Source organism: Psychrobacter sp. CoH-33_TS_01 (assembly GCF_058189395.1).
Genome location: NZ_JBVGQI010000003.1, coordinates 401,542 through 458,759, shown reverse-complemented (window position 1 = coordinate 458,759; position 57,218 = coordinate 401,542). Strand labels below are relative to the sequence as shown.

Annotated in this window: 47 protein-coding genes and 1 pseudogene (1 of these 48 running past the window's edge); 22 read left to right on the top strand and 26 right to left on the bottom strand. The window is 46.2% G+C overall.

Annotation, left to right across the window (positions count from 1 at the left end):
* From ACZ2XM_RS07935 to yfaE, 7 genes are all read left to right on the top strand, one after another.
* Positions 1 to 208 (top strand): hypothetical protein (locus tag ACZ2XM_RS07935; protein ID WP_490611137.1); only part of this gene is annotated, 208 nt, incomplete at its 5' end.
* A gap of 393 nt (positions 209 to 601) precedes the next feature.
* The gene (locus tag ACZ2XM_RS07930) at positions 602 to 835 is read left to right on the top strand and encodes a hypothetical protein (RefSeq protein ID WP_490587852.1); all 234 of its coding nucleotides are present in this window, start codon (positions 602 to 604) and stop codon (positions 833 to 835) included.
* Positions 832 to 1,305, top strand: a complete 474-nt coding sequence (locus tag ACZ2XM_RS07925; protein WP_490587851.1) for a DUF8453 domain-containing protein — start codon at positions 832 to 834, stop codon at positions 1,303 to 1,305. Before ACZ2XM_RS07930 ends, ACZ2XM_RS07925 begins: the two co-directional genes overlap by 4 nt.
* 337 nt (positions 1,306 to 1,642) lie before the next feature.
* Positions 1,643 to 2,026: a type II toxin-antitoxin system VapB family antitoxin gene (vapB, locus tag ACZ2XM_RS07920; RefSeq protein WP_490587850.1), complete on the top strand. Its 384-nt coding sequence runs from the start codon at positions 1,643 to 1,645 to the stop codon at positions 2,024 to 2,026.
* The gene (vapC, locus tag ACZ2XM_RS07915) at positions 2,023 to 2,424 is read left to right on the top strand and encodes a type II toxin-antitoxin system tRNA(fMet)-specific endonuclease VapC (protein ID WP_490587849.1); all 402 of its coding nucleotides are present in this window, start codon (positions 2,023 to 2,025) and stop codon (positions 2,422 to 2,424) included. The genes vapB and vapC overlap by 4 nt, the downstream gene beginning before the upstream one ends.
* 134 nt (positions 2,425 to 2,558) lie before the next feature.
* Positions 2,559 to 3,692, top strand: coding sequence for a class Ia ribonucleoside-diphosphate reductase subunit beta (gene nrdB / locus ACZ2XM_RS07910; RefSeq protein ID WP_490587848.1), 1,134 nt, complete (start codon positions 2,559 to 2,561; stop codon positions 3,690 to 3,692).
* Between the two features lie 193 nt (positions 3,693 to 3,885).
* Entirely contained in the window at positions 3,886 to 4,152 is a 267-nt protein-coding gene (gene yfaE / locus ACZ2XM_RS07905; protein ID WP_490587847.1) for a class I ribonucleotide reductase maintenance protein YfaE, read from the top strand.
* 107 nt (positions 4,153 to 4,259) lie between these two features.
* On the opposite strand, the gene ACZ2XM_RS07900 is transcribed toward yfaE, so the two are convergent.
* On the bottom strand, positions 4,260 to 5,600 hold the full coding sequence (locus ACZ2XM_RS07900; RefSeq protein ID WP_490587846.1) for a S1C family serine protease: 1,341 nt from the start codon (positions 5,598 to 5,600) through the stop codon (positions 4,260 to 4,262).
* 492 nt (positions 5,601 to 6,092) lie between these two features.
* Between ACZ2XM_RS07900 and ACZ2XM_RS07895 the strand changes: the two genes are divergently transcribed.
* Both ACZ2XM_RS07895 and ACZ2XM_RS07890 read left to right on the top strand, forming a co-directional pair.
* Positions 6,093 to 6,926 (top strand): Nif3-like dinuclear metal center hexameric protein, encoded by an 834-nt coding sequence (locus ACZ2XM_RS07895; protein WP_490587845.1) that lies wholly within the window; start codon positions 6,093 to 6,095, stop codon positions 6,924 to 6,926.
* Positions 6,927 to 8,130: 1,204 nt separating this feature from the next.
* The gene (locus ACZ2XM_RS07890) at positions 8,131 to 9,351 is read left to right on the top strand and encodes a transglycosylase SLT domain-containing protein (RefSeq protein ID WP_490587844.1); all 1,221 of its coding nucleotides are present in this window, start codon (positions 8,131 to 8,133) and stop codon (positions 9,349 to 9,351) included.
* A gap of 209 nt (positions 9,352 to 9,560) precedes the next feature.
* On the opposite strand, the gene ACZ2XM_RS07885 is transcribed toward ACZ2XM_RS07890, so the two are convergent.
* The 3 genes from ACZ2XM_RS07885 to ACZ2XM_RS07875 all read right to left on the bottom strand — a co-directional run bounded on the left by ACZ2XM_RS07885 (position 9,561) and on the right by ACZ2XM_RS07875 (position 15,199).
* Positions 9,561 to 12,827, bottom strand: a complete 3,267-nt coding sequence (locus tag ACZ2XM_RS07885) for a LysM peptidoglycan-binding domain-containing protein (protein WP_490587843.1) — start codon at positions 12,825 to 12,827, stop codon at positions 9,561 to 9,563.
* 520 nt (positions 12,828 to 13,347) lie between these two features.
* Positions 13,348 to 13,890: a hypothetical protein gene (locus tag ACZ2XM_RS07880; RefSeq protein ID WP_490587842.1), complete on the bottom strand. Its 543-nt coding sequence runs from the start codon at positions 13,888 to 13,890 to the stop codon at positions 13,348 to 13,350.
* 169 nt (positions 13,891 to 14,059) lie between these two features.
* Positions 14,060 to 15,199 (bottom strand): CNNM domain-containing protein, encoded by a 1,140-nt coding sequence (locus ACZ2XM_RS07875; RefSeq protein WP_490587870.1) that lies wholly within the window; start codon positions 15,197 to 15,199, stop codon positions 14,060 to 14,062.
* Positions 15,200 to 15,777: 578 nt separating this feature from the next.
* Here ACZ2XM_RS07875 and yajC point away from each other — a divergent pair.
* The 6 genes from yajC (at position 15,778) to ACZ2XM_RS07845 (ending at position 22,412) form a co-directional block, all read left to right on the top strand.
* On the top strand, positions 15,778 to 16,110 hold the full coding sequence (gene yajC, locus ACZ2XM_RS07870; RefSeq protein WP_490587841.1) for a preprotein translocase subunit YajC: 333 nt from the start codon (positions 15,778 to 15,780) through the stop codon (positions 16,108 to 16,110).
* A 212-nt stretch (positions 16,111 to 16,322) separates the two neighbouring features.
* A complete protein-coding gene (secD, locus tag ACZ2XM_RS07865; RefSeq protein WP_490587840.1) occupies positions 16,323 to 18,200 on the top strand; it encodes a protein translocase subunit SecD in 1,878 nt (625 codons plus the stop codon).
* A gap of 9 nt (positions 18,201 to 18,209) precedes the next feature.
* The gene (gene secF / locus ACZ2XM_RS07860) at positions 18,210 to 19,448 is read left to right on the top strand and encodes a protein translocase subunit SecF (protein WP_490587839.1); all 1,239 of its coding nucleotides are present in this window, start codon (positions 18,210 to 18,212) and stop codon (positions 19,446 to 19,448) included.
* Positions 19,449 to 19,771: 323 nt separating this feature from the next.
* Positions 19,772 to 21,226 (top strand): MATE family efflux transporter, encoded by a 1,455-nt coding sequence (locus ACZ2XM_RS07855; RefSeq protein ID WP_490587838.1) that lies wholly within the window; start codon positions 19,772 to 19,774, stop codon positions 21,224 to 21,226.
* 122 nt (positions 21,227 to 21,348) lie between these two features.
* Positions 21,349 to 22,044, top strand: coding sequence for an AzlC family ABC transporter permease (locus ACZ2XM_RS07850; RefSeq protein WP_490587837.1), 696 nt, complete (start codon positions 21,349 to 21,351; stop codon positions 22,042 to 22,044).
* Positions 22,044 to 22,412, top strand: a complete 369-nt coding sequence (locus ACZ2XM_RS07845; RefSeq protein WP_490587836.1) for an AzlD domain-containing protein — start codon at positions 22,044 to 22,046, stop codon at positions 22,410 to 22,412. The genes ACZ2XM_RS07850 and ACZ2XM_RS07845 overlap by 1 nt, the downstream gene beginning before the upstream one ends.
* A gap of 148 nt (positions 22,413 to 22,560) precedes the next feature.
* Here ACZ2XM_RS07845 and purF read toward each other — a convergent pair whose 3' ends face one another.
* From purF to zapE, 10 genes are all read right to left on the bottom strand, one after another.
* On the bottom strand, positions 22,561 to 24,099 hold the full coding sequence (purF, locus tag ACZ2XM_RS07840; RefSeq protein WP_490587835.1) for an amidophosphoribosyltransferase: 1,539 nt from the start codon (positions 24,097 to 24,099) through the stop codon (positions 22,561 to 22,563).
* A 195-nt stretch (positions 24,100 to 24,294) separates the two neighbouring features.
* The gene (locus tag ACZ2XM_RS07835) at positions 24,295 to 24,792 is read right to left on the bottom strand and encodes a CvpA family protein (protein WP_490587834.1); all 498 of its coding nucleotides are present in this window, start codon (positions 24,790 to 24,792) and stop codon (positions 24,295 to 24,297) included.
* A gap of 320 nt (positions 24,793 to 25,112) precedes the next feature.
* Entirely contained in the window at positions 25,113 to 26,147 is a 1,035-nt protein-coding gene (locus ACZ2XM_RS07830; RefSeq protein ID WP_490587833.1) for a quinone-dependent dihydroorotate dehydrogenase, read from the bottom strand.
* 305 nt (positions 26,148 to 26,452) lie between these two features.
* Positions 26,453 to 26,935, bottom strand: a complete 483-nt coding sequence (locus tag ACZ2XM_RS07825) for a DUF4870 family protein (RefSeq protein WP_490587832.1) — start codon at positions 26,933 to 26,935, stop codon at positions 26,453 to 26,455.
* 88 nt (positions 26,936 to 27,023) lie between these two features.
* Positions 27,024 to 27,620 (bottom strand): type II secretion system protein M, encoded by a 597-nt coding sequence (locus ACZ2XM_RS07820; RefSeq protein WP_490587831.1) that lies wholly within the window; start codon positions 27,618 to 27,620, stop codon positions 27,024 to 27,026.
* 85 nt (positions 27,621 to 27,705) lie between these two features.
* Positions 27,706 to 28,956, bottom strand: a complete 1,251-nt coding sequence (gene gspL / locus ACZ2XM_RS07815) for a type II secretion system protein GspL (RefSeq protein ID WP_490587830.1) — start codon at positions 28,954 to 28,956, stop codon at positions 27,706 to 27,708.
* Between the two features lie 89 nt (positions 28,957 to 29,045).
* Positions 29,046 to 29,501, bottom strand: a complete 456-nt coding sequence (sixA, locus tag ACZ2XM_RS07810; protein WP_490587829.1) for a phosphohistidine phosphatase SixA — start codon at positions 29,499 to 29,501, stop codon at positions 29,046 to 29,048.
* Positions 29,502 to 29,571: 70 nt separating this feature from the next.
* The gene (locus ACZ2XM_RS07805; RefSeq protein WP_490587828.1) at positions 29,572 to 30,918 is read right to left on the bottom strand and encodes an NAD(P)H-dependent glycerol-3-phosphate dehydrogenase; all 1,347 of its coding nucleotides are present in this window, start codon (positions 30,916 to 30,918) and stop codon (positions 29,572 to 29,574) included.
* Positions 30,919 to 31,138: 220 nt separating this feature from the next.
* Entirely contained in the window at positions 31,139 to 31,846 is a 708-nt protein-coding gene (locus ACZ2XM_RS07800) for a nitroreductase family protein (protein ID WP_490587827.1), read from the bottom strand.
* Between the two features lie 94 nt (positions 31,847 to 31,940).
* Entirely contained in the window at positions 31,941 to 33,065 is a 1,125-nt protein-coding gene (gene zapE, locus ACZ2XM_RS07795; RefSeq protein WP_490587826.1) for a cell division protein ZapE, read from the bottom strand.
* A gap of 29 nt (positions 33,066 to 33,094) precedes the next feature.
* Here zapE and ACZ2XM_RS07790 point away from each other — a divergent pair, with 29 nt between their 5' ends.
* The gene (locus tag ACZ2XM_RS07790) at positions 33,095 to 33,250 is read left to right on the top strand and encodes a hypothetical protein (protein WP_490587825.1); all 156 of its coding nucleotides are present in this window, start codon (positions 33,095 to 33,097) and stop codon (positions 33,248 to 33,250) included.
* Positions 33,251 to 33,266: 16 nt separating this feature from the next.
* Here the strand turns inward: ACZ2XM_RS07790 and ACZ2XM_RS07785 are convergent, their stop codons facing one another.
* Positions 33,267 to 33,926, bottom strand: a complete 660-nt coding sequence (locus tag ACZ2XM_RS07785) for an alpha/beta hydrolase (protein WP_490587824.1) — start codon at positions 33,924 to 33,926, stop codon at positions 33,267 to 33,269.
* Between the two features lie 589 nt (positions 33,927 to 34,515).
* Here ACZ2XM_RS07785 and ACZ2XM_RS07780 point away from each other — a divergent pair.
* The 3 genes and pseudogenes from ACZ2XM_RS07780 to xseB form a co-directional block, all read left to right on the top strand.
* Positions 34,516 to 34,896 (top strand): hypothetical protein, encoded by a 381-nt coding sequence (locus ACZ2XM_RS07780; protein WP_490587869.1) that lies wholly within the window; start codon positions 34,516 to 34,518, stop codon positions 34,894 to 34,896.
* Positions 34,897 to 35,170: 274 nt separating this feature from the next.
* Positions 35,171 to 36,748 (top strand): exodeoxyribonuclease VII large subunit, encoded by a 1,578-nt coding sequence (gene xseA, locus ACZ2XM_RS07775; RefSeq protein WP_490587823.1) that lies wholly within the window; start codon positions 35,171 to 35,173, stop codon positions 36,746 to 36,748.
* Positions 36,749 to 36,847: 99 nt separating this feature from the next.
* Positions 36,848 to 37,063, top strand: a pseudogene (gene xseB / locus ACZ2XM_RS07770) (exodeoxyribonuclease VII small subunit); the annotation flags it as partial.
* A gap of 208 nt (positions 37,064 to 37,271) precedes the next feature.
* Here the strand turns inward: xseB and pncB are convergent.
* The 5 genes from pncB to ACZ2XM_RS07745 form a co-directional block, all read right to left on the bottom strand.
* The gene (gene pncB, locus ACZ2XM_RS07765) at positions 37,272 to 38,534 is read right to left on the bottom strand and encodes a nicotinate phosphoribosyltransferase (protein ID WP_490587822.1); all 1,263 of its coding nucleotides are present in this window, start codon (positions 38,532 to 38,534) and stop codon (positions 37,272 to 37,274) included.
* Positions 38,535 to 38,796: 262 nt separating this feature from the next.
* Entirely contained in the window at positions 38,797 to 40,506 is a 1,710-nt protein-coding gene (msrAB, locus tag ACZ2XM_RS07760; RefSeq protein WP_490587868.1) for a bifunctional peptide-methionine (S)-S-oxide reductase MsrA/peptide-methionine (R)-S-oxide reductase MsrB, read from the bottom strand.
* 771 nt (positions 40,507 to 41,277) lie between these two features.
* Entirely contained in the window at positions 41,278 to 42,117 is an 840-nt protein-coding gene (locus tag ACZ2XM_RS07755) for an ATP-binding cassette domain-containing protein (protein ID WP_490587821.1), read from the bottom strand.
* Between the two features lie 110 nt (positions 42,118 to 42,227).
* On the bottom strand, positions 42,228 to 44,126 hold the full coding sequence (locus ACZ2XM_RS07750) for a glycine betaine ABC transporter substrate-binding protein (RefSeq protein ID WP_490587820.1): 1,899 nt from the start codon (positions 44,124 to 44,126) through the stop codon (positions 42,228 to 42,230).
* Between the two features lie 256 nt (positions 44,127 to 44,382).
* Positions 44,383 to 45,822, bottom strand: coding sequence for a coniferyl aldehyde dehydrogenase (locus ACZ2XM_RS07745; protein WP_490587819.1), 1,440 nt, complete (start codon positions 45,820 to 45,822; stop codon positions 44,383 to 44,385).
* Positions 45,823 to 46,457: 635 nt separating this feature from the next.
* Between ACZ2XM_RS07745 and lipB the strand changes: the two genes are divergently transcribed.
* Complete coding sequence (gene lipB / locus ACZ2XM_RS07740) at positions 46,458 to 47,342, top strand: lipoyl(octanoyl) transferase LipB (RefSeq protein WP_490587818.1); 885 nt, start codon at positions 46,458 to 46,460, stop codon at positions 47,340 to 47,342.
* Between the two features lie 288 nt (positions 47,343 to 47,630).
* Positions 47,631 to 48,161, top strand: a complete 531-nt coding sequence (locus tag ACZ2XM_RS07735) for an inorganic diphosphatase (protein WP_490587817.1) — start codon at positions 47,631 to 47,633, stop codon at positions 48,159 to 48,161.
* Between the two features lie 181 nt (positions 48,162 to 48,342).
* Here ACZ2XM_RS07735 and tnpB read toward each other — a convergent pair whose 3' ends face one another.
* Complete coding sequence (gene tnpB, locus ACZ2XM_RS07730) at positions 48,343 to 49,500, bottom strand: IS200/IS605 family element RNA-guided endonuclease TnpB (protein WP_490587816.1); 1,158 nt, start codon at positions 49,498 to 49,500, stop codon at positions 48,343 to 48,345.
* Positions 49,493 to 49,900, bottom strand: coding sequence for an IS200/IS605 family transposase (tnpA, locus tag ACZ2XM_RS07725; RefSeq protein WP_490587815.1), 408 nt, complete (start codon positions 49,898 to 49,900; stop codon positions 49,493 to 49,495). The genes tnpB and tnpA overlap by 8 nt, the downstream gene beginning before the upstream one ends.
* Before the next feature lie 248 nt (positions 49,901 to 50,148).
* Here tnpA and ACZ2XM_RS07720 point away from each other — a divergent pair, with 248 nt between their 5' ends.
* Positions 50,149 to 50,577 carry a hypothetical protein gene (locus tag ACZ2XM_RS07720; RefSeq protein WP_490587814.1) on the top strand — a complete coding sequence of 143 codons (429 nt, stop codon included), beginning with the start codon at positions 50,149 to 50,151 and terminating at the stop codon, positions 50,575 to 50,577.
* Between the two features lie 110 nt (positions 50,578 to 50,687).
* Here the strand turns inward: ACZ2XM_RS07720 and ACZ2XM_RS07715 are convergent, their stop codons facing one another.
* The 4 genes from ACZ2XM_RS07715 to ACZ2XM_RS07700 form a co-directional block, all read right to left on the bottom strand.
* Complete coding sequence (locus tag ACZ2XM_RS07715; RefSeq protein WP_490587813.1) at positions 50,688 to 51,575, bottom strand: SDR family NAD(P)-dependent oxidoreductase; 888 nt, start codon at positions 51,573 to 51,575, stop codon at positions 50,688 to 50,690.
* A gap of 176 nt (positions 51,576 to 51,751) precedes the next feature.
* Positions 51,752 to 52,828 carry a tRNA dihydrouridine synthase DusB gene (dusB, locus tag ACZ2XM_RS07710; protein WP_490587812.1) on the bottom strand — a complete coding sequence of 359 codons (1,077 nt, stop codon included), beginning with the start codon at positions 52,826 to 52,828 and terminating at the stop codon, positions 51,752 to 51,754.
* A gap of 66 nt (positions 52,829 to 52,894) precedes the next feature.
* Positions 52,895 to 54,991 carry a BCCT family transporter gene (locus ACZ2XM_RS07705; RefSeq protein WP_490587811.1) on the bottom strand — a complete coding sequence of 699 codons (2,097 nt, stop codon included), beginning with the start codon at positions 54,989 to 54,991 and terminating at the stop codon, positions 52,895 to 52,897.
* 196 nt (positions 54,992 to 55,187) lie between these two features.
* Positions 55,188 to 57,218, bottom strand: partial view of a BCCT family transporter gene (locus ACZ2XM_RS07700; RefSeq protein WP_490587810.1) — the 3' portion only. Its footprint extends 18 nt past the window's final position; only the last 2,031 of its 2,049 coding nucleotides appear in the window; its start codon lies off the right edge, out of view; the stop codon is at positions 55,188 to 55,190.

Sequence of the window (57,218 nt, the reverse complement as noted above, 5' to 3'; positions counted from 1 at the left end):
TAGCTTTACTAACATCGATTCCAACATAGTGAGTCATCTTGTCGTCTTCCCTTGTTCATTCAGTGTCACTCATTGCATCTTAGAGATGGCGAGGCACTTGGATACCATTCAGAGTATGAAGATGAAGGATGAGCATTGGGCGTTATCTACGTCACAGTGTCTAAGCACTAAGGGTGCGGTCACGCTCACAATGCTCGTGATTCGATGATAAATTGTACCAATAACTCATGAGATTTATCATCAATCAAGATACAAGGCTGGGCATCCTGCCCAGCCTTATGAGCCTCATAAATCCGCTGGGCAAGATGCCCAGCCTACGGTCAATATTTTCGAGATTTGTAGGTTGGGTTAATAACCCACCACCTCTATTTTTAGCAAGAACCGTAGCGTGGGTTTAAACCCACGGTTTGGGTAGAGGATAAAGCGTTGAGTTTAATTAAGACTAAAATTCAATCATTTGTCACTGTATTTCAATGATTAGGTTTGTGTTCTGATTCCGTGGGTTACGCTTCGCTAACCACACGCTACGTCTCTTATTCAAACACTTTAAGTTGCAAAGTGAAATTTAAATAATAATTCACTCAATTGATGGGGAATTAAAATGATTAAAACTGACCAAGTAGAAATTCAATGTCCCCAATGTGGGCATAATGAATTTGAATATCCAGATAACTTGAAAGATAATGATTTTATTAAATGTAATAATTGTCACTTTGAAATCATGTCAGCTGATTTAAAAGAAGTAGGTTTTGAGCAAGCGAAAGCAGTAGCCATACCTGAAATAAAAGCAGAGGTTGAGAAAATATTTAAAGATATATTTAAAGATTTAAAATGAGTAATTTTGAAGCATTAAGCTTATTTATTTCTACTTTAGCAGTAGTAATTTCAACCGTCTCATTAGTTCGTACAAGAAAATTAGCTAAAGAACAACTAGAGCTTGAAAAAGTTACAGCTGAGCTATCGAGGCTTCAGATAGAAAATATAGCTGAGGAAAAAACGAATAAAGCCAAACCTAATTTTAATGTTAGCCTAACAAAAATAGGTGCATCTTATAATTTTTATATATCTAATACGGGTCTAGGCAGCGCATACAATGTTAATTTTGAGTTAATTAATTGCGAAGATAGCCCTTTATTTTCTTCTGAGTTACTAGATATGTTCCCTTATCAAGAGATGAAGCCGAGTTCAAGAATTAAACTCTTAGCCTCTCTACATATGAATAGTTCTGTCAAATACCAATCTAAGTTGAGTTGGGAAGATAAGAACGGTAATGAATATGAAGAAATATTTTGGACTTCTCTGTAAAAATGCATGATGAGTTATCAGAAGGTTTAAGACGTAGGATAGGCATCTTGCCCAGCATTATAAACCTGATAAATACGCTGGGCTAAAGCCACAGCCTACGCCCAAAATTTACGAGATTTGTAGGGTGGGTTAATAACCCACCAACGATATATAAAAAATCGCTATATTAAAAGGTGGGTTACGTTTAGCCTTCATTCTTTCCGAGAACTCGGCAAAACTAACCCACCCTACTTTAAAGCCAGTACCTGAACTTGATTACCCTAGATTCACCACATTAGAGTAACGTATATATGCTATCGTATATACATTATCCAAATAAGCGATTAAGGGGATACTCATGGAAACAGTGCAACAGCTAGAAGATAATGCAGACAGTAAGAGCAAACCTGATAGTCAGATACAATCAGACACCGCTAAAGTCTTTATGTCTGGCAACAGCCAAGCAGTGCGTCTACCTAAAGCTTATCGCTTTGACGCTGATATAGACACTTTAGAAGTTCAAAAGGTGGGTGACAGTCTGGTACTGACCCCTAAAACATCGCAAAGCAGCGCTTGGGAGAGCCGAGTCAATGCCGTATTCGATGATCTAGCGGCAACTCATGATGACTCTGATGCTTTGACGAATCTTGACCTACTTCTAGACATTGAAGACCCACCACCAGAGGAGCGTGAAGCTCTGGTCTTTCACAATGATTGGGCGGTTAAGGGTTGGGATCAATGACACATCGGTATATGCTCGACAGCAATATTTGTATTTATGCGATTAATAATCATCCTACAAAAGTCAAAGCTAAGCTAATAAGTATAGGCGAGGGTCAATGCGCCATATCAAGTATCGTAGCATCAGAGCTAGCTTTTGGTGTGGTGAAAAGTGGCAGATCAAACAATAAAGCCAACTTGACTCGCTTTTTATCGCTATTTGATATTATCCCTTTTGATGACAATAGTATGTGGCACTACGCCAATTTACGTCATGATTTACAAGCTAAAGGCCAAGTCATCGGCAGTCTCGATATGTTAATAGCAGCGCACGCATTAGCCCTAGATGCCACATTAGTCACTAACAATGTTAAAGAGTTCGACCGTGTACCCAATCTAAGAGTTGAAAACTGGATTTAGTTTTCTCCCTATAATTAAATAATGAATAAAACCCAAGCACCAAAAACAGTTTCCAAACTTAATAAAGCATTGTGGGATATACTCCGCTCACCCACGCTACCCATTCAATAACCGTAATTCGCAAGGTAAGCTCAATGACCTACTCAATTTTTTGCCAAACGCCAAACAATGCCCTCAAAGAACCTATGTTTTTTGGTCAACCGGTCAACGTCGCCCGCTACGACCAACAAAAGCATCCCATCTTTGAGCAGCTGATTGAAAAGCAACTGTCGTTCTTTTGGCGTCCCGAGGAAGTGGACGTCTCACGCGACCGTCTCGACTTTGGCAATCTATCTTCGCATGAGCAGCATATCTTCTTAAGTAACTTGAAGTATCAGACCCTGCTCGACTCGATTCAAGGCCGTAGCCCTAACGTCGTGTTATTGCCATTGGTTTCTATCCCTGAACTAGAGACTTGGATTGAGACTTGGTCTTTCTCTGAGACCATTCACTCGCGCAGTTATACCCATATTATTCGTAACATCGTCAATGACCCAAGCTTAGTATTTGACGACATTATGGAGAATAGAAACATCCTAGACCGCGCCTCAGACATCGCAAAATACTACGATGACCTGTATCAGCACTCGCAAGTTTATAGCTTATTTGGTGAAGGCACGCACACGATTAATGGTAAAGAAGTCACAGTAGATTTAAAAATTCTGAAGAAGAAACTCTACTTGTGCATCATGGCGGTGAACGTATTAGAAGCTATCCGTTTCTACGTCTCGTTTGCTTGCTCATTCGCCTTTGCTGAGCGCAAGCTGATGGAAGGTAATGCGAAGATTATTAAGCTGATTGCCCGTGATGAAGCGTTACATTTGACCAGTACCCAGCACATCCTCAACCTAATGCGCAATGGTAAAGATGACCCAGAGATGGTCGATATCGCCAAAGAGTGCTTTGAAGACAGCGTAGAAATCTTCCGCAAGGCTGCTGAGCAAGAGAAAGAGTGGGCAAGCTACCTATTTAAAGACGGCTCAATGATTGGCTTGAATAAAGACATTCTTTGCCAGTACGTAGAATATATTACCAATCTGCGCATGGAAGCGGTTGGCCTGCCAGCCATCTTCCCCGATGCAAAGTCTAACCCTATCCCATGGATCAACACTTGGTTATCGTCAGATAACGTTCAGGTAGCACCACAAGAGACCGAGATTAGCTCTTATTTGGTCGGTCAGATTGATTCAGACCTATCAAACAGCGACTTTGATGACTTTGAATTATAGGTTTGAACTATAAGATTTGCGCTATAAATCTGAAGGCTAGATTTAAGCTATAAGTCTAAAGTTGCCAGATTTAGATTCTGCAAAACCGTCATCACACTGTAGCTTTCTTATTATAAAGTGAGTGCGTTAACTGTCTTATATAGTGTGATGACCCGCTAGTAAATGAGAGAACCGTAGATTATAAAGGTGAGTTATGACTTGGGTGAAAACCAGTCGGACACAGTTTTATTTACATGATGACGAGACCTTGCTTGAGGGCCTACTGCGCACCGGTCACGAAGTCGAGTTTCAGTGTAAAGAAGGCTATTGCGGCAGTTGCCGAGTGCGCTTAGTGTCAGGATCGCATCCCATAGATTACGCCACCACACCGCTGGCCATGATTGAAGAGGATGAGATTCTACCCTGCTGCTGCCGAGTACAAGGCGTCATTCATATCTGTCATGAGCGTATTAAAGACTAGCGTTAGCTCTAGCAAATCATGTGTTTATTTATTAAGCCAATCCTTACCCATAAAAAAAGCAGAGACTCTATAGCCTCTGCTTTTTTCGTTTCAAGCTGTTCAAACCATTATGGCTGATTGCGTGCTGCGTCTTTCTCAAACAGCTGCATCAACTCTTCACGGAGACGCAAACGCTCCTCTTCCGTCATCGGCGTGCCGTTACCACTGTCGTCCATTCGCTCACCTGCGCTAGGCTCTTCTAAATAAGGCTGGTCAATGAGTGGCGCCTCAACCGTTTCTTGCGGAGGTCGTTCGGTCAAGATGATTTGGATTTGCTTATTCACCTGCTTATTACCCATAGTGCGCAACACTTGCGCATTCAATACCGTATCAGGCGCTTTGCGGGCCACATATTGGATGAGAGTATTGGCATCGGTCATCTCTACCCCATCAATGCTTAGAATCACATCGCCAACCTGTAGACCACTCTTCGCAGAAGGGCTCTCTGGGATGACATTGAGCACTTCTACCCCAGTCGTAGTATCGAGCTGAGTTGGATCACGGAGTTTCGATTGTATTTCGATACCTAGCCAGCCACGACGCACTCGACCATCTTTGATAAGCGCATTCATCACTTGCTCGACTAGAGAGGTAGGAATAGCAAAGCCAATCCCCATTGAGCCTCCCGAGCGTGAGAAAATCAGGGTGTTAATGCCCACGAGCTGGCCATAAGCATCGACTAGTGCACCGCCTGAGTTACCAGGGTTAATAGCAGCATCAGTCTGAATGAAGTCTTCAAACTTGTTCACGCCCAGACCGGTACGACCTGTCGCTGAAATAATCCCTTGGGTAACTGTCTGGCCTACCCCAAATGGATTGCCGATAGCGAGAGCAATATCGCCCACTTCGATAGGTTTCGAGCGAAACGCTAATGGCGTTAACCCCGTCATATCTACTTTAATCACGGCCAAATCGCTGTCAGGATCGGTACCAATGATTAAGGCGCGGCTGCGACGACCATCGTTAAATGAGACGGTAATTTCGTCCGCCTTTTCAATCACGTGAGCGTTAGTAACGATATAGCCATCTTGCGATACGATAACGCCTGAGCCTAAGTTGGTCTCGCCGTGCTCTTGCTCTGGCATCCCGCCATGAAACTCGAAGAAGCGGCGCAACACCGGATCGTCCATATACGGGTGATTGTTCACGACTTGGGTGGTATAGATATTGACGACAGACTGTGACGCCCGAGCGACAGCATCATGATAAGACACCACAGGTGCCGGAGTATCGGTCGGCGGCTGCGTCTCTTGCTGTACTGGCTCAGCTCGTGGTGGCTGCCACGCGGCATCTTGTTCACTTTGGTAGCTGGTGAACAACCAAGCAAACGCCACCAAAAGTGCCACCAGCAATAGCCATGGCAACCAGGTCAAAACAGACGTTTTTTTAGTATTTACGGGGCGCGACATATATTTACCTCTGGGGAGTTACCCTCAATTTTGGGAATAACTTTATTGGCCGTGACAGGTGATCCATAAAGTGCTAAGTGCTATTGCGCAAACAGTATATAAACCCTAAGTCCCCCTAGCTACTGGTATAGGATAGGCGTAGCATAAGTCTGACTGAACAGTTTATTGCCCGCCCTTGGACTGGGCGCAACCATTGCGGTATCTCGGGCACATAGTTTACCATCTCCCATGTATCCGCGCAGACAGTAGCCCCGTCTTTTTTAATGGCTTTTGTTAAGTTTGTTTTGCAGAATCATTACATGACGTGTGTGGCCTACGCAACTGTGTAGAGGCGGTAGCTATTATGGCAATGAGGCGTTATGGTTAATGGGCCACCGTATTGTTAAAATTAGTTAGACCCTTATTATAAAATTGCCTTGTTTTAATATTAATTACCAATACTAACCACCCTTTTTTTATACGAATGCCCCTTTTACCGATATAGGATATTTTATGACCAGCAACGCCACCCTTAATGCAGAGACCCTTGTGCCCACGACTGAATCGCTAGAGGGCACAATAAGCCCGAATGAGCTGGCAGAATGGTGTGATGAGTACTTGCAGGCGAGCCAGTTTAAAGATTATTGCCCAAACGGGTTGCAAGTCGATGCCGACCGCCCTATCCGTCATATCATCACGGGGGTGACAGCTTGTGAGGCACTAATCGATGCCGCTATCGAGCAAAACGCTGACGCTATTTTGGTGCACCATGGTTACTTTTGGAAAGGCGAACCGCAGAGCTTGGTGGGTATGAAAGGCCGCCGTATCCGCAAATTGCTGCAAAATGGCATTTCTTTACTGGCGTATCATTTACCTTTAGACGCCCATCCTGACAGTGGTAATAATGCAGTATTAGCAGCCGCTTTAGGTTTGCAGGTGACAGGCGCCTTGTATCCGGAAGAAAGTCATCCTGTAGGCAATATCACCACTTGCGAGGCTATGACCTCTGCTGAGCTGCAAGCGCGTATCGAGCAGGTGCTGAATCGTCCGCCATTAGTCATCTATGGGAATGAGCAAGGTGGCGATAGAGTGCTAAAAAAGATTGGTATTTGTACAGGCGGCGCGCAAGATATGCTCGAGCAAGCAGCGGCCATGGACTGTGATGCTTATATCTCTGGCGAAATCTCTGAACGGACTACCCACAGTGCTCGCGAGCTAGGCGTTGATTACTTCGCTTGCGGCCATCATGCCACTGAGCGTGGCGGGATTATGGCCTTAGGTGAGCTGCTACAGCAAAAGATGCCCTCGCTCAAAGTCACCTTTATTGATATAGATAATCCGGCTTAAAGCAGTCAGCAACCTTGCTATTTATACCAGGTTAAGTCCGACTTAGGGCAATTATCCGCCACTGAATAGCACGTTTATAAAAATTGGTTGCTATTGGTTGTCAAGTTACTACGCAGCAGTCCTACAGGTGTATTGGTAACCTTTGGACTGATGTCTAGTAAATCATCGCTAAAACATACTATTATTATACCTTTTGTACGGTTTTTGCTACTTTTCATCTTCAATTAATAAACCTCTCTTGAATATAGACCCAATAAATCGCATATTGGTATTAGCTAAAAGTTGTAAGAAATTGTTTTGTCATGAACATTCCATTTCTTTCGGCCATCGGCTAAGACGTTGATTAAACGATTTATAGTGTCAATACTGTTTATAGTGTAAATGCTGTGACCTTATTAGCTCCCTTTGCGAAAAAGCTTACAGTATTGCGGCCTATTATCACGCTTTTCTCTTGAGTTAATACGTATATTACTTCTATTAACCAGAGCTATAGCTATGCTAATCATCGTTGCAGAGACCTCCAAATAGATTTAGCCGTGTTTTATCCCAACATTGCGCTAATCTGAGCCACTCTGCCTCCAGTAAGTTTATGCGCCAGTGGTAATGCTGAATTTTTATAGCGAATTTCGATAGTCGCTAGCCACAAAAATAAAGCCTACCTGCTGACAAGTAAATAGTGCTGACCCTGTGCTAAGCAGCTACTCAAAAACTATCACTAAGATGATAGGTAGCTTTAGCCATTCAGCGCCAACCTTTCTTAATTTAGTCGCTAAATTTTAGTCCAATGACGGACATGGCCATTCACTGCATAGTGTATTGCTATGTTGTCGAGCGCCTGTTTCAGCTCGCTTTTTATAGCTTTTGATAAAAAACGAGCCATGGCCACGATAGTCCAGTTGGGTACTAATTTTAGTGCAGGTTAAGAGTGCTTTACTGGTAGTTAGCTTACTCATGACCTTACTACAAGGGCTGTTGCTCATGGTTGAGATATTTTTAAACCATGAGATTTGCTGCTGTCACATCAGGTGTCTGTCTATTAGATAACCTAAATGCGATAGCGGGCACAGCCTATATTGACCGAGCTTACTGGTTTCACCAATCTCGGTCATCTGCCTATATTAGCGAACCTTAAAAGGCAGTTATTGTCCTTGGTTCGTTTTTATGTGCGGCATAGTAAGTAGATGGCTATACCTAGGAGATATACATGCATCGTATTACTTATCGTGTCCAAGTATCATCGAAAAACGCCCGTAGCCGCATCAGAAAGTTCGTTGGCAAGACGCGTGGTGGTATGAGCACAACAAGTAAACCTGCCGTATGCAATCGCTATACCCCGAATAAATTTACTGTTAATAAATTTGCAACGACTAAAAAAATCATCCAGCTCTCCAGTATTGCGCTATTGTCATTACCGGCCAAGAGTTTGACAGTTACCAATACTGACGCGCCTGCGTATGCTCACGTCATGTTAGAGAACTCTCTGACGATTGCTTCTACGCCTAACGACAGCACTTTTTTTGCTATCGATAATTTTCAGCATGGCTTCGGCTATGACTTAACGCGCAGCTATGCCAATGAGTTGGGCGTGACGTTAAATCTTAAATCCTACCCTTCTGATGCAGCGGCCCTGGCGGCAGTCAAAAGAGGCGACGCTGATATGGCATTGACGACGGCTAGCACGCAAGAAGTCACCAAGTTTGGCATGGCCTCGATGAATTTAAGCTGTGGTCAAGACGCCAACTTAACCGCTAACGGTCTACATCCAAAAGTCAGCTGGACGTTTGCGACTGCGGATGATCCGCTATCGCAGAAAGCCAGCCACTTTTTATGCGATAACGCCAAGCTGGCCAATACTCAAAAGTTAGCGGCCTTCTATAACCAAAACTTGCTCAAAGATGCTTATAATCAAGAGCATTTTGCCAAAGCTTTAACCGACAAATTGCCCAACTATCAGTCGTCTTTTAAAGAGCAAGCCGATCAATATAATCACGATTGGGCAGTCCTAGTCGCTATGGGATATCAAGAGTCGCATCTGAATGCGAATGCCGTGTCACCTACTGGCGTCGAAGGCCTAATGATGCTGACGAATAGCACCGCCAAGGCCATGGGCGTCTCCAATCGTGTCGACCCTATGCAAAGTATCAGTGGCGGCGCACGCTATTTAGAAAAGATGAAAGAGCAGTTTGCGGATGTGCCTGATGCCGATCGTTTATGGTTTGCTCTAGCGGCCTATAATATGGGCCCCAATGCGGTCAAACGTATTCAAGCTAAGATTGACAAAAAAGGCCGAGATCCCAATAGCTGGTCTAACGTCTATGCTTATTTAACGGACAATGCGGCCTCCAATAGCCGTTATGTGCAATGCATGCATTACGTGAGTAATATCCGCAGCTACCTTGAGTCTATTAAGACGCAAACGGTTTAGGTTATAGAGGGCGACGTTGCCCTCATGACATTGTAGACTGGCTAAAACTTACGCTTATTTCATGCCATAAAAAAGCCCTGCTTAGCATTAAGCAGGGCTTTTTATTATGCGGCTGTCTACTAGCACTGGCTAGCCATCAGCTAAACATCAGTGAATAATCAAGTCAGCTAACAGCACTATTAGCAGCCAGTTCAGACCGTCAGAGTAGCTTAACGATTGGGTACCGTCAATTTCTGACCACGCTGCAACTGAGTATCTGCAGAAATATTGTTCATCTTAGCCAACTCTTCGGTTGAGATGCCATATTTACGCGCTAACGCAATAAGGCCATCCCCTGACTGTACGGTATAAGTGACCGTAACTTTCGGCACTTTTATTGTCTGCCCTCTTTGTAATTGGGCATTGCTAGCGATATTATTGGTCGCCGCTAGATCATCTACGCTGACACCAAGTTTGCGCGCTAGACCAATGAGACTATCTCCTGACTGCACTTTATAGCTTTCAGTGTTCGACAGTTTGCTACCTGTACTGGCCGCGGCCTTGCTTGGGGCTGGCGTGCTGGCACTTGAGCTGCTGCTAGAAGAACTACTAGCCGCCGGAGCGACGGTAGCGCCCTTGGCTGGGATAGTAATAGTGCGGCCTAAGATAAGATTGGCTGAAGTAGACATATTATTAGCAGCCGCTAAGTTACTGATAGAAACGCCATGACGCGCTGCTACCCCACTTAAGGTATCGCCTGATTTCACTTTATATTTAATGGCTTCGTCATTCAATTGCACGCTTACTTTATCTTGGCTAACCGGTAGCTTAATCGTCTGACCCAGTTGCAAGCGAGCATTGGCATTAAAGTTATTAATCGCAGCAACCTGCTCAGCACTTACGCCAATCTCATTAGCGATACCAATTAGCGTATCACCAGACTTGACCTTATAGCTCGAGGTCGGGCCAGAATACTTGGCACTGCTGCTGGTCGAGCTGGTAGCTGCTGCCGATGAGCTGCTAGTGCTAGTAGCCGGTACTTTTAAACGCTGACCGACAAACAAATTACTCGTAGGCGTCAGCCCATTTAAGCTCGCTAGGGTATCGGTCGAGACGCCATAGTCACGCGCTAAGGCAATCAAGCCATCGCCCGCTTTTACCGTATAGGTAGTGGTCTTACCTGAATAGCTGCTGGTAGACGCTGCAGCGCTGCTAGACGACGAAGTAGCAGTCGTAGAACTAGAAGTCGGTGTGGTAGCAGGCACTTTTAAACGCTGACCGACGAAAAGATTACTGGTGCTGCTTAAGCCGTTTAAACTGGCTAAAGTTTCGGTAGACACGCCATATTCACGCGCTAAAGCAATCAGGCCATCGCCAGATTTCACAGTATAAGTGGTGGTCTTGCCTGAATAGCTGCTGGTGTTGCTAGCAGCAGGAGCACGGCTTGGGCTGCTAGAACTGGAGCTGCTGCTAGCACTTGGACTAGGCTTACTGCTGCTAACTTTACCTGGGATCAACCATAAGCGCTGACCACGTAGCAATTCAGAAGAGCTGCTAATATTGTTATAACTGGCCAACTCACTGACTGAGATACCAAAACGGTTGGCGGTACCAATGAGGGTATCACCGGATTGTACGATGTAGCTTTCTGGGATAGCCGGCGCCGTTGGCGTATTGCTACTAGTAGCGGTAATAGGCTTGGCGTTATAAAGATATAAAGTACTACCCGCTAGCAAGCTTGCATTGGCATCGATTTGGTTCCATTCAGCGATATCTCTCCAGCTGACTCCGGCACGACTAGCAATGTTAGATAGCGTATCACCGCGCTTGACCGTATAAGTCGAGCGGGTCCCTTGTGGCTTAGGTTTGCTGGCCGTAGTATTGGCAGGAGTAGCAAAGCTGAGTTTCTTTTCTTGACCCTTCGCTTCGAGTACCGATTGCTGGGTCTGTACCGCAGATAGCTTAATATTACCATCGACAGAACTGATGACATCAGAGACTGCTGGGGTTTGCTGCTGAATCTGCTTGGCAATAAAGTCACGTTCAGCACTGCTGAGTGGTGGCTCTTGCACGATAGTATTGTTTTGCGTCACTTGAGCCGAGGTCGTGGGTAGGCTATTGCTGCTCTTCAACTCCGCATTAATTTTTTGTACTTCAGTTGATTTAATTGGTGGCTCACTGACGACATTGGCTTGGCTGCTATAGACCGAGCTGCTGGTCGGTGAGACTGTAGGCGAAATATAGCTGGTCGTTTGCTTAGGCACACTGGCACTGGCTGCATATTCTGCTAATGCAGAAGAGCTAGACGGTAGTGAACCATTAGGATACGGCTTAGTGTTATAGTCTGGGGTCGGTTGACTGGCCATGATTGTGCCGGCACCTGTACCGCCCAGTGTGGTCAACTTCGCATCCATAGTGACATTGACATCATTAGGAATCACGACGCGCTGTGGACCGGCCGCATCGACACGCAAGGCCAATAAGGCAGGGTTCAGCTTTTGTAGCTCATCTACAGGCACGCCAGTCACTTGCGAGACTTGCGACAAGGTAGTGCCATAGCTCACAGGCACACTACGGAAATGCTGACGGTTAGCGATAGCCGGCAGATACACCCCATATTTTTGCGGTTGCGCGATAATATCTGCTACTGCTAAGAAACGCGGCACATAGTTTTGCGTTTCAGTCGGCAGTTTTAGTGACCAGAAATCTGTCGGCAGCCCTTGAGCAGCGTTCGCATCGATGGCTTTCTGAATACGACCTGGTCCTGCGTTATAGGCAGCCAGTGCCAATTCCCAACTGCCAAACTGGTTGTGCAAGGCGGTTAAGAAGTCATAAGCGGCACGAGTTGATTCGATGACGTCACGACGCCCATCATAGCTGCTGCTTTGATTTAGACCATAGATACGCCCCGTACTTGGGATGAACTGCCAAAGACCCGCAGCCGCCGCATTACTGGTAGCACTTGGATCGTACGAGCTCTCAATGACCGGCAATAGCGCCAACTCGGTAGGAATATTACGGCGCTCAGCTTCACGAACGGTATGGTAGAGATAACGACTAGAGCGAGCCGCTAGACGGTTTAAATAATCTTGACGCGAAGAGAACCAACTTTTCTGGGCTTCAATACGTGCGTTATAGCCATACTGACCATGATCCATACGATAGCCGGCACGCAGACGATTCCACAAATCACCATATTTCTGAATGGCCAATTTATTATCTTCTACGATAGTCATGTCCGTTGCTTCAAGCAAATCGGCCAACTCATCTAAGCTATCAGCATCTAGATACGCTGTGGAAAAGTCACCGGCTGTATTCGGCACGGGCTTAGTCGCAGGACCCTTAGTCACCACAGGGCTTTTATTAGTAACAATAGGTTCTTTAATGCTGCTGGTATTACTACAACCACTAACCAGTAAAATCGCTGAGACAGCGAGCGTCAATTGCTTTAAAGGTGCCACGGCTAGCGTACGAGGGGTAGATGAGACAGTTGACATGATTGGTAAGACTTCCTAAATGACTGAAAGAGGATAAGTAATTGACCAGCGGGCATTCAAGTTAATGCCCATAGCATTACAGCATAAAATTGGGGTTAATAAGGCTCACTGCTAATAAGGCGCTTGGTCCAACGACCCTTCACTTTATTACTGCTACCCTATTACTGCGAAACCATTAAGCTTTTAATTCTTAAGATTTTTAGTGGCATAGCTGTGACTATATTATGAAGACCACTCTACTTTCAACCGCTATTTACTGGTGAGTTATTACTAGTTTAGCTCGTTAGCCAAGTAATAGCTCAACCCACCTGCTCACAATTCACTTACAATAAATAATAGGAGACGTCCTAATTCATTAGTAAATAAAAGCGAGAGACCCACAATACGTGGGCCGTTCAACAGCAGTAAAGGCGATTAGCAGTATCAACAACCATAAAAAATTAACTAGCAATAAGTTGGTGAGTGCTTAAATTATTAAGCGCTTGGATTATTACAAGTTAGTTAATTGATTATTTAATTATTAGTTAATAGTCACTTGCGAAACGGCTCGCAATAGTACTGCATTGCCACTACCTGAAGCTAGCGTCACGCGTGATGAGGTCACAAACGAGACATTCTGACCATCTCTAGTCCAAGTTTCTACAGTTTTGACATCCGCTTTAGCTTGATCGCCTGAAGTCACAATATTACTAATCGAGATATCGTAACGATAGTTTTGCGTTTGCTCCCAGCTTCTTTGTAAAAGCTTTAAGTAAGCATCTTTATCTAAGCTTGTCGTCTTGCCCTTACGCGATAAAGAAATCAAAGCATCATCAGAGACTAAGGTAGCCACTTGGGCGATGTTTTGGCTATTGGCCGCGTTCTTCATAGCCGACGCATACCCAGTAACCGCACTTTCTGTAATAGGAGCTGCCTGCGCACTCATCATAGTGGTAGCCGCTAATGCCCCTGCTGTGACAATGCTCATGCCGTATAGGGCGCGCTTTGCCGACTGCGCTGTGAATAGCATACGGAATGCTGTGGTTATAGCTTTTTTATTGTGGAATTTTTTCGTGATTTTCATAAATACTTCCTTCAATCTGGACCGCTGAATTCGTATAGCTGTCGTTTTATTATTAAATAATGGCTAGGCCTGGGGACTGCTAAACGCAAGCGTTGTCAGTTTAGATTACCACGTTAATATAACAGTGATGTAACAACCGGTGTAGGGCTTGTTTAACTGACTGCCAACCCTATGAATCACTCATGCTTTCGTTGTAAATATCATCGTCATGCAGCTTCATACCGAGACGCTCTACCCGCTTATCCATCAACTGGCGTGCTAGGGCCTGCATATCTTCTACTTTATCTATTTCATCGACAATCTCTAGCCCCAAAAGTGTCTCTAAGACGTCTTCTAAAGTGACCAGTCCTTTGACTTCACCATACTCGCCGACTGTGATAGCAATATGAATATGCTCTTTTAGCATCAAGTCTAGTAAGTCAAATAGCTTCATTTTTGAGAAAACAAAAGTAATATCGCGTTTAAACTGATTGAGCGGCTTATTCATCGCATGGTTGGCTTTGGCCAGTAGCATATCGGTCTTGAGTACAAAACCGATAATATTATCTAGCTCTTGGTCATAAATGGGCAGACGTGAAAAGATAAGTTTGGGGCGTTCTGCTAACACTTCTGCGACCGTCATGGACTCTTCAAATGCCAACATGACTGAGCGCGGAGTCATAATATCTTCGACTTTAATGGCGCCAAACGCTAATAGGTTACGAATAATACGCGACTCTAAAGGATCAATTTGTCCCGACTCTTCGCCCACACTCGCTAAAGCAGCAAATTCACGACGGCTAAAGACATTCGAGTCTTTGCCACGTACCAACATCTTAGTGAGACGCTCTGACAACCAGATGAGCGGGTACAGCAACAGAATAATGCCACGGACAAAATACGCCACCAGCCCGCTTAACTGACGCCAGTAGACCGTACCCAAAGTTTTAGGAATAATCTCCGAAAACGTCAAAATAGCCAAGGTCATTAGCGCAGAGAATAGGCCAAACCAGGCACTACCGAAAACGATCGTGGCCTGCGCCCCTGCTCCAATAGAGCCTAAAGTATTGGCCATGGTATTCAAGGTTAAGATAGCGGCCAACGACTGGTCAACATTATCGACCTTCAGGCGCTTCAACATATCCGCTTTAGCAGGATTTTCCTCACGGATATCCGCAATGAATGACGGGGTCATACTCAGCAGTACCGACTCCGCCATAGAGCAGATAAAGGAGATGCCGATAGCCATCACAATAAAGAATACCAACAGCAGGATATTGCTGGTGGTAGGCTCTACGACACTGTCCGCTGCCCATACACTCATGGGCATAGCTGTAGCCGCGAGCACAGCCAGGACTTTCGCTAGCCCTGATAGTGGAAGCACGACTGCGGTATCAAGAGAGACGCTCTCCCCTAATAACGAACGGTCAGATGGCATACCGGCGCTGGCCGGCGGAGGTTCAGAATTTTTAGATTTACTCATAGGGTGACAATACACAACTGTGTTGAAAAAGGGGGGTAACCTAAATAAAATAAAGGGATTATGATAGCGTAAAGGATAAGCGCTAGGCAGACTATATTGGGCAATCGTAGCAAACTATCAAGGGGGACTACTAGCCACTAGCATACTGCCGCGTTCATCTTTACTATAGGGCTGGTTTACTAAAGGCTGGCGGCTTTTATGAGACAGGCCCAAAGTAGCCCTTTGACTATATAGCCTAGTGCCCTCTATTATTGTTATCCCTCAACATTTATCTAAGTCGACAAGTTTAGCCATAGTAAATCATACACCCTGTACTGACAAGCTAGTGCACAAAAATACTTATGCCCATGGATTAACAGTTACCAAGTGCGGCAATTTTTGTTACTATGCGTCATATTTTATCCCTGAATCAATATGAGACAATTATGAGCTTTTTAATTCAATCTGCCCATGCCGCTGACGAAGTTGCCGGTGGCATCACAGGTTTATTCGGTCAACTATTATTACCTATCGCCTTTTTCGCTATTTTTTACTTTTTAATTATCCGTCCACAATCAAAGCGTACTAAAGAACATCGCGCTATGATTGAAGCCTTGAAAGTCGGTAGCGAAGTGATTTTCGCTGGTGGCTTGATGGGTCGTATCAAAAAGCTAGAAGGTGACTACGCCGTAGTAAGCCTAAATAATAATACAGATATCAAAGTACAACGCGCTTCAGTACTTTCTGTATTACCAGCTGGTACGATCGACAGTCTCTAAATAATCGCCGTTAGCTGCGCAGCTTAAAGTCGCCAGCGCGGAGTATGACTGTCCGTTTATAGTAGTTTGGTACCGGCTTAAGGTCTAGCAATATAAACGGAGTACACTCTGTTGTTAGCGATCATGGCGTCTGCTCTTATTGCATTATTTGCAATGAATCAGACGCTTTTCTGTCCTAGCTAGCCTGTCCTAGTCAATATTAAGAAGTGATTATGCAATATCCAGCTTGGAAATATATACTCATTGTCATCGTGCTGTTCTTCTCCGGACTGTATGCCCTTCCCAATCTCTATCCTGATGAAGACGCGGTACAGATTACCAGTGAATCTGCCGGGACACAGCTGACGGAAGATGTGCTGACCGAAGCGCAAGCTTTGCTCAAAGCCGCCGATATTAACTATCATGGTGGCAGCTTTGAAGGCAATAGTGCGCTACTGCGTCTCGACAATCCAGAGCAGCAGCTTAGAGCTCAAGAAGTCCTGAGAAAAGACTTGGGAGATGACTATGTCGTCGCCTTAAACTTAGCGCAGACTACGCCCCAGTGGCTACGTGATCTGGGCGCGCGTCCGATGAAGCTCGGCCTCGATTTACGAGGGGGCGTACGCTTTGTCCTTGAAGTCGATATGAATAAGGCTTTAGAGCAGCGTTTGACCAGTGCCAGTCGTGACATCCGTCGTGATTTACGCACTGAGCGTATCGCCGTGAAAGGGATCAAGACGGACCCTAAAGGCGTCACCCTGCACTTTGCGGATACGACTACTCGTGATCGCGCGCAGAATATACTCCAAGGCAGTATGGGCACGACTTTTAACTTGCAGTCTTCTATAGACAAGCAAGGCCCTGCGCTAATCATGACTTATAACGACGCCACCATTGATGAGATTAATCAGTACGCGGTCGGGCAAAACTTGACCACGCTACGCAATCGTATCAATGAGTTGGGCGTAGCTGAAGCGCTAGTACAGTCGCAAGGCGCCAACCGTATTGTCGTCGAACTGCCTGGGGTGCAAGATACTGCAGAGGCTAAACGTGTCCTCGGTCGTACTGCGAACCTTGAGTTCCGTATGGTCGCTAAAAATAGCGAAAACTATACGGGTGGTATTGCGCCAGCAGGGACAGAAGCTTTCCCATTCGGCAGCCTAGATGGCCCGCCTGTACTACTTGAGCGTCAAGCCATTGTGACCGGTGACAAAGTCACCAATGCCCAAACCAGTCTCGATGAGAATGGCCGTCCTGAAGTGAACATCACGCTAGATAGCGCGGGTGGTAAGCTGATGCAGAACGCCACAGCGCAAGCGGTTGGTGATCAGATGGCGGTATTGTTTATTGAAAATAAACAGCGTGTCACTTTTGAAGAAGATGCTACTACGGGTGAGACGGTCGAAGTCCGTACCCCTTATGCTGAAACTAAAGTGATTAACCGTGCCAATATTCAAGCGGTACTAGGCTCTTCTTTCCGTATTACGGGTCTAGATAGCAATGCAGAAGCGGCTGAGCTTGCCCTACTATTACGCTCAGGTGCTCTAGCAGCGCCGATGTACTTTGTTGAAGAGCGCACCATTGGTCCTTCATTGGGTCAAGATAATATCGATAAAGGCTTAACGTCGACGCGTATCGGTTATCTGCTGGTTTTCGTATTCATGATTATCTTTTATCGTCTATTCGGGGTTATTGCGAACGTTGCGCTCGCTATCAACGTCGTGATGATGATTGCGATTATGTCTATCTTAGGCTCGTCGCTCACTCTACCGGGTATTGCAGGTATCGTACTGACCATTGGTATGGCCGTTGATGCCAACGTGCTAATCTTTGAGCGTATCCGTGAGGAGCTCGCCAATGGGGTCAGGCCAAAGTCTGCTATTACTGCCGGCTTCGACCGTGCCTTTAGTAGTATCTTTGATGCTAACCTCACGACCTTGTTAGTGGCCTTTATTCTCTTTGCGATTGGTACCGGCCCCATTAAAGGCTTCGCCATCACCTTAGCGATTGGTATCATCTGCTCATTGTTTACCGCCATCTTAGTCACGCGCGCTTTAGTGCAGCTGGCCTATGGTAGACGCAAATCCATCAAGAAATTGAGCATCGGCTAGGAGATTATCATGGCTATTGAACAAAATAACCCGAACTCAGGCAGCACCTCCACAGGTGGCTCGAGTACCCCTACTGACGATGCCAACCTAACCCCGGCTGAGCGTCGCCGTAGACGTCGTGGCCAGCCGCGTCGTGATGGTAAGGGCAGCAATGCCACTACCAATGACGCCACGCTAAATAAGGCGGCTAGCAGCACCAGTTTGAGCAAAACGCCTACCCCCTCTACTAGCGACTTAGTAGAGACCGCTGACAGTGCGGATGATGCCGCAGCTATGGCTGAAGGTGGTATTAAAGCCATCGGCAACCAGCGCATTATCGACTTTATGAAAATCGAGAAACCAATGGCTTGGCTGTCATTCCTATTGGTCATCGGCAGTATCATTGCGATTGCTGTAAACGGTCTGAACTTAGGACTTGATTTCACCGGTGGGGTCTCTGCTGATGTGAAATATGAGCAGCCAGTCGAACAGAAAGAAGTCGTAGCCGCCTTGGCAAAAGATGGTTTTGATGATGCAGTTGTACAGTACTTAGGCACCCGTGAAGAGCTACTGATCCGCCTACCGCCGCAGTCGGATAACGTCGATGGCTTAAACGCTAATTTGACCTCTGCTCTGACGCTACCGAATAACAAAGTTACAATCAGTAATGTCAACATCATTGGTAGTCAGGTTGGTAATGAAATTTACCTGAACTCAGTCATGGCATTGGCATTAGCTTTGATTTCTATGCTAGGTTATGTGGCGCTGCGTTTCCAGTTCAAACTGGCACTAGGTGCGGTAGTCTCACTATTTCATGATGCTATTGTCGTCGTGGGTGTGTTTGCGCTATTTGGTTGGCCATTTGACTTAACGGTATTGGCCGCGGTATTAGCCCTAATCGGTTATTCTCTAAACGATACTATCGTGGTCTATGACCGTATCCGTGAGAACTTCCGCCGCGTCCGTGGTATTACCCCTCGTCAAATCTTGAACTTATCGCTCACTGAGACTTTACGCCGTACTATCATGACCATCACTACCGTATTATTGGTGGTATTGGCCATGATGTTCTTAGGCGGTGATGGCCTATACTGGTTCTCAGTAGCGCTATTCATTGGTCTATTGGCCGGTACTTATTCTTCAACTTATATCGCCAGCTCTATCCCGCTGCGCATGGGCCTATCGCGTGATGATTTCGTCGTCAAAGTGAAGCCTGAGTTTGAAGAAGAAGTGGTCAGCTTTAATGATCCTAAGATGTTTGAAGACTAAGGTGTTTAAAGATTAGGTTGAGACCTAAACTAGAGCTCAACAGAAGTTGCTGTAGCTTGGTTTAGTCCCTTAGTTGAGTCACTCCCTAGAAAAGCACCTATCCTTAGGTGCTTTTCTATTATTTTATTAGAGCAAATTTCTTTTTATTTTATTAGAGTAAATATAGGGTATACGGCAAAACTTGTTTATTACCTGTATTTTTCTATAATTTTTGCCCTAGATGCTATTTTAGACGGTAAGCTATAACGCATTCGTCTACGCTCACTCACCCCTTTGCTGTTCGTTTGCCTATTGATTACAAGCCTGATATCTCTATGTCTGATATGTCCTCCTCCCAAGCTGCTACCACAAAACCTGCTGTGGATAGTCGCTATCGTTATATCGTCGCCATTGCTGTCCCTGTAGTACTGGCTAATTTAGCCATGCCCCTACAAAGCGTTATCGATACGGCCATTGTGGGGCATATGCCAGAGGCGGCGAACCTAGCTGGAATGGGCTTAGCGATTCAACTATTAACGCTACTACTGGTCAGCTTTAACTTCTTGCAATATGCGTCTTCAGGGCTATCTGCACAGGCTTTGGGCAATGCTACTCGTGATAATCCTACTAGTAATACTCAGGACTTGGCTAGCACATCTGATGCCACGGTTAAGCCAATTAAACCGCTAAGTCCGCACCAACTTGCTGCACCAAAGCTACTATCGATATTACAACGCGCCCTACTTATCGGCTTGGCTATTGGGGCTGTGCTGCTGCTATTAAAGCCTTGGATTATTGATATTGGCCTGCAGTTATTGGCTGCTAATCCGGCCAGTGGTGAAGCCGCTAAGACCTATCTGGATGTACGTCTTTGGGGTGTGATGGCGGAGCTGATGAACTTCGCCTTTATTGGTTGGTTTGCCGGCCAAGGACGTACCCGCTATCTGCTCTATCAACAAAGCGCTATCGCTGCCCTAAATATCATCCTGACCTTATCGTTGGTCTATGGGGCGAATATGGGACTGGCAGGCGTGGCCTTAGGCACGACTATCGCCTATTGGATTGGCTTTATCATTGCGATGTATCTGGTCAAAGTGCATTTGCAGATATCGTTACGTGAGTTATTCACGCTAGACCGTCGGGAGTTTACTCGCGATAAGATGCTTAGGCTATTTTTGCTCAATAAAGATATTTTTATTCGCACCTTGGTCTTAACCATCAGCTTTGCTTGGGTCACGCGGTTATCTGCTATGAGTGGCGATTTGGTGTTGGCCGCAAATACGATTTTATTGCAGGTATTAACTATCTCAGCGCTAGCTTTAGACGGGGTTGCAGTGGCCGCCGAGACCCTCAGTGGGCAAGCGGCAGGCCGGCGCGACTGGGATCAATTTCGCTTAATTATTAAACGTACTGGCATCGTCAGTTATGGCTTAGCCACGGTGCTGACCATGATTTGGTGGTTAGGTATGCCTTACTACTTACCTATGATGACGGATTTGCCAGACGTTATCGCCCTAGCCTCTGATTATCGCTGGTATGCGATTTTACTGCCGGTCATTGGGGTCGGTGCTTATTGGTTAGATGGGGTGTTTTTCGGACTGACAGCGGGTCATGTGATTCGCAATGCCGCCTTAATATTGGCGGTGATATTCTTCCCGTTAAGTTTCTTGCTATATAGCCAATTTGGTATGCATGGCATTTGGCTCAGTGTCTGTAGTTTACTGCTGCTGCGGCTTTTAATCCTCAGTATTTATTTGACCCGCATCACGTTGGCTGATCAGCCTGAGCAAATTATCTAGTACAACCATTTAGTGAAAACTGAACTGAACTGAACTGAACTGAACTGAACTGAACTGAACTGAACTGAACTGAACTGAAAAAATAATAACATTCGCAATTAAAATAGATTGGAAATAACCGTATGACAAATCATGATTGGCGGGCAGGTCTGCAGCGCAGCTTGCCCGTGGCGATGGGCTATTTGCCTGCTGGCATCGCCTTTGGGGTCTTGGCTGGCGTTGCAGGACTGCCCGTTTGGGCGACCTTATTATTAAGCGTTTTGCTCTATGCCGGAGCCGCACAGTATGCTTGTTTACCCATGTTGAGCGCAGGACTGCCTATAGGGAACATAGCGACGAATATCGCCGCCATTAACCTGCGTCACGTGTTTTACGCCTTACCGCTCCTCGAGAGTCTGCCAACCCAAAAGCTAGCCCGTACCTATTGCTTATTTGCCTTAACCGATGAGACCTTTTCGGTATTGACCAGTTTGCCTGTGCAAGAGCGGAAAGCGTTAATTCTACCGGTGAGTTTATTCAATCAAAGCTGGTGGATTATCGCCAGTGCGCTCGGGGTCTTAATAGGTCCTGTACTGAATGATTGGGTGCCGCATTTAGATTTCGCTATTGTCTGTCTGTTTGCCATCTTAGCGTATGAGCAGTACCGTCTAATTAACAGCAGCCGGCCTATAATCGTTGGCGCTATCGCTTTGATAATAGCCAGTTTCTTCAGCACTGATTGGCTGCTAATCGTCGCTATTTTTATTAGTATCTTAATGATTTTGACCCCCACTATGCTCAGTCACTTCTCCCATTCATCTGCTAAAGGAGAGCGCTAATGGCCGACATGATGAACATGAACAGCTACTTACTGTATGCCATTATCGCTATGGCGGTGGTGACTTTTATTACCCGCGCCCTACCTGCACTTATTCCCCAGCGCCTGTTAAACACCCCTTGGCTCCACCGTCTCAATGAGCGCTTGCCGTTAGCCGTGTTGGTATTATTAATCTTGACCAGCCTCTCGTATCAAGGCTTGTTTACTGGCTTTACGCTCACTGCAGAAGCTGGGCAAGTCGCCATGCTGACCGCACAGATTGGGGCTTTAGTCATTGTCTTAGCTATTTATCATTGGAGCCGGCAGTTATTGGTCAGCATGATTGCAGGTATCGCAGCGCTGAATGCTATCTTGTGGTTATTGGCTTAGATAAACATACTTAGACTAAAATTTCACCATAAAAAAGCCACGATCGGATTAGGATCGTGGCTTTTTTATTAGGCTAATTAACACGAATATTATTAAGTCCCCGTCACTTATGATGAAAACTTAATAATAGAATGCTTTTAAAAATCAATTAGCCTTGCTCGGTAACACCGGTCATATCAACTGGGGTGTCCGCCACCACTTGCACGCCTTTTTTGCCAGTCTTAGCGGTCTCACTACGCTGCTCTTGCAGATAGTCAAGATAAGCTTCATTAATCTGACCGGTGATATAGCAGCCATTAAATACCGCACAATCAAAGCCTTCTACGCGGCTATGCTTAGTATCTTTGACCGCATCAATCAAATCATCCAAGTCTTGGAAAATCAGACGATCCGCCCCGATGATATCGCGAACTTCTTCGACGCTATGACCCGAGGCAATCAACTCGCTACGCACTGGCATGTCGATACCGTAGACGTTCGGGTACTTCACCGGTGGCGCTGCACTGGCAAAGAATACTTTACGAGCACCGGCATCACGCGCCATTTGGATAATTTCGTGGCAAGTGGTACCACGGACGATAGAGTCATCGACCAACAGTACATTTTTACCTTTGAATTCTAAAGGCACCGCGCTGAGCTTTTGACGCACTGATTTTTTGCGCTGTTGCTGCCCTGGCATGATGAAAGTACGGCCGATATAGCGGTTTTTCATAAAACCTTCGCGGTACTTAACATTCATCTTCAGCGCCAGTTCCATCGCTGAGGTACGCGAAGTGTCTGGAATAGGAATGACCACATCGATATCGTGATCTTCACCCCATTCTTTCATAATCTTTTGTGCTAATTTTTCACCCATACGCAGGCGTGATTTATAGACAGAGATATTGTCCATAATCGAATCAGGACGGGCGAAATAAACGTATTCGAAGATACAAGGCGTATATTCTTTCGCTTCGACACACTGCTGAGTATGCAGGTTATGGTCTAAGTCGATAAAGATGGCTTCGCCTGGGCGCACATCACGGATGATGCTAAAGCCTGAACCGGTCAAAGCGACCGACTCTGACGCTACCATATATTCAGTGCCACCATTGGGGGCCAAACGCTCACCGAAAATCAGCGGGCGAATACCGTTGGGGTCGCGGAAAGCCAATAAGCCATGGCCCGTAATCAGCGCGACTACGCCATAAGCGCCTTCTAAACGCTCATAAACTGATTTGACTGCAGTAAAGATATCGTCAGCACTAGCATGTGTCTTGCCCAGCGCTTGCATCTCATGCGCTAAGACGTTGAGCAATACTTCAGAGTCAGAGTCGGTGTTTAAGTGGCGACGGTCTTCTTCATACAATGATTTAGCTAAGGCTTCTGCATTGGTCAGGTTGCCATTGTGTGCCAAAGTAATGCCATAAGGTGAGTTGACATAGAATGGCTGCGCTTCAGCACTGCTTGAGGTGCCTGCAGTGGGGTAACGCACATGGCCGATACCGAACTTACCGACCAGTCTGAGCATATGACGGGTCATAAACACGTCGCGTACCATGCCGTTTTCTTTACGCAAATATAAACGGCCATCTTGCAGGGTGACAATACCAGCGGCGTCTTGGCCACGGTGCTGTAGCATCGTTAATGCATCATACAAGATTTGGTTGACCGGCTCATGCGCTGCAACCCCAACGACTCCACACATAGTTATACCTTAATGTTTAGCTAACGGTTAATGTAACGGATTAAACATAAAGCGCACCATGGGCTGCCGCTATTAGGCGACGTCACCAACGATACCCTTTGCAATCAATAGTTTGATTGACTTTTTACGACTTAAATTTAGAGAAGATTAGGTGCTGAATTATATATGAATAGTCAGTGAGTAATAGCATATAGCTTAAGGCGCATTAACCTTATTCCAAGCCACGCCTAGCACTTCTTTGGTCATAGTTTGAGCGACAGGCGCAAAAGGCATTAATTCGGGAGCTAGGACCGAGCGTTGCCAAATCGGCATTTGTATCAATAACGGCGCTACCACACTCAGCATGACCAACACCACCAACACATTCTTGCCAGCCCCTACTACAGCGCCGCCAATCTTATCGATAAAACCGAGATTGAGCGCTTTTAGAGCACTAGAAAATACGGCCGCTATCAAGTGCATACTAGCAATTACAATGAGGACAACGAGTAAAAATGCAAGAGCCCTTTGCAATACGGGGCTTTGCACAAAACCGGCCATTTGCGGGGCAAAGCTATCCGCTAGACGTGAGGCGGCAATCAGGGCAATAAACCACCCTACTAGCCCTAACGCGGCTTTTACTAGACCCGCCTGAAAGCCGCGCCATAAGCCAATAAGGACTATGATAGCAATCAGAATATCCAATCCGCTCATTTACTGCCCTCTAGTATAGTTGGTTTTGCGAGACCGCTGCTTTTTTTAACAAATCGGTTGGTTGATAACGCTGACTTTTCAATAAGAGTATCTTTAGGTATTTTGAAGGGATAACACTAATTCAATTAACACTAATTCAATTAACACTAATTCAATTAACACTTATCCAGTTAAAAACACGCTCTAGTATGGCGGCATTTTACTAAGGAAATAATGCTAATAGGTAAATAACTGAGTTATTCCCCTACGCTTATTCTCCTTAGACTGTCCAGCTTAAATTACTCACCATAGCTTATAACTTTTAGACTATTAGTCTTACCTTATTCACCTAAGGTATCGTAATAGCCGCCGATAGCCTGAATACATGACTGCACCAAACCGGGTCCTTCATAGATTAGCCCAGTATATAGCTGTACGAGATCGGCACCGACTTCTATCTTTTTAACGGCTTTGGCGCCACTATCGATACCACCGACCCCCACTAGCGCGACTTTATGATCCAGACGCTCAGCAAACTGTTGCAAGACTAATGTGCTTAGATGGCTGACCGGACGACCCGATAAGCCGCCCATTTGATCGCCATCGGGCAAGTCCTCGACACCGACTCGGCTCAAGGTGGTGTTGGTGGTAATAAGACCATCTATTTCGAAGTCTATTAACTGCTGAGAGATATAGTCTATCTGCGACTCGTCTAAATCTGGCGCTACTTTGAGCACTAGCGGTACGTAAAAGCCGTATTCGGTCGCCAATTGATTATGACGCTCTTTAATCGTGTCCAATAGTGCCGTTAGCGCCTCACCACTTTGCAAGTCACGTAAGTTGGCGGTATTCGGTGATGAGATATTGACCGTAATATAAGAGGCATGTGGGTAAACACGCTCTAGACAATAGACATAATCATCTGCTGCATTCTCTACGGGCGTGACCGCATTTTTGCCGATATTAATGCCAATATTGCCTTTGTATTTGCAGCGTTTTACGTTTTCAACCAGGTGATCGACGCCCTTATTATTAAAGCCCATACGGTTGATAATGGCTTCGGCCTGCTTAATGCGAAATAGCCGCGGTTTGTCATTACCGGCTTGCGGCTTCGGGGTCACCGTACCAATTTCGATAAAGCCAAAACCCAATTCAGCTAAGGCATCGATATAGTCGCCGTTTTTGTCCAAGCCTGCTGCCAACCCTACTGGGTTTGAAAAGCGCAGCCCCATACTATCCACCGGCAAAGCTTGCTGACCGTAGACAAAGCCTAGCGCTCGCGCCTTGTGGGCTTTATCTAGTAACGCTAGAGTCATGTCATGCGCGCGTTCTGGATCCATATTAAACAATAAAGGGCGAAACAAAGCGTAGGACATAATTCGGAGGATACCTAAGTTGTTTAGAAAATAAAGGAAAGAAATAGCAAAATATGGGTGCGTTCGCTGACACCAGTGTAAAACATTAGGCGCCGGGTCCGTAGTGAAACTTTGCAAGCAGCCGCTATTACAGACCAATGCCCTTGCTGGTGCTCGCGCCTACTGCTTAAGCGCGGCAATTATATCAGGTAAATAAAGGGCTAGGCAAAATCAAAGTGGTTCAATTGCCTTTTTCTCTACGGGCAGCGCCATACGATGAGGCAGCGCCCCAATCATTCGGCAGTCAGTCCTTGGCCAATACAGCTCTACGGCACCGGGCGTTGGTCTATTAAAGCAATCCAACCGCGTACAATACGGTATAAATGCCACAATGCGGTAATGCCCAGAATAACGAAGCCGAGCGCCAGCAAGCCAAAAGAACCAGTAGCAATATGGCCGCTTTCGGCAAAGATGCTCACCCCGAGGCCCCCTAGCGAAAAGATAACAATCGCTAATCCTAAGACGAAAAACACGATACTGTACCAAAAGGTCTTGATTTGCCAGTCAAAATGGGTAGCTAGCCAGGTGCCTTGAGCATCACGCCGTTTTACATAGTTCATAACGATGGGCACAATCCACAATAACCCGGCTGTAAAATAACTCAGCACATATAAAAGGTAGGTCAAGTGATTGTACGAAATTAGCGCGCGCTCACCTGGGGCCAATGCGGGCGGCTGTGCCATTGAGTGTGCAGGAGCAGTATTATGGCTATTATTTCTAGTAGTGCTGTTGCGATCATTGGGCAGCATAGCGTTCCCCTATTGACATAAGATAGTGAAAAATACACTGTAAAATTAGCAGGCGGCTGTTTAATTAACGACTTTTTGATCAACCGCTTTAACGCGCTAGAGTGGCTTGGACTTGTAGCTGCTTGGTGGTGGCATTTTGCTGAACATTTAGGCGGTCAAACTGCCAACCTTGTTGCTGCAATTGTCCCAATACCCTTGCGACCACGGTTTGGCTATCATTACTAAAGCTCATCTGCACGCCAGTACCCACGGCCGCTACTTGAGCATCTTGAATCCCTGCCTGTAGTAAAGCCTCACTCATTGCTTTAGAGGCGTCTTCATTGCCGCCCGCGGGTTGGCCACTACTGGCATTGACATCAATATTGCCCGCTTGCGCCCGCAACCAAAAATAATCCGCTACCGCCGTATTGTAGGCCGCTTTACTTTTATTCGCTTCACTATGAATGGTATAGCCGCCATAGCCCACGCTGAACAACAGTAAGAAGGCAATTAATATTGATAAAGCTAGCCTATCACGTGGCGGCAAGGCTTGCCAGCGCGTCTCCATTTGCTGCTGCAAATTCTCATACCGCTGCATCAAGGGACTGCTCGAGCGGGCCACAGTCGCCCCTGCTGCAGATACGGCATCACTGCTAGTAGCCCGGCTGGCTAAAGTCTTTTTTCTAAAGGCGCTTTTTTTTAGCATAAGGAGTATTTTATAGTCGTTAGGGCTAGGTAATGGTAGCCGCCGGATATCAGTGACTGACCTGTTAAATACTATTGTTACGGGCTTATGTAGAGGGCGGCGTTATATTCACTGTCACTTGACCCGCCACCTTATCTTGCTCACTATTATTCACACTACCAAGGCTGGCCTCAATCCCTTGCGCAGATAGCGTACTAGCAAACTTGTCTAGACTGTCGCGATTGTCCCCTACTACGGTAAAGCTTAGGGTAGTGGGTTCAATCTCTAAAGCCTGAGCGGTCAATGCAGACTGTTTAATTAACGGCGCAATACGATTCAGTAGGGCAATATGTTGCGACTCTGCGGCATTATTGGTGGTGAGCTTTGGCTCTAGGCTCAGTTGAATCGAATTTTTGGGTGATAAGCGCTCTTCAGGAAACCAAGCTTGATACTGAGCGGCCGTAGCTTGCTTCGTCGCTGCCGTAGCTTGCTTATAATGATACCACTGCAAGGCATCAGCACTGAGCTGAAAGACTAGCGCCGCTACCGCCACCATCATAGTGACTTTGAGATAAGGGGACAGTTTAAGGCTAGAGGGTTTGGCATAAAAATTTAGGGAATGGCGCTCAGCATTAGCCACGGGCATAGGTGACACCGCTAAAGGCGTCAGGATAATATCCGCACTTGCCTGCTCCGGCAAACTGTTCTTAAGAGCAGCTAAGCTTGCTGCTACCGCATCCATATTGTCATTGTCGCTATCAATAGCACTGTCGCTATTAATAACTGCATCGACCGCTGCGATAATGCATATTTCACTTAGATGTGGCAAGCGCTCAATCACTAACGGCAAATAACTGACGGCCATCCCTTGTACTTCAGACTGGCGAATCAGGGTAGTTTGGCGGTCTTGATATAGATTCAGCTGTTGGCCTATACCATCGACAGGAACTGGCAATAATAAAAAGTCGGGTAATAGCGCAACAATAGAGAAGTTGCCCAATTGCGCACTCTGTAGCCAAGCAGCAATATCATTGCGTCCCATAGCGTATAGCGGGGCTGTAAGGGGCTGATTGCTAGGGCCATTATGGATTTCACGGATACTGAGCTGCTCAGCCGGTATTAAAGAAATCTCTTCGAATAAATACTGCTTACCCGTCTCCCCCAATTGCTTAAGCTGGGTCGGTGTCAGCTCAGTATGCAGCTGCTGCACATATTGCGAAGGAAAATAGAGGCAGACGGACTGCTTGCTAGTGGCATCACGCACTTGCTGCCAATCGGCATATTCCTGCCAAGTCTTTTGGGCAGCCTGCCACAGCAATAGTGGGCTATGTTGACCCCTCAACCAAACATGTAACACCAGTGCGATATCCTTAAACTATGATTGTCGATAGGGCTATTAATAGCGGCATGATTTTTTTAAACAACAGCTAAATGGAAGCGGTCTGCCTAGGGCTGCGTTGGCACAAAGCGATCACATTCTTTACCCATATCCGTCGCCACAAAGGCAACTTCAAAAACTCGTGCTTCGGCCAATTGAAATGATTCTGGCGTCTCACCAGTGAGTAATGCGGCCATATAGGCAACGATAGACATATGACAGACGACCACCAAACACTCCGCGTCAAAGGCAGCCAAGCCCTTAATCGCTGCTAGAGCCTCATCTGCCGGAGTAATGCCCTCATAAACATGCACGGGCACCTCAGGCGCTTGCTCTGTCAAAGCTGTGAGCGTCTGCTGCGCCCTATCGTAAGGACTGACCACAAAACAATCGGGCTGATAAGTCGCCATGATATAGTCAGCCGTCTCTTTAGCTTGCTGCTGACCAAAGGCCGTCAGTTGTCGCGTACTGTCTGCATCACGGTAGCCTTCAGCCTGACCATGACGCATAAGAATAATTTTCATTGCAGGGTGCTCTTATTATTGTGTTGGCATCAGCTTATCAGTAACCAGACCGCTCATGCCCACACCTATTCTATTTAGCAGGCTTAGTCTTTTTATTTGCCCCATTATTCGCAGGCTCATCACTGTCAGTGTCTTTACTAGCGGTATTATTACTAGCGATGTCATTACTCGCCGACTGAATCTGCGCATTTAACGACTCATTGCTATGCTCGTGGGGCATAACAAACTCTACATCGCTGCGAAAACCCGCTTCCATCAGGTTTAGTGCCACGCCTAACGCGGCTTGGTCTTCATAGATGACCGCATATAGAGCATGGGTAATAGGCATATAAATACCAGCCTTACTAGCCTTTTCATGCACTTGCTGAATAGTGTTCACGCCTTCAGCCGTCTGACCCAGCTTTTTTACCGCAGCTTCAATCGTCATGCCTTTACCCAGCATATTACCTACGCGAAAGTTACGGCTAAGCTCCGAGCTACATGTGGCGTAGAGATCACCTACCCCAGATAGCCCTAAGAAGGTCAAAGGGTTGGCCCCTTCAGCGACGCCAAAGCGACTCATCTCAGCTAGCGCTCGGGTGAGCAGCATAGCTTTGGTGTTTTCGCCGACTTCATAAGCTGCAGCCATGCCCATCGCGATAGCATAAATATTTTTCAGGGCGCCACCAAGCTCAACACCGCGCACATCATCGCTCGCAAAGACTCGGAAGAACGCACTGTGTAAGGCCGCTTGTACCGCATGACGCAGGGGCTCTGACTCACTGGCGATCACAGTAGCCGACGGCATGTTGTCCATGATCTCTACCGCCAAATTGGGGCCAGACATCACGCCAAAATTTACCTCAGGCAGCTCATCCGTGATGATGTCACTCATCATAGCAAAGGTATCTTTTTCCATACCTTTGGTCAAAGAGACAATAGACTGGCCTGTGATGAACGGCTTGATGCTCTGTAAAGTCTCACGAAAGGCTGAGCTGGGTACAGCCACAAAGATGATGTCTTTATCCGACACAGCTTCTTTTAGGTCATGGCTAAATTTTAGACGGTCATCTAATTGATAATTGGGCAGATATTTCTTATTCATACGCAATTTATTCAACGACTTGACCGTGCGTTTATTGCGCACCCATAGCGTTGAATCACAACCATTTTTAGCGGCTAAATTGGCCATGGCTGTGCCAAAACTACCACCCCCTAAAAAGACTAAACGCAAGGCGCCAGGAGCCTTAGTGGACAGTTTGTCCATGGACTTCGCCACGTCACTCTCAACCACACTAGGATCCAACTTTCTGCGCGCTAGGCGAGCCTTAGTCGCTTTATCAATAATACCAGCCAGCAAACCGGGCGCCTCTACATTAGCGCTACTGGCTTCATCACTGCTCGGGGTATCATTCTGCTTAGGATGGTCAGTATTCATAGCAATTGCGCTTCCTTGTGGTCTGAATCAGTTCAGTGGTTTATTGTTGATATTGGATTATTAGTAGCTGGGTTGCAGTCCATGACGACTCAATCTAGCTCAGCTTTATTATGGCACAGTTTATAGCAAATCATAGCTGACGGTACTCGTCAGTAATTTATCTAATATTTTGTCGGCTACTTTACGCCAACTGTATTAACGAAGCCTTATAAGGGCTTGCCTACTGTCGAAAAGACAACACATCGTCGACTTCGATATCCCCACGCGGTGGCATCTCACAGCCGCGACTGCCGGTATAGACAAAGGCGACGACATAATCATCAGCTGCTACGCCAAAGTAGTCTTTTACCGCCGGCTCATTACACAATAAGCCCGTACGCCATACGCTACTAAAGCCCTGGGCTTGTAGTGCTAAAATTAAATTCTGTACGGCGGCCCCTGCGCTCAGCATCTGCTCAAACTCAGGCACTTTTTTATGCTCTTGCATCGCCGTGACCACTGTGATGATGACCGGCGCACGCAGCGGTAAATTATAAGTTTTTTGGCGGGCTTTATCCGTGAGTTCTTCACCCTCAGCATGGGCTTGCGCCTCTGCTGCTGCCAATAATGCACGACCCAAGTCATGACGGGCATTGCCTTCTGTCACAATAAAGCGCCACGGCCGTAATTTCTTATGATCTGGCGCCGTCACTGCACACTCCACTGCCGCTTTGATTTGCTTATGATTGGGCGCAGGAATATTCAGATTGCCGATACTACGGCGGCTATTAATCCAATTGATTAATTGCTCATCCGTCACTTGAGCATTGCCAAAACCTTGCTCGTGGTCGCCGCTGTCCTGCGCTTTATTTGACGTGGCATTTGGCTCAGTGGCGGTATCATCGAGCGTACTATTCTCTAAATTACGACTGTCTAACGGCTGACTCATTATTACTATCCTATGGGTAAGGCAACTGACTGTACTGCTTGTATTAGCTTTGATATTAGGAGGCTTATATTAAAGGCATAAAAGGACAAGCCCCCTAAATAGCCATGCCCTCTTCTTCGCCATCCAACTTATGCTCAAGCTTGAGGTAGTCCTCTGATTGCATCTCTAGCAAACGTGAGCGCGTACGCTCGATCTCAAAGGCCAGTTTTTCACCTTGGTATAATTCTAAAATGGACTGCTCAGCTCGCACCAATAGCTTCACTCGGCGGTCGTAGAACTCATCGACTAGGTAAATAAAGCGCCGCGTTGGATCGCGTAAATCATCGGTCAGCGCCGGCACGCTATCAATCAATACCGTGGCAAATTTACTAGCAAGCTCAATGAAGTCTCCAGCAGAGCGGGCTTCCATACACAGGTGACGGAATTCACAATAGAGCATCGTCTCTGTGCGTGCATTAATCTTAATCTCGCGGCCATTAATCTCAATCGGCTCTTTGCTAATTTTTTGATTATTTGACAAGGTAGCAAAGCGGTTGGCCAACCAGTGATGGTTTTCTTTGGTGAGTGGGTACTCGTACAGTTCTGCTTGTTGCAAGACGCGCAGACGGTAGTCAATCCCTGAGTCGATATTCATCACGGTGGTGTTGCGCTCCACCTCAGCAATAGCCGGCATAAAGCGATCTCGATGCAAGCCATCTTTATACAAGCCTGCAGGCTCAATATTGGACGTCGCCACTAAGGTGATACCGCGGTTAAACAGCATCGTAAATAAGTCGCCCAAAATCATCGCATCGGAAACGTTGGAGACAAAAAATTCATCGAAGCAAATCACCACCGCTTCTTTATGAATAATATCAGCAACTTTCTCTAAAGGATTGGCCTGACCTTGTATGGCATTTAGCTCGCTGTGTACCCGTTTCATAAAATGATGGAAATGCATGCGCATCTTGCGCGGCATGGTGAGAGACTCATAAAACATGTCCATCATCCAGGTCTTACCACGACCTACGCCGCCCCACATATACAAGCCCTTTGGCGGCTCAGGTTGTGCTTTCAGAAACCCAAAAAAGCCCTTTTTTTGCTGCCTATTGTGATCGAGCTCATGATAAATAGCATCCAAATAGCTCATGGCTTGGTACTGCTGCTCATCACGAGTAAAGTCACCACTCGTAACGGCTTTTTCGTAACGTTGTAACGGAGATAGGTTTGAGGACGGCATAAGGGTGCTCATGTAGTGAGTAAATTTTAATGACCAATATTAAAACGTTATGTCGGTACAGCGCTGCTACTGTCTATCTTACTAGTGTCTATTTTGCCAAGACCACTATCTTAGCCAGCCTCAGACTCAGTATAAATGGCGTCATCGATGGCGGTGTACCGAGCTATATGGCCATGGGCTCTTAGTATAGACACGGGCTCTTTAAAGGGCAGACTGCTGCTCTAAAGTCTCTTTTAATTCCCCCAACTTACCATGAAAAAAGTGGCTCGCACCTTCGATAATGGTAAAAGGGATAGCTAAGCGCTCTGCAAATTCCTGCATCAGCTCAGGCTCAATCACCTCATCCACATCGCCAAATATCTCAAAGCTGCGCTCGACGGGCAGGCTGATATCGCTGGCATCATTATTCACCACTGAGGGCGCTATCAAGGCCAGCCGAGTGAGCTCAAAGTCCTCTAAGCCCCAAATATGCGGACTGACTTCTAACTGTTCAGCGGCGCGGGCGGCCACATAGCCCCCAAAAGAAAAACCGCCTAACCACAGCTTACGTGCAGACGTTTGTTCAGCTACCCATTGTAACACGCTCAGGGTATCTGCAATCTCGCCGACAGCATAGTCGTGCTCACCGGTAGAGCCGCCTACCCCGCGAAAGTTAAACCGCACCGCATGCATGCCATTGTCTCTAGCAAAGCGGTACATCGTCGTTACCACTTTATTGGTCATTGTGCCTTGAAACAAAGGGTTGGGGTGACACAATAGGGCAACCGTATCCGTATTAGGGTCTAAGGGGTTGCCCTGCTGCCATAGCGGGTCGACTTCTAATAATCCTGCCGGCCCTTTAATCAATTGCTTATTGCTCATAATGCCTACTTATCTGTTTATTCGTTGGTCTATGTGTTGGTTCATGTCTTGTGGCAAGTTTATTTATTTTAATTTTACTGGCCTAAGTTTTATTGGCCTAAATTTTACTGCCTTAAAGATTGCCAATGCGCGCCCAACTCTAAACCACTGATCAATTTTAGGCCGCTACTATAGCATCTTGCTCTTATACTATCACGGCTGAATACTTGGCCTTGTTATCGGCGTGCAATAGACTTTAGTCCCTTCGTGCCTAATTAGGATTAACAGAGCGATTACTGGACGTTTTTTTCGCTCTTGCTCCTATTCTTCTACTGGTTTTCTACTAACGCTTATTGTGACTAATATATACGCATGCCTTTGATATATAAGATCTTTATGCTCAAATAACAATAAAGCTTAGCGCACAGTATGAGGTTATCTTAAAATTTGTAACGTTTTGGCAACATCTCACACAAATGTTCTGTAGACCAAATGGTTAGCCCCTATATAATTCAAGCTAGTTTAGGGTTTATTCACCATACCCTCATAATAATGATTATAGTCAATAACTATATATTTCAGTAGCTATCTCTTTTAGGAGCTCCATATGATGAATCGTACTGTATCTACTCCGCGTAAGCACCTTGCTATCTTTGCTTTATTGGCAGGCACGCTAGGGTTATCTGCTTGTCAGACGACGCCTACCTCACCCGTCATGCAGCGCGCCAACTCGACTTATGAGACTACGGGTCTAGGCAAAACTAAAGTCCAAGCCCAACAAAACGCTCTAAATAGTGCTAAGAAAACTTGTGGTATGCGCGAGCCTATTATTATTAATGACAGTGTGAAATTCAACGGTATGTTGGATGAGCGTACCGGCCGTATGGTAGAGCAAGCTGGCTCGGTGCTCGGTGCAGTCCTCGGTACCCGCACACCAAATTTATCACGTGATGACGACTACGAATATACCATCAACTTCCGCTGCCAATAGATACTGGCAGGCGGCCTAGGCAGTTACGTTAGGCCATGTTGAGTGTAAAAACGACCTTATAATGCGAATACTATATTCTGTGTTATAGGGTCATTTTTTTACTCTAGATTGTCGCAGCTCGATTGTAGCGGATTGCGTTTGCTTCCACTTTTTATACCGACTCTTATCGCAGCTATAATCGTCCCTCATTTTATAGACACTTGCACTGGGACGCTAGCCTTCATACAGCCAGTTATGATATCGTTTCACCCCTACTTCGTTGCTACCGATTATCATGTCTAAGCCCAATCTCTCCCAGCTAGATAACCTCTCAGATGGCAAGCCCACTGCTAAAGCCAAAAAGCCTACTCGCGACCCCGTCGTTCATCTCGATAGCTTAGAGGCCGAGCTCGCTGAGCAACAGCAAGCGGCTGATCTTGAGTCGACTGTACTGCGCTTAAGCGACTTTTTGTCTGCAGTAGAGATGACCATCAAACATACTTTTGACCACAGCGTTTGGGTCAAGGCCGAGATTCGCAACCTATCGAGTAAAAACGGCCATTACTACTTTGAGTTGGCTGAAAAAGACGACAGCGGCAAAGTGGTAGCGAGTTGCCGCGGTAACCTATGGCGCTTTAAAGCCGAACGGGTCTTAGCTAAGTTTGAGCGGGCGACCGGTATGCTGCTCAGCCGTGATTTGACAGTACTGTTAAAGATTGCGCCCACCTTTCATCCACAGTATGGGTTTTCACTCAATATTGAAGATATCGACCCTAGCTATACACTAGGGGATTTGGCGCAGCAGTATGCCGCTATGATTGATCGGCTGACCGGTGAAGGACTCTTGCGACTCAATGCGCAACTGCCTGCCCCGTTTGACATCGAACACGTGATCGTCATTGCTCCCGAAAAAGCCGCTGGCTTGGGCGACTTTAGAGCGGATGCAGACAGACTAGCGCGAACAGGCGCCTGTCATTTTCATTATCACCATGCCACCTTTCAAGGCAATCATGGTCCCGCTGAGATTCGTACCGCCATCATCACTGCCATGCAGACTTTTGATAAAAAATTTGCAAGATTACCTGACTTAATCGTGATTATCCGTGGGGGTGGTGCTGTAGGTGATTTAGCGTATCTGAACGATTATGAGCTAGCCGCTTTGGTCGCTGAACAACCGGTGCCCGTCTGGGTGGGCATTGGTCATGAGCGCGATAGAGTGGTCTTAGATGAGGTCGCTCATACTAGCTTTGATACGCCGTCTAAGGTTATTGCGGCTATCGCTGCTCACTTAGCCACTCTAACCACGAAAGCTGTCCAATACCGGCAACAGATTGACGCCCTCGTGCAGCAGCAAATTAACCTTGCGCGCCAAAGTAGTCTGCGCCAGCTCAGCCGGGTACAAGCCCATACCGCCAGTCAACTGACCGCTATAAAAAAAGAAAGCGACCACGCCTATGCCACTATCCAACAAGCGGCGCGCTACCATACCCGCCAAGCTGAGCAAGACTGTGCCCACTTTATGGGCCAAATCCGTGCAGCCGCTACGGCGCAAGTGGCTACAGCGAGCCAGCAGACACTAAGCTATAGAAGCAGTATTGAGCAGCAAGCCCAACGCGGCGTAAATCAAAGCCGGCAAAACTGCGCGCACCTGCGCGATATGATATTACTGCAGCACCCAGCCCGCGTATTGCAGCAAGGTTATGTGATGCTCAAAGATGCCCAGAGCGATACGCTAGTGACCAGTGTCGCACAATTACAGCCGACCCAGACCATTACGCTATTGCTCAAAGATGGTCAGGCGAATGCCAGCATTACTGGTGTACAGCTAGCCCCTAATGATATAAGCCACAGCGAAGAGCTGCACACTAAATAGCCATACCCTTTGAGTAGCCAAAGCTTGAGTAAAACCTGCTCTTTGCTACCCTCCAATTTTAATAAACCCGTTTTTTAAGTCTAAATAATGGAAATCACTATGACCACGACTCCGCGCAAACGTAAAAAAGCCGCCCCAAAGACCTTTGAAGCGGCCTATCATATTCTTAAAGACAATGCGGCCAGCCTGCAGCAGCAAGAAGAGCCCAATATCGACGACTTAATGACTATCGTTGAAGAGTCCATCAGCGCCTATAAAGTCTGCCAAACCCGTATCGATGCGGTACAGCAAGCGCTAGACGCTGCTTTTTCTGACGAGGCCTTAAACCCTGAAGCAGCGGTCAGCGAACAGAAGGCAGAGGCAAAAACAGAAACAGCCGCAGAAACCGACTCTCCCTCATAAATTTATGAATTAGCGTTAGAGGATTTAGCAGTAGCCATAAGCAAATACTGACCATGACAAAAAAGGCTCTTATTAGGAGCCTTTTTTAGGGATAAATCGATTGCTGTCGTCATGAAGTTGGCTAAGGTTGTGACTGTGCAGACGGCTGTAGCGGTACTATCTGCTCCTCTTCGACCTCTTCCACCTCAAAGACTTGGCGCAGATAAGCCAGATAGGTGTCGTTATTAATCATAGTCTTTCCCGGACTATCGGACAGCTTAGCGACAGGCTGACCATTACATTCGACCAGTTTTAGCACGATATTCAGCTGAGTTAGCCCCATATCATTGGTCAGATTAGTGCCAATGCCGAAGCTGGTCTGAATGCGGTCTTTAAAATACTGATGCAATTGCCAGGCTTTAGGGATATTTAAACCATCGCTAAAGGTTAAGATTTTGGTCTTAGGATCAATCTTTAACTTTTGATAATGCGCGATGGCTTTATCGCCCCATAAATACGGGTCGCCACTGTCATGACGCAAGCCATCAAACAACTTGGCAAAATACAAATCAAAGTCGCGTAAGAACGCATCCATGCCGACCACATCGGTCAGAGCAATCCCCAAGTCCCCCCGATATTCATGTACCCAAGCTTCTAACGCCGCCTTTTGCGAGTCGCGCAGACGCACATCTAACGCTTGGAAAGCCTGCATAAACTCATGCGCCATCGTGCCAATGGGCGTAATCTTCATAGTCTTAGCCAGATAAACGTTAGAGGTACCACGCACGATATTAGGGGCGGCACGGTGTAAGGTCTCTACCACATGGGCCTGCCAGCTCTTACTAAAACGACGGCGCGTCCCAAAGTCTGCCACGATGAACGGTGGCGCATTTCTAGGCTGCTTGTCCGCATAACTGTGCAACATCGCGACCTTTTCTTGCAGGCGGCGCTCCCCTTCCTCATACACCGCAGGCGTCTGCAGCTGCCAATAGTACAGCTCATTGACGATAGCGAGGACAAACACTTCAAAGAACATCGCCTGAATCATTGGGCCTTCGATATCGACGCACAGTCTATTCTTGTCATCGACACTGACTTTAATAAAGCGGCGCTTTAAGCGAAACAGCTCTAGATAATCTACAAAGTCTGAACGTAGAAAGCGCAGTGTCCGCAAATAGCTTAATTCTTCTTGGGAAAAGGTTAGCTCGCAGAGACTGTCTAGCTGGGACTCTAGCGCCTCTTTGATATTGGCTAATGGATAAGTCGTGTCTTGATAGTTGCGACAGCGAAAACGATACACCCCATGGGTCTGCGGAAACTGATGCAGCATAGCCTGTAACATGGTGAATTTATATAAATCGTTGTCTAGCAAGGAGGTGATAATCGGATCATTATGTGGCGTCATTACAATACTCTAAAGTGGCAAACTCAAATGGTGGCGACTAAGCGGCTAGTAGGTCGCGAAGTTATAGTAGGCTTTATTAATATAAGTAATAATAACAAGGATTAGCTCATAAGGATATATGGTTAATATAGCGAACTTGTGCCCTAAAAAAACCACCATGCTATTGGTTAACGGCATGGTGGTTCAAAGAATGGTGGTTATTTAACGAGTCGTTTGGCAAAAAATAGAGTTGCCCACTAAACGTATGCTGCTAGCATTTGGCTTAAGACTGCTTTACCAAAGGTGTTAAGGCCCCATAACCCGATTGCGGCATGACATTCAACGGTACAAACTGTAAAGCACCGCCATTGATACAATAGCGCAGGCCACCACGGTCTTTAGGACCATCAGGGAACACATGGCCTAGATGCGAGTCAGACACACGTGAGCGCACTTCGATACGCACCATATTGAAATCTAGGTCTTTATGCTCAGTGACCACTTTTGGCGTGATAGGTTTAGTAAAGCTCGGCCAGCCACACCCTGATTGGTACTTATCGGTCGATGAAAACAGCGGCTCGCCACTTACGACATCCACATAAATACCGGGGGCAAACAAATTATCATACTCATGACTAAAGGCACGCTCAGTAGCCGCATTCTGCGTAATATCATACTGAGTCTTGGTTAAAGTATTCTTCAGCGCATTCTTATCATAATTGGCATAGCGTTTTGGATCATAAGCTTGCTCTGGCGTGGTAGCAGGCGCGAGTTTTTTCTGATTGCCCGTATCCGCCACTTTATCATCCGCTAAGCTTAAATCGATATGACAATAACCATTTGGATTTTTCGCTAAGTAATCCTGATGATAAGTCTCCGCCAAGGTGAAATTCTTTAACGGCAGCTCTTCAACCACTATCGGTTGCTTATATTTACCCTGAACCGTTTTGATAGCATTGTCTATCACTGCTTTATCAGCCGTGTCAGTATAATAAATACCGGTACGATACTGGGCGCCACGGTCATTACCTTGCTTATTCAAGCTGGTCGGGTCAATCACGCGGAAATAGTATTTCAGCAAGGTGTCTAAATCGATTTTATCCGCATCATAGGTCACTTTTACCGTTTCGGCATGGCCTGAACCAGCGATGACTTGCTCATAGCTTGGATTGGCGATTTTATCACTGCCATTGGCATAGCCCGATACCGCATCGACCACGCCATCCACGCGCTCTAAATAAGCTTCTAGCCCCCAGAAACAGCCGCCAGCTAAATAGATACTGCGCGTATTAATAGGCTTACCTTGCGAGTTGTAATACACCCCATTTTTTTGCTGTGTATCACTCTTAGCATCGCTACTAGCAGCGGCCTCAGGACGCTCTGTGCTGTTTCTTAATTCATCCAGATTATTGGCATTGGCCGCTAAGCCGTAAGCTTGCTGAGAGGTCAAATTGCCCTTAATAAGACGGACTAAAGTGCCTTTCTTATCGATAATAGCCCAGCTTGGATAGACCTGTACGCCCAATTTATTAATCAGCGCACCCGAGTCATCGGTCAGTACCGGCAGGTTAGGATATTCCGCCTGCACGCCTGCATACCACGCTTTAAATTCAGCAGATGACTTCTCATTCAGATGACCAGGGCTGGCGACTGTCACGACGTTATAATCGGCAAATTTAGGGTCATTGCGCCACGCTTCGGTCTCCTCAAGCGTACCAAGACATAATGGGCACCAACTTGCCCAAAATTTAATGAGTGTCGGTTTTGATGGGTCGATAACATCCTTACCAGTGGCACCTAACCCTTTGGTAATTTGCGGTAGCGCCATTAATTGCTCGCTCATAGCGGCAGGCAGCATGTCTCGTGATTTGGTCACGCCAGTATTTTGGCTTTGTTTGCTACTGGCCGTCGTACTGCTACCACCGTCAGCATTGCTCATTTGCCCACAAGCCAACAATAAGGTAGCGCCCATAATACTGGTCACGCTAACCATGCTAGCTCTTTTTATAACAGGTTTAATAGTGGGGCGTTTGGGTAGATTAATCATGAAGATTCCTTATCTGACGATGACTTAAATGGTAATTTAGGCGCGCTCTAAAAAGTACCTGTCCACTGAGATTGGATCGGAGTGCAGCGAAGGTTGGCAAGGCGGGCCTAATCATTGCAAAAACAACTATTACTAAGGTAGCTATGAAAAATAGAATACGGACAGTTAAATAACGAGACGTATAAAATTTGGAAAGTACACTACTGCGTCAACAGGTTAGGCAAACCAAGGCTTAAAATAGAGCCTGATAAATACGCTAACGTGAGACACCGGGAGGAAACTTGTTAAAGCCGTCAAAGGTCTGCTGACTGGAATTTACGGCTTAGACTCATACTGGGATAAGAAAGAAAGGGAGCATACTGAAAAAGAGAGACGCTAACATAAGGGGCAATTATAAACTTAGTCTAGTATAGGCTAGCACGCTTATAATTTCAGTAGACTATAGGTTGAGCAGCTGTAAGCGTTAGTACTCTTCATGCCATATCAATACTGTAATACCCATACTGCAATACCAGTACTGCCACAATAGTCGTGCAATAACCGCCAGTTATCGAAAGCCAACAACCATTTAGCTCAAGCCAACTACTGCCCTGCCCTTATGCTATATAATGCGGAAATTTGACTAGGCTATCAATTAGAATTTGTAAACAATGCTACGCAATTATGTACATTAATTTAACAGCCATCAATAACTTAACATAATAAATTTAGTTTAGATTAATGATTGGCATGCATAAACTGGGCAATGTAGTCATCCACTGGGTTATCGCGCAAGGCTTGCGGCGTACCCGTCTGAATCAAGCGCCCGCCATTCAAGATACTTATACGCTGACCCACCTTGACTGCCTCATCGATATCATGGGTAATAAAGACAATAGTTTTCTGCAGTTTATCTTGTAACTCTAGCAGCTGGTCTTGCAGTTGATTGCGGATTAGCGGGTCTAGCGCAGAGAAAGCCTCATCCATAAGAATGATTGGCGTATCTACCGCTAAAGCCCTCGCCAACCCTACCCGCTGTTGCATACCGCCTGATAGCTCATCAGGATAATTACTCTCTGTACCCGCTAAGCCCACTTCATTCAGCCAATGCCGCGCTATTTCATGACGCTCGGCTTTTTTCAGACCACGCACTCGTAGACCATAAGCGGCATTTTGTAAAACGGTCAAATGCGGTACTAGGCCAAAATGTTGAAATACCATGCTGACGGTCTGCTGGCGAAACTCCTGCAGCGCCTTGTCTCCTAACGTCAGGATATTGATAGGTTGATTATCCGCACTCATTGGTGAATCTATCCAAATCTCACCGGTCGTAGGATCAATTAGGCGGTTAATATGGCGCACCAAAGTGGACTTGCCGGACCCTGATAAGCCCATGATGCAATGCAACTCACCCGAGTCAATGGTCATATTAATATCGTATAGCCCTACCGAATAGCCGGTCTGCTCTTTGACCTGCACACTATCGGTACCCTGCGCCATCATAGCGAGCGCAGCTTGGGCCTCTGAGGGCGTCGCATCATAGATTTTACTAATATTATTTAAGCGAATCTGACTCATAGGGCCTCTCTTCCATCGATGCTAATAGCTTTATAATTCACAGCTTTATAGTTCATTTTTTTAGGGTAGCGTTTTTAGGGCGCGGCCCACCTTAACAGCCTTAACAAGCATTAATGCTTAAGCGTCTTAGCACGCGCACGGCGACCTTGACCAAAGGCTTGGGTAATCCGGTCAATAATAATCGCTACAATAACGATAGCCGTACCCGCCTGCAAGCCTTGGCCGATATTTAAGGTCTGAATAGACTGCAGTACGTCCTCACCGAGACCAGGGGCGCCAATCATAGAGGCCAACACCACCATGGACAGCGACATCATCACGGCTTGGTTAATACCCGCCATGATACTGGGTAGTGCCTGTGGCAACTTGATCCACACTAGCAGCTGCTTATGATTACTCCCAAAAGAGCGGCCGGCTTCAATCATCTCGTGGTTCACCTGGGTAATGCCGAGCATGGTCAGACGAATCAGCGGCGGCAAGGCATAAATAACCGTAGCAAAGAGCGCAGGCACCTTACCGATACCAAATAACATCAGCACCGGGATTAAATAAACAAAGCTGGGCATAGTCTGCATGACATCGAGCACTGGGGTGATAATGCGGCGTAGCCATTTGCTACTGGCCATCCCAATACCGATAGGAATACCGATGACGATGGTAATAAGGACGGAGACAATCAGCAGCGCTAAAGTCTCAATGAGAGCTATCCATAATCCGAAAGCTCCGATGAGGAATAGTCCGGCCGCACAAGCGATAGCAAACCAAATCTTACGGGTACTTACCCACGCCAGCGCTGCCACTAACGCTATGATTAACCAAGGGGGAAACAGACCTAATAAAGACTGAATGGGGAGTAATAAATAGGTCAAGGTCAGTTGGCTAAGACTGCGAAATATCTCACCGTAGTTCTGTACCACATTGCTCAAGGTCTGATTGAGTGGTTGCTCTAATGACCAAGAAGGGAACCATTGAAAAGCCTGATTAGCTACCACAGCGTCGCTACTAACCTCACCCGTTAAGGTAATTCCTAAGCTACTGGCAATACGCTCGGCTGCGTCTGGCTCTACCCAATTCTGCCAGACTTCAGGATGTGCTTTTAGAAACAATAACGCCTGTTCATCGCCATCGCGCTTATTTTCACTCATCTCCAAAATAGCTTGGTTGAGGGCACCGGGGCTGAACTGCACCTGCTTAAACAGGTTTGCCAGTTCGGGGTAATCATTGGCAAAAGGCGTCGATACCGCCACGCCGAGCTGCGATACTGGGAAACCCGAAACGCAATCTTTTTGACCATTGGCCTCTAATAAATCGTTCCAACAGGTCTCATCATACTGAGGGAAATCAAGCGCTGCAAAGTCGTATTTGGCCATCAACCCTGTGGGCTGCCAGTAGTAAAATAGTAAAGGTTTTCTTTGCTCAAACGCCGAAGAAATCTCCGCATCGAGCGCTGCACCAGTACCTGGATGGACATTATTAAACTGTTTCTCTAAGCCGGTATTCTTTAGCAAGCGAGTATTAAAGACCTCGCACGTCCATCCCGTAGGACAGTTCATAAAGCGGGCGCGACTCGGGTCTTCCGGGTCTTTGAAAAGCTCGGCATACTTAGGCAAGTCTTGATAAGTCTTGAGGCCAGGATTGTCTTCTAGCACATATTTAGGAACGTACCAGCCTTGCGTCGCCCCGCCCTTTAAGGTATCGCCAATCACCGCCACATCACCAGCCGCAATCGCCTTTTCCATAATCGGCGACCGCCCTACCCACTGCTCGCCAATGACTTGAATGTCATTCTGCGATAACGCGGTCTCAAGCGCAGGTCCCGCTCCCGGCACCTCTTCTACCGGACAGTTATAACCCTCCTCCGTGAGGTATTTGAGCACGCCGGTAATGAACTGGCCACTCTCCCACGTCAAGGAGCCAAATTTAACCGGCGCAGTACAAGCGGCCATAGCCGGCGTGGCTAAAAAGACTGTAAACAGGGCTAATAAACTAGCAGCAAGCCATTGGCGCATCAGAGCTCTCACAAGAGTAATCAAGTCAGCAAAAGTGTACCATTTAAACTTTGCTTTAGGGGCTACTGCTATGAAGATATGCTTAAACCCTAGCCGGTTTATACAAGCGTTATACGGCCAGCCAGCTTATTAAGCCTTTAACTATTTTAGGATTATAGCCAATGACAGACGCAAAAAAGCAGCCGCTAACGACTGCTTTTTTTATTACTTTCGAGCCTCATAATTCAGTGAGAAAACTGGTGCTGCTAATAGCTATTTACTTGATAAATAATCCAATGCCTTTTTTGAACAGGGCTCCGTATGGCGGCAACAGCAGATTCATGCCATTCAAACGTGACTGCACGAATACAGGCTTCATATGGCTAAAACGCTCAAAGCCCACTTGGCCATGATAGGCCCCCATACCTGAGGCACCGACACCGCCAAACGGGATGTCATGCTGGGCCACATGCATAATCACTTCGTTAACACACATGCCCCCTGAAACCGTGTGTTCGCGAATATAATTAATATCCACATTATCGTGACCAAAGATATATAACGCTAAGGGACGCGGACGCTGATTGACAAAATTTACGGCTTCACGAACTTGATCGTAATGGATCAGCGGTAAAACCGGGCCAAACAATTCATCTTGCATAGCATCGCTATCTAAAGGCGGCTGCTCCAAGACAACAGGCGGCATAAACTGGGTAGTCTCATTGGCCGGCACCTCTGTCAATTCATGGATACAGCTGCTATCGAGCTGCTCGAGGTAACCCTGAATGCGTTTAAACTGTGCACCGTTGATCACACAGCTATAGTCTTTATTATTAGCAATATCAGGGTAATGCGTAGCCACCCAATCTTTGGCCAATTGAATAAACTGCTTATGATGGCGCTTATTAATTAAGACATAATCCGGTGCAATACAAGTCTGACCGGCGTTGATGGTCTTACCCATCATGATACGATTGACCGCAGCTTCAAGGTCGGCATTATCTAGGACAATAACTGGAGATTTGCCACCTAACTCTAGCGTGACTGGCGTCAAGTTTGGCGCAGCAGCGGCCATAATCTTTTTGCCCACGCTGGTCGAACCTGTGAATAATAAATGATCGAACGGCAGATGGCTAAAGGCTTGTGACATCTCCATCTCACCGAGGGCGACCGTGACCATATCCGCAGAGAAGTATTTGGCTACCGCTTCGGCAAAGGCTTTGGCGAAAGTCGGTACCGCTTCACTAATCTTGATCATGATACGGTTGCCCGCGGTCAACGCATCAATCATAGGCCCGATAGTTAAGTTTAACGGATAGTTCCACGGCACCATGATACCGACCACCCCTAATGGCTGCGGCTGAATTTCGTTATGCGCTGGCATATAGATAGCTGGGATAGGCATCCGGCGGGTTTTCATCCACGATTTACCGTGTTTTTTGGCATGGTTTATGCCCTGAAAACTGGTAAACAACTCAGCAAACTGGGTCTCACTGGCGCTACGATGACCAAAGTCAGCACTGATCGTCTCACAAAAAGTCTCTTTATTATCAATCAAGAGCGCTTCTAAGTTTTCTAGCTGTGCCCGGCGCTCTGACCAGTCTAAGATAGGCTGCTCACGGCTTAGGGTATAGAGATGCTCAAATTGGGCGCTAAGCTCATCTGTCGTATTAACGATACTTAGAGGCGTAAAATTCGGGTTAGCATGAGTTGTCATGATCTGATCCTTGATGTGATGACGGCTTAGGAGTATACCTAAGCGATAGATATAACTTTTATAGACCAATGAGGTTATGATGGACGGCTAGCTCAACGACGTCACCGGTCAATTAACACTTGTACATTTACAGTTGTCTATTTATTTATATTGCTAATACAACCACTTAACTTGCAAATTTCCATGCGAACAACGACTTTATAGTCAGTACAATGGCGTATGGGGAATTTAATCTAGCTCATTACCCCCTAGTAAGTAAAGCCTCATCTATTACATGGCTCGTCACGTTATTTTGTTGCTAAATATGTATAAATCTTTGAATTAAGCTGCAGCATCATGGCTGTTATAAAAATTATTATCAACTATTGTTAGCTAAAGTACAGGTTCAAAGTTCTAGCAAAGCCGTCTACCTAATGGCTTAATTAACAATAAAGGCACTGAGCTACGCTTATGCTGCCTAGTGATAGCCAAAGGTTTCATATAATATAGCTACTTAACTTAAAAAACCGCGTTGTACAGCCGGCTCAGTTCAGCATTGAGATGCTGCAAAGCAAATGCTTGCCAAACCCAAGCTAAAGACTGTGCAGCGGCATTTATTAGCCGTCATTTATTAGCCATCATCTAGCAGAGCCGTTATGACCCACGCCAGCCCCCTTGCCCACAGCCCATCTACTTGCATTAGCGAGCGTCTCACTCGTAAAAACCTACCACAAGCTGACTATGTGGCCACGCACACTGCTATGAGTGCGGACATCCTTGAGCGTATTCGCCTCGCTAAAGAAGACAATATTCAGACCCCCGATGAGCTGTGGATCGTCGAGCATAATGACGTTTATACCTTGGGACAGGCGGGCAAAGAAAGTCACATTTTGACGCGTACCAATACCCCCATTATCAAAACTGATCGCGGAGGTCAGGTCACTTGGCATGGTAAAGGTCAGTTAGTGATTTACTGGCTGTTTGATTTAAAAACCTTAGGGTGGAGTGTGCGGGAGCTGGTCTCCCATGCCGAGCAAGCGATTGAGGATGTGCTCAATAACTACCTGCAATCTCCGGAGCTATGTGCTAAGTTGCGTGCGCCCGAGTTGGCAGGCATGGCGTATGAATACTATGCCAGAGCCCGTAAGGATGCTCCGGGCGTCTATATCTATAGTCGTCCGCAGTGCCAGACTAGCGCAGTCGATAGCCCTATGGTCACTGATAAGGCTGACGGGGCTAGTCTTGATAGCCTAACAACCCCGCCAGAGATAGCCACGGATACCGACATTATGCTCGGTAAAATTGCTTCATTAGGCTTCAAAATTAAACATGGCATGAGCTACCACGGTATTGCGCTGAATTTGACCTGTGATCTCGATCCCTTTACGGCGATTAACCCTTGCGGCTATGCGGGCATGACCATGCTGCGCTTATGTGACTTCGTCGAGATGGACTATGAGGAAGTGACCGAGGCTTTAGTGGCTAATATTGCGGCGAGGCATCGGGGTGAGATTGCTTTAAGAGTGCCTGAGTCAGCATAGTCAGTAGCGCTAACCAAGTAAAGTCTTAGAGCTGGTATTTCAGACAGAACTCTCTACTTTGTGTTTCAGTAACGTGAGTCTTTATTGCCAGATAGTGTGAGTCTTTTTTTGCATATCAGCTCACCAGGATTGACTTAAGATTCGTGGGCAAATCGCTTATAAACTTGTTATACTCCTCCAGCGTAAAAACGGATGTTTTAACGAAACTTACCTCTTTTTTATTAGAGGCTACTTCGCAAAATTGCAGTAGCCTAATGACACGCAAACTATAAATTAACGGAGCATTCAATGGCAGACTTCAATAAAATCCTAGACGCAGGCGATGTCGATGGCGGTATTATCAATGTGGTTGTTGAAATTCCTGAAGGTAGCAACCAGAAAATCGAGTGGAACCGCGACCTTGCTGTATTTGAACTAGACCGCATCGAGCCAAAAATCTTCGCTAAGCCTTGCAACTATGGTTTTATCCCACAAACGCTAGATGAAGATGGTGATGAGTTAGACGTATTGATCATTACTGAGCATCCGCTAACGACCGGTATCTTCTTAAAAGCGAAAGTTATCGGTGTTATGAAGTTTGTCGATGACGGCGAAGTGGATGATAAAGTAGTCGTTGTCCCTGCTGATGACCGTAACAACGGTAATGCTTATAACAGCTTAGAAGACCTGCCTAAACAGCTTATCGGCCAGCTTGAGTTCCATTTCAACAACTACAAAGCCTTGAAAAAGCCAGGCAGCACTGTGGTTGAATCATGGGAAAATACTGAAGTCGCTAAAGAAGTGATTAAAGAAGCTATTCAGCGTTGGAAAGACAAATAGTCCATAGAGCCTTATTACCGCTCTGTCTCAAGACGACTTTCCCTAATCGCAATCATGTCTCATGGTTGCGATTTTTTATGGGCAATACGTTATGAACTACCGACCACCTATAGAGGTGGCGGTTTCTTAGGTAATACCCATACTTGATACGATGTTTTGTATCAGCGGTTAGGCAAATTGACTAAGCTAACTCCGTCACACCGACGGTTTTGAGTGTTGCCAGTTTTAATCCCTCATTTAAGATATTGATACTGGCATTAAGGTCACGGTTGTTTTTTTGCTGACAGTTTGGACACTGCCATTCCCGCATTTTTAATGTTAATTCAGCTTTGGCAAGGACATGATTACAGCCTGAACAGGTCTTAGAGGATGGATACCATCTGTCTATTTTAATGACCTCTTTGCCGTACCAATCAGCCTTGTATGTCAGCATAGTAACAAATGTAGACCATGAGCTATCACTGATTGACTTGGCTAATTTTCTATTCTTAACCATCCCCTTGACGTTCAAATCCTCAATCGCAATAAAGTCGTGGTTTTTGACAAGATTGAATGAGAGTTTGTGTAGGAAGTCTTTGCGAGTATTGGTTATTTTTTCATAAACCTTGGCAACTTTTAAGCGTTGCTTTTGGTAGTTGCTACTTTCAGACAGCTTGCGCTGCTGTGCCTTGGCAACCTCTCTGCGTTTGGCTAGTATTTTTTGCTCACGAGCTAATTTTCGCTCAAGTTTCGCTAAAAACTTAGGATTAGCAACTTTTGTACCGTCCGACAAGACGATGAAGTCTGTTAATCCTAAATCAATACCGATATTGGATTTGGTTTTTGGCAGCTCGTTGACGATGGTTTCAACTAAGATGCTGATATAATACTTACCTGATGATGTTCTGCTGATGGTGGCACTCTTAATAAGACCATTGACAGAGCAGTCTATCACAGCCTTAACATGACCAATTTTAGGCAGTTTAATTGTCGAATCAACAATAGCAACCGTCCCTTGTTGATTGTTGGTGGTGTAGCTGTCTCTCACGCCTTTTTTCTTAAACTTAGGGAAGCCTGCCCCGCTCTTAAAGAACTTGCTATAAGCACTGCGTAGGTTTTGTTGGACATTGGCCAATGCCAAGCTATCCACCTCTTTTAGCCACTCAAACTTTTTTTTGTATTGAGCAGGAGTATTTTTTAATTCAGTTTTAGCTGTTTTATAATGCTCAATCTTGTCATTAAGCATCTTGTTCCAAATAAAACGAGCACAGCCGAACGACTTAGCAAAGAATATCTGTTGCTCAGCATTGGGATACAGCCTAAATTTATAGGCTTTAAGTATTTGTTTATGGTTACTCATGCTCGCCTTGGCTCTGTATATACTGCTTAACAACAGCAAGCGGTGCGCCACCAGTTGTTAGCAAACAAAAAGACAGTGACCAAAACTTATCCTGCCACAGTTTTTCTTTGATACTAGGAAATTCTTTTTTAAGCAGTCTGCTACTGGCTGATTTGTAGGCATTGATAAACTTACTTATCTCAGTTTTTGGGTGTGCCTTGAATAGAATATGAACATGGTCTTTGTCATGATTCCACTCAACAACCTCTATCTTATAGTCGGGGGCAATGCGCTCAAAAATAGCTTTGGCTCGTTCTGAAATATCATCATCGAACACGTTGCGACGATACTTCACAACCAGTATAAGATGGTAGTTCAGCAGAAAGACTGAATGTGCATTTGTTTCTAATTCGTATGTCATATATATCTTGTGATTATTAAGACTGATTGTTGACTCTATCATTACGCAAAACGAGACGCAAGCAATAAACCGCATTCATCCCTCTACCTAAGAGGTGGGAGAATTCTGCTATAAAGGGTTAAAATATTAATAACACATTTTCAAAACCCGATTATGGGGCAAAAAATAGTAAAATAACCGCATTAGCCCCGCCCTCTTATCAACCCTGCTGTATGCGCTTACTTTACTACTAATCAAGGAACACTCCCATGTCTAGCCCTAAACTGCCCAAAGCTGTCGCTCAATTGGTCGAAAAAGGCAATTTCGTCGCTGCCATTAAGTCGTTGGCTGACGCCGAAAATATTAGCATGGGCGAGGCAAAAGACCGTATCGATGACTACGATTTGTATTTGAAAGCCAAGCAGCAACAGAAACTTAGCAGTATCGCCAATAAGCAAGGTATCCCGACGGGTGCGATGAACTTTAGTAATGACCCCGAGCCGGTCAGGCTAACCGAAGAACAACTGGAGGCCCGCAAGACCAGCTCACCTTTTGCGGCTTTAAGCTCTGGCTTGGACAATCGCTTGGACGATATGGGCTATAAAAAGCCGCTGCTGCCCTCTTGGGTCAAACGCGTGACGCTTATTCTTATCGTTATGGCGATTATCTTTTGGGGACTCTGGCGGGCGTTTGGCTAAGCCGCTGTAGTATTTAGGAATAAAAATCATAAAAAAAGAGCTACTTTATTTAGTAGCTCTTTTTTATTGTCTGCTTATTAGGTACTTATTAGTTATTGTTATCTCTAGCCCTAGTGATGCTCACCTGGTAGAATGCGGGCAAAGGCGCGCTGAGCCAGGTTAGGCTTTTTATCTGTGGTTTGGGCAGCCGTCGAGCTTGGGAATAGACGATAACCAATAGACTGAACCCCCACGTTAAATGCAGGCACCAAAGAATAGGTAGCCGAGGCCAGTTTGCCCATATTGCTGGCGATACTATTGGGTTTATCGACGATAGCTTTGGCGACCATCATCGCCGCTTCATCAGGGCTCAGAGCCGGCATATAACGGTAGAGTTTGGTCGGAGCAATCATAGGGGTGCGTACCAAAGGCATGAAGATATTGGTAATTTTAATATTATCTCCTTTGACCTCAGCAGCCAAGCAACGACTAAAGGCGTCCAACGCTGATTTTGAGGCGACATACGCACCAAACCGTGGACTATTGGCCAATACGCCGATGGAGGAGATATTCACAATCTGACCGGTCTTTCGAGCAATCATTACTGGTAGAAAACCAAGAATCATTTTGACCGCACCAAAATAGTTGATCTCCATAGTACGCTCAAAATCATGGAAGCGATTGACCGACTCATGCACCGATCGGCGAATCGAGCGCCCAGCATTATTCACTAAGACATCGACATGGTCGAAATCAGCAAGAATCTGCTGACTGACGGTCTCAATGGCATCCATATTGGTAAGGTCACAGGGGTAGTAGCTCGCCTTGCCACCTAACGCTTCAATACTGTCTTTAACTTTTTTGAGCTTGTCCTCAGTACGAGCCAATAAGATAACATGGGCACCGCACTCACTCAGCAAAAACGCTGTATGCTCACCAATACCACTTGAGGCACCGGTAATAATTATGTTTTTACCTTGAACGGCTTGGGTTATTGCTTTTTTTGAAGGGTTGGCCATCATGACTTCCTTTTCATTAGACTGATAGGGATTAATATTAAGCTATTAACATAAAGTTATAGCATAACAAAAAAGTATAACCTAAAGCCAAGAAAATTCGATAAATATTTAAACAAATCAGTTGTTTATATAAATATCTCAGAGTACAACCATACACTTTTGTAGCCAGCGACCCATCATTCATGGGCACTAAGAAACGCGTCCACGACTCTAAACTGCCCGGCTGTACTCTCTTCACCATACATCGCTTGGCGAAAGGCATTGGAATTGGGAATACCTGTGGTATACCAAGCAATATGCTTGCGGGCAATACGGCACCCTGAATACTCCCCATAAAACTCGTATAGCGCCTCTAGGTGGGTCAAGACAATCTGCTTAATCTCGGCCACCGTCGGTGCAGGTAATTGCTCTGCATTCGCTAAATAATGGGCTATGTCTCGAAACAACCACGGTTGCCCCTGCGCTGCCCGGCCAATCATCACTGCATCACAGCCGGTCATCTCATACACTTCTAGGGCTTTCTCCGCACTATCGATATCACCATTAGCGATAACAGGGATGCTTAGGCTATTTTTTACTTCGCGAATTAGCTCATAGCGCGCCTTGCCCGTATACATGTCTTCGCGAGTACGGCCATGGATAGCGATGGCTGCAACGCCAGCCTGTTCTGCGCGTTTGGCAATCCGTAGGATATTTTCAGCGCCATTCTCAAAGCCTAGCCGGGTCTTAAGTGTCACAGGGGCATCGACCGCATTGACCGCAGCATCAAGCAGCCGAGCGACCAAGTCTTCGTCTTGCAGCAGCGCCGAACCCGCTAGCCTACGGCAGACCTTTTTAGCGGGGCAGCCCATATTAATATCCACTATTTGTGCGCCATTGTCTATCTGATATCTGGCTGCCTCAGCGAGCTTATCCGGCTCAGCCCCCGCTATCTGCGCCGAGATAGGGGCAATCTCCCCATCAAAATTGGCCCGATATAGCGACTTCTTACGCGCATATAACGCCGTATCGGCAATGATCATCTCGCTAACCGCATGCCCTGCGCCAAAAGACTTGCAGAGTTTGCGAAAAGGATTGTCGGTCACGCCAGCCATGGGTGCCACTATCAGACGATTTTCTATCGTCAACCCACCAATATTTAATGGGGTTAATAGCGGGTGTGGCGACTCGCCACGCAAATCATGAGAGGGCGTGGTAGCGGAGATGCTATCAGCAAGTGCTGCAGGGGAAAGCGACGTTAAAATTTTAGACATAAAAAACGGCTTGTGCCAATGGTGAACAAGCCGTTATTGTAAGTATTGCTAAGTTTAATTCAAGGGTTATTTATCAAACACACTGCCCTGCTCTAGGGTAATATCATCATCATGCTGCTGCATCCGCCATGGCAAAGTGTCCGGCGACATCGTTAAGAAGTGCAAATACTTCTCAAACTGGTCGATGATATCGTTGATGATAGAGTCGGCTTGATACCCATATAAATCATAGGTCTGGCCACCGCGGCGCAGATACACTTCGGCACGGTAATCATGCTTTTGTAGCACGCTGCTGCGCTTAGGACTGGCACCGCCTTTATTAGCGCCAGCACCGCCTTTCGCAGTATTAGGAGCATCGATATAATAGTCTGGTGCGGCATACTCAGATAAGCGCACCTCGTACCAAAACTCCACATCGCTGCCACGGCGTAACTCAAACACTGCCCGATTATTCAACTCATCATAATTCACGTCAGGTGACCAACCGGTCTCAGCAAACTTAGCGGCGACCTCATTCATAGCGAATAGCACAGTACCTTGGATATAGCTGAGCACCTTATCGCGGGTCGGTTGGTCGGTCATATAATCAATACGATCGCGCCAGGCTTCTAACTTTAACAGATGCGGTGGCAGATGGTTGTCGTTAGCTAGGCTTTCATTGCGGTGCCCTTCAATACGTAGCGCCCGCCACATCCCAAACATAGCCAACATCATAATCATGGCAAAGGGTAAAGCACTTACGATAGCTGCAGTTTGTAGTGCCGTCAGACCCCCTGCTAATAACAGTACAGCAGCTACCGCGCCCTCAGTGACCACCCAAAACGTACGCTGCCACCAAGGTGTATCAGTACGGCCGCCAGCGGCTAGCGCATCAATAACTAGCGAGCCTGAGTCTGATGAGGTGATAAAAAAGGTAACAATCAGCAATACCGCAAGCGAGGACACCACTTCAGTAAACGGTAGATTCTCTAATAGCTTAAACAGAGCAATAGCTTGGTCGGCTTGCACTTCAGCAATCAGCGAGTTATAGCCGTCCACCATAACCATATGTAGCGCCGTGTCCCCAAAGACCGCAAACCAAAAGAAAGTGAAAATGGTGGGGACCAGCATGACCCCTAAAATAAATTCACGGATGCTGCGACCGCGACTGATTTTAGCAATGAACAGCCCGACAAAAGGTGCCCATGAAATAGTCCAAGCAAAGATAAATAATGTCCAGCTGCCGATCCAATCATTACTGCGGTAGGCTTGTAGGCTAAAAGTACGCTCAACAATATTGCCTAAATAGCTGCCAGTATTCTCCATAAAGGCATTAAGAATAAAAATACTTGGACCCACGATAAACACGAATAACATCAGCGAGGTGGCTATCACCATATTTAAAATAGACAGCCTTTTTACCCCTTTATCCATACCCGCTAATACCGACACCAAGGCAGCTGCGGTAATCAAAACAATCGCGATGACCTGCACCGTGCTACTCACAGGTATCATATCTGGTAGTAGATAATTCAAGCCCGCATTAATCTGCGCGACAGAAATACCTAGGCTGGTGGCCAGCCCAAATAGCGTGCCCAAAATAGCAAACACATCCACCGCATGGCCGATAGGGCCATAGATTTTATCGCCGATCAGAGGGTACAGAGTCGAGCGCATAGACAAAGGTAAACCGTGACGATAAGCAAAGTAAGCTAGCGTTAAAGCCACCACCCCATTAATGGCCCAAATATGAAAGCCCCAGTGGAAATAAGCAATTTGCATCGCCTCTTTTGCCGCTGCAATAGTCTGCGGATCGGATAATGGCGGCGCAGCAAAGTGAATGACCGGTTCGGCGACCCCATAAAATAGTAAGGCAATGCCATAACCTGCCGAAAACAGCATGGCAAACCATTCTGCAAAATTATATTCGGGCTTAGAATGGTCAGGCCCCAAACGGATGCTGCCATAAGAGGAGAAGGCAATAGCGACCAGAAACACTAAAAAAGACGCGGTGGCCAGCATATAGAACCAGCCGAAAGTCTCAGTGGTAAAGCTCAATACCTCACTGAATATCTCACCAGCCGCTCCTGGATTAAGGGACGTGCCAACGACCAGCAATAGCATAATGACTGCCGTGGGGATAAACACGGGCAGCAAAATAGTGGATCGTGGTAATTTGCTCATAAAACGGTCTCAAAAAATCGTGAATTTAAATAGGCGGCAATACTCCTTGATTCTTCTTATTTTTTCAAACAAATTTTTGGAAATTTTGTTAAATAAGAACCGCCCTTTTGCCCAATAAAAAGGCAACCTTTGCAGCTGCCTTATTATTTATTCAATTACTTATTCAAGTACATATTACTTATTCAACATTCATGGGCTATTTATCAAACACACTGCCCTGCTCCAGCGTAATGTCATCATCATGCTCCTGCATGCGCCAAGGTAAGATATTGGGCGAGATGTCAACGAAGTGCAGGTATTTTTCGAACTGGTCAATAATATCGTTAATAACCGATTCGGATTGATAACCATATAAATCATAAGTCTGACCACCACGGCGCAGATAGACTTCCGCACGATGATGATGCTCTTCTGGCAAGCCTTTGTTCATGTCTTCCGTATAATAATCCGGGACTTCGTACTCTGATAAGCGCACTTCGTACCAGAATTCAACGCTATCACCCCGTCTTAACTCAAACACAGCGCGGTTATTCACCTCATCATAGTTCACATCAGGCAGCCAACCAGTTTCTGCAAACTTCTCCGCGACTTCAGTCATTGACGTTAGTACAGTGCCTTGGATATAACTAAGCACCTTCTCGCGGGTCGGTTGGTAGGTCATGTAGTCAATACGATCGCGCCAAGCCTCTAGTTTTAGTAGATGCGGTGGCAAGTGGTTATTATTAACCAAACTTTGGTTGCGATGCCCTTCGATACGTAACGCGCGCCACATCCCAAAGGTCGATATCAAGATGATGATAGCAAAGGGTAAAGCACTAACGATAGCCGCCGTTTGCAAGGCCTCTAGGCCACCAGCGATGAGCAGAGCAGCCGCTACAGCGCCTTCCGTGACCACCCAAAACGTACGCTGCCACCATGGCGTATCGCTACGACCACCCGCGGCTAAGGCATCAATAACTAGCGATCCTGAATCCGACGAGGTGACAAAAAAGGTGATAATCAACAATACCGTCAATGACGAGACGATCTGCGTAAACGGAAGCTGTTCTAATAATTTAAATAAAGCAATGGCTTGGTTATTCTGCACTTCACTAATTAGCGAGGTATAGCCATCCACCATAATCATGTGTAGCGCGGTATCGCCAAACACTGAAAACCAAAAGAAAGTAAACAAGGTGGGCACTAACATCACGCCCAAGACAAATTCGCGAATCGTACGGCCACGGCTGATTTTCGCAATAAATAGGCCGACAAAAGGCGCCCAAGCAATCGTCCAAGCAAAGATAAATAGCGTCCAACTGCCAATCCAATCGCTCGATTGATAGGCTTGCAGGCTAAAGGTACGCTCAACGATATTGCCTAAATAGCTACCCGTATTTTCCATAAAGGCATTAAGAATAAAGATGCTCGGGCCTACGATAAACACGAACAACATTAGCGCAGTAGCCAAGACCATATTGAGAATAGAGAGCCTTTTGACCCCTTTATCCATACCTGCCAGCACGGAGACTAAGGCAGCGGCTGTTACTAACACGATGATAATCACCTGTACGGTAGTGCTCACTGGCACCATCTCTGGCAACAAGTAATTTAAGCCGGCGTTAATTTGCGCTACCGATAGTCCTAAACTGGTCGCAATACCGAACATGGTACCCACAATCGCAAACACATCCACGGTATGGCCAATGGGGCCATGGATTTTATCGCCAATTAAAGGATAGAGCGTCGAGCGGACCGATAAAGGCAAACCATGACGAAAGGAGAAATACGCTAAGGATAAACCTACTACGCCGTAAATCGCCCAGATATGAAAGCCCCAATGGAAATAAGCAATTTGCATCGCTTCTTTCGCGGCGGCAATAGTTTGCGGCGTGGATAACGGGGGACTGGCAAAGTGTAGTACGGGCTCGGCAACCCCGTAAAACAGCAAGGCAATCCCGTAACCGGCTGAAAATAGCATGGCGAACCATTCTAAAAACTTATACTCAGCCTCTGCATGATCGGGCCCTAATTTAATACTGCCATAAGGCGAAAACGCTAAGGCAATAATAGACATTAAAAAGATGGCAACCGCCAACATGTAAAACCAACCGAAAGTATCGGTGGTAAAAGCCAGCACCTGACTGAATAGTTCGCCAGCAGCGACTGGATTTACCGCGGTGCCAATGACCAATAGCAGCATAACAGCGGCGGCTGGGAGAAAGACCGGTAATAAAATGGTGGAACG

Bases quoted from the DNA above. Each gene is read 5' to 3' on its own strand.
- ACZ2XM_RS07750 (WP_490587820.1), bottom strand. From the start codon at position 44,126: ATGCGCCAATGGCTTGCTGCTAGTTTATTAGCCCTGTTTACAGTCTTT.
- ACZ2XM_RS07745 (WP_490587819.1), bottom strand. From the start codon at position 45,822: ATGACAACTCATGCTAACCCGAATTTTACGCCTCTAAGTATCGTTAAT.
- ACZ2XM_RS07880 (WP_490587842.1), bottom strand. From the start codon at position 13,890: ATGAAAATCACGAAAAAATTCCACAATAAAAAAGCTATAACCACAGCA.
- ACZ2XM_RS07820 (WP_490587831.1), bottom strand. From the start codon at position 27,620: ATGCTAAAAAAAAGCGCCTTTAGAAAAAAGACTTTAGCCAGCCGGGCT.
- ACZ2XM_RS07735 (WP_490587817.1), top strand. From the start codon at position 47,631: ATGGCAGACTTCAATAAAATCCTAGACGCAGGCGATGTCGATGGCGGT.
- ACZ2XM_RS07900 (WP_490587846.1), bottom strand. From the start codon at position 5,600: ATGTCGCGCCCCGTAAATACTAAAAAAACGTCTGTTTTGACCTGGTTG.
- nrdB (WP_490587848.1), top strand. From the start codon at position 2,559: ATGACCTACTCAATTTTTTGCCAAACGCCAAACAATGCCCTCAAAGAA.
- yfaE (WP_490587847.1), top strand. From the start codon at position 3,886: ATGACTTGGGTGAAAACCAGTCGGACACAGTTTTATTTACATGATGAC.
- purF (WP_490587835.1), bottom strand. From the start codon at position 24,099: ATGTGTGGAGTCGTTGGGGTTGCAGCGCATGAGCCGGTCAACCAAATC.
- ACZ2XM_RS07825 (WP_490587832.1), bottom strand. From the start codon at position 26,935: ATGCTGCCCAATGATCGCAACAGCACTACTAGAAATAATAGCCATAAT.
- vapC (WP_490587849.1), top strand. From the start codon at position 2,023: ATGACACATCGGTATATGCTCGACAGCAATATTTGTATTTATGCGATT.
- yajC (WP_490587841.1), top strand. From the start codon at position 15,778: ATGAGCTTTTTAATTCAATCTGCCCATGCCGCTGACGAAGTTGCCGGT.
- pncB (WP_490587822.1), bottom strand. From the start codon at position 38,534: ATGACGCCACATAATGATCCGATTATCACCTCCTTGCTAGACAACGAT.
- lipB (WP_490587818.1), top strand. From the start codon at position 46,458: ATGACCCACGCCAGCCCCCTTGCCCACAGCCCATCTACTTGCATTAGC.
- dusB (WP_490587812.1), bottom strand. From the start codon at position 52,828: ATGTCTAAAATTTTAACGTCGCTTTCCCCTGCAGCACTTGCTGATAGC.
- ACZ2XM_RS07890 (WP_490587844.1), top strand. From the start codon at position 8,131: ATGCATCGTATTACTTATCGTGTCCAAGTATCATCGAAAAACGCCCGT.
- vapB (WP_490587850.1), top strand. From the start codon at position 1,643: ATGGAAACAGTGCAACAGCTAGAAGATAATGCAGACAGTAAGAGCAAA.
- ACZ2XM_RS07875 (WP_490587870.1), bottom strand. From the start codon at position 15,199: ATGCCCATGAGTGTATGGGCAGCGGACAGTGTCGTAGAGCCTACCACC.
- ACZ2XM_RS07755 (WP_490587821.1), bottom strand. From the start codon at position 42,117: ATGAGTCAGATTCGCTTAAATAATATTAGTAAAATCTATGATGCGACG.
- ACZ2XM_RS07790 (WP_490587825.1), top strand. From the start codon at position 33,095: ATGACCAATATTAAAACGTTATGTCGGTACAGCGCTGCTACTGTCTAT.
- ACZ2XM_RS07705 (WP_490587811.1), bottom strand. From the start codon at position 54,991: ATGAGCAAATTACCACGATCCACTATTTTGCTGCCCGTGTTTATCCCC.
- ACZ2XM_RS07830 (WP_490587833.1), bottom strand. From the start codon at position 26,147: ATGTCCTACGCTTTGTTTCGCCCTTTATTGTTTAATATGGATCCAGAA.
- ACZ2XM_RS07930 (WP_490587852.1), top strand. From the start codon at position 602: ATGATTAAAACTGACCAAGTAGAAATTCAATGTCCCCAATGTGGGCAT.
- ACZ2XM_RS07835 (WP_490587834.1), bottom strand. From the start codon at position 24,792: ATGAGCGGATTGGATATTCTGATTGCTATCATAGTCCTTATTGGCTTA.
- ACZ2XM_RS07800 (WP_490587827.1), bottom strand. From the start codon at position 31,846: ATGAGTCAGCCGTTAGACAGTCGTAATTTAGAGAATAGTACGCTCGAT.
- zapE (WP_490587826.1), bottom strand. From the start codon at position 33,065: ATGCCGTCCTCAAACCTATCTCCGTTACAACGTTACGAAAAAGCCGTT.
- tnpA (WP_490587815.1), bottom strand. From the start codon at position 49,900: ATGACATACGAATTAGAAACAAATGCACATTCAGTCTTTCTGCTGAAC.
- ACZ2XM_RS07845 (WP_490587836.1), top strand. From the start codon at position 22,044: ATGGCCGACATGATGAACATGAACAGCTACTTACTGTATGCCATTATC.
- xseA (WP_490587823.1), top strand. From the start codon at position 35,171: ATGTCTAAGCCCAATCTCTCCCAGCTAGATAACCTCTCAGATGGCAAG.
- ACZ2XM_RS07715 (WP_490587813.1), bottom strand. From the start codon at position 51,575: ATGGCCAACCCTTCAAAAAAAGCAATAACCCAAGCCGTTCAAGGTAAA.
- tnpB (WP_490587816.1), bottom strand. From the start codon at position 49,500: ATGAGTAACCATAAACAAATACTTAAAGCCTATAAATTTAGGCTGTAT.
- secD (WP_490587840.1), top strand. From the start codon at position 16,323: ATGCAATATCCAGCTTGGAAATATATACTCATTGTCATCGTGCTGTTC.
- ACZ2XM_RS07925 (WP_490587851.1), top strand. From the start codon at position 832: ATGAGTAATTTTGAAGCATTAAGCTTATTTATTTCTACTTTAGCAGTA.
- ACZ2XM_RS07855 (WP_490587838.1), top strand. From the start codon at position 19,772: ATGTCCTCCTCCCAAGCTGCTACCACAAAACCTGCTGTGGATAGTCGC.
- ACZ2XM_RS07895 (WP_490587845.1), top strand. From the start codon at position 6,093: ATGACCAGCAACGCCACCCTTAATGCAGAGACCCTTGTGCCCACGACT.
- ACZ2XM_RS07785 (WP_490587824.1), bottom strand. From the start codon at position 33,926: ATGAGCAATAAGCAATTGATTAAAGGGCCGGCAGGATTATTAGAAGTC.
- ACZ2XM_RS07805 (WP_490587828.1), bottom strand. From the start codon at position 30,918: ATGAATACTGACCATCCTAAGCAGAATGATACCCCGAGCAGTGATGAA.
- ACZ2XM_RS07885 (WP_490587843.1), bottom strand. From the start codon at position 12,827: ATGTCAACTGTCTCATCTACCCCTCGTACGCTAGCCGTGGCACCTTTA.
- ACZ2XM_RS07850 (WP_490587837.1), top strand. From the start codon at position 21,349: ATGACAAATCATGATTGGCGGGCAGGTCTGCAGCGCAGCTTGCCCGTG.
- ACZ2XM_RS07780 (WP_490587869.1), top strand. From the start codon at position 34,516: ATGAATCGTACTGTATCTACTCCGCGTAAGCACCTTGCTATCTTTGCT.
- ACZ2XM_RS07720 (WP_490587814.1), top strand. From the start codon at position 50,149: ATGTCTAGCCCTAAACTGCCCAAAGCTGTCGCTCAATTGGTCGAAAAA.
- sixA (WP_490587829.1), bottom strand. From the start codon at position 29,501: ATGAAAATTATTCTTATGCGTCATGGTCAGGCTGAAGGCTACCGTGAT.
- msrAB (WP_490587868.1), bottom strand. From the start codon at position 40,506: ATGGTTAGCGTGACCAGTATTATGGGCGCTACCTTATTGTTGGCTTGT.
- secF (WP_490587839.1), top strand. From the start codon at position 18,210: ATGGCTATTGAACAAAATAACCCGAACTCAGGCAGCACCTCCACAGGT.